Genomic DNA, 57,671 nt, shown 5'->3' on the forward strand with positions numbered 1-57,671 from the left:
CAAGGAGAAGGTGGCCTCACCCAAGCCGGTCTTCGTGTTCAAGGAAACCCAGATGAGTTTGGCGTTTAACAAGGATACGCCCGATGAACTCATCAACAAGCTCAACGAGGTTCTGGCAGCCATGAAAGCCGACGGCACCATCGAGAAAATCAACGCCAAGTACCAGTAAGTTGTACTGTTCCTGCTGCCGTTAATACCGGGAGGAAGTCATGGATTGGAAAAGTCTGAAGTTCAGGATTGCCGTACTGACTTCCCTCTCGGTGAGTCTGCTATTGGTACTGTTTGGTGGTTATAACTACAGCTCGGTGAGGGAAGAGAGCTACAGCAAACAGGCTCAGCTGGTCGAGCAGGCGATCAAGCGACTGCAGCTCTCCTTGCCTGGCCCTTTGTGGAATTATGAGTCGGCCTTTATCGAGGCATCGCTCAAATCCGAGCTGGCGGCCGATATGCTCAGCACACTGCTGGTGGTCAACAAGGAGAAGCTGGTGGCCGGGTTTGCCCGTGATGCAGCGGGCACTATTTCCCCTGTAGCGGCCATACCCGCCGATACGGCGGCCTATGGTGGGTATGATCTGGTCTACGACGACAGCGGCCAGAAAAATACCGTGGCCAGATTGCTGGTCGAAACCAGTGATGCGGCCATTCAGGCCAACTTGCGCCAGCAGTTGATCACCACTGTCTGGCAGATCCTGGTACTTGATATCTGTATCATTGCCTTGTTGATGGTACTCATTCATCGCAATGTGCTGAGACCACTTCATCAGATGAATCTGGCGGTGTTCGATTTGGCCAGGGGAGAGGGGGATCTGACCCGGCGTCTCAAGATCCTCCGTCAGGATGAGATGGGCGCGCTGGCCACCAACATCAATCACTTTATTGCCAAGCTTCAGGAGATGGTGGCCGAAATCAACGAGCTCTCTGCTGGCGTGCTGCAGACCGCGGAACGTTGTGACACCCTTGCGGCGGATACTCGGGGCGCCAGTGATGCCCAGCAACTGGAGCTGGATCAGGTCGCGACTGCCATTACCGAGATGAGCCAGGCGGTGCAGGAGGTGGCAGGTAATGCAGTGAAGACTGCTACGGCGACCGATGAGGCCAACCTTTATGTCGAGCAGGGCTACAATCTGGCCGGTCATGCCAATCAGGCGATTCATCAGCTGGTGGGAGAGGTGGAACGGGTGGCGGGGCTGATGCGCTCCCTCTCTACCGAGAGCAGCAGCATCGGCAATATTATCGAAGTGATCAATGGTATTGCCGAGCAGACCAATCTGCTGGCGCTCAATGCCGCCATCGAGGCGGCGAGGGCTGGGGATCAGGGGCGCGGTTTTGCGGTGGTGGCCGATGAAGTGCGAACCCTCTCGGGGCGCACTCGTCAGTCGACCGAAGAGATCAGTGCCAGCATCAAACGGCTGCAACAGGCGACCCAGAATGTCGGTGCCGGGATGCAGTTGAGCCAGGAGCAGGCCTCTCGTGCGGGAGCCGAAGCCGCCGATGTACAGGTATCGGTGGAGAAAATTAAAAACCAGGTCAGTCTGATCCGCGAGATGAACATGTATATTGCCCAAGCCTCGGAAGAGCAACACTCGGTAGCAGAGGCGGTGAGCCATAGCGTGAACCGGATTGCCACCCTTAATAGCGAGAGCGCGGCCAGGGTGGTGCAAGTGGCTGAAGCCAGCAGCGATTTGCGCCAGCTCTCCGGTCAGCTCGATACCCTGCTCAAGCTGTTTCGGGTCTAGAGAGCACATACGCCCTGCGGGGGATCCTCGGTGCGAGCGGTGGTCGCGATCACGCGCGCAACGGGGGGTCGTGGTGTTCTCATATTCTGCCATGCAATCCCGGATCGATATTTTCCCTTTACGGGCCCATGCATGACAGTCTGGAGAGCTGTTGTCTACTCACGACACAGCTTGCACCAGGGACCGGTGAGCTCGCAGTACCCGGTCTCGTCGCCATGCTGCCAGCCAAGCCGATGATAGAAGGCCACGGCCGCCGTATTGCGGGTTGCCACCTTGAGTGATGCCGTGCGGGGATTATTTGCCAGACCATGTTCGAGCAGCGCTCGCCCAATCCCCTGACCATGCCAGTCGCTCGCAACGTACAAATGATGCACAAAGTGATCGGGTTGCCATACGGCGATAAATCCGCAGAGCGTCCCCCCTCGCTCAGCCACCCATATCTCTTCTCCCCGGGTCTGCTCGATAAAGTCATCCAGGTGAAACAGGGAGGGGTCTACCCAGTGAAAGGTTTGTCTGCGGCCTTGTAAAAACAGCTTGGCCAGCGGGGTGATATCACGTTCTTCCATGCGCCTGATCATCATGCTCTCCCAAGGGCGGTCACTGTTCCCTGTTGCACGCGGGCAAGGTTATCTGGGGCAAATGACAAGGGTGTGATTAAGGGCTGTCCAATACATTTGTCATGGGGCTATACTGCCGAAGTCCCCTGTATGGATGGCGTGAGGATTGTTGATTTATGGACAATAAACAGATTGAAGGCAACATTTTTGTTCCGGCTCATATCGATGACGTGTGGCACGCCTGGACGACAGAGAGTGGTCTGCGCAGTTTTCTGGCTCCCGAGTGTTTGATGGTAGCCGAACCGAATGGCCCCTTCGAAATCTACTTCAGGCCGGATGCTCCACTGGGTGAACGGGGCAGTGAAGGGTGCAGGGTCATGGCCGTCATGCCCTATGATTTGCTCAGCTTTAGCTGGAATTTTCCGCCCAGCCTACCCCATATTCGTCAGCAGAAGACTCAGGTTTGTCTGCGCTTTGTGCCGGAAGGGCAGGGCACTCGCCTCTACTTCCTGCAAACCGGTTGGGCCAATGATCCTGACTGGAATCAGGGGTATGCCTACTTTAGGGAAGAGTGGCTGGAGACCAGCCTGCCACGGCTGCAGTACCGCTTTACCCACGGCCCCATCGACTGGAACAACCCGCCCGACAAGGCACAGCTGAAGGCGTTGTCCCAGTAGTTTCGGGGCACAGAGATAAAAAAAACCGGCCAAAAGGCCGGTTGAAACAGTTCAGGCTTGTCAGGTGACAAACGTATCCAGCGGATGAGAGTCGCTTTCCACTCCTTGTGAAGTACAACCCTCTTGGTTACGTGCCACTACTATATGCCATCCACACTGAATCGATGCTGAACCACGGATGTTTCAGTTTCACTCCACCTTACAATCAGATGGTAATCCCCATCGACTGGCGCAGGTAAGCGCCAGCGCCGAGCAGGCCAGGCCCTTCATGGGTGATCAGGAATACCGGAATATCCTTGAGGTAGGATTTGAAACGGCCCTTGTCTTCAAAGGCAACCCGGAAACCGGAACTGGTGAAGAACTCCTGGAAGCGCGGCACTATCCCACCCGCAATATAGACGCCGCCAAAGGTGCCCATATTGAGCGCCAGGTTGCCGGCAAAGCGGCCCATCAGCACGCAGAACAGGCTCAGGGTGCGGCGGCAATCCAGACACTCGCCCGCCAGCGCACGTTCGGTAATGTCTTTAGGGGCGAACGGCTCCGGCTCACGACCATCGGATTTCACCAGCCCGCGATAGAGATTGACCAGGCCCGGGCCGGATAAGAAACGCTCGGCCGAGACATGGCCCAGTTCGCCACGCATCACCTGCAGCACCGCATCTTCCTCTTCGGTGTTGGCGGCAAAATCCACATGACCCCCTTCGCCCGGCAGGCTCAACCACTGATCGCCCGCCTTGACCAGATGCGCAACCCCAAGGCCGGTGCCCGCTCCATAGATAGCGATGGGTTTGCCAGCCACCGGTGCGGCGCCGCCCAGCTGGATGCGATCCGATTCGGCCAATACCGGTACCGCCATCGAGACCGCGGTAAAGTCGTTGATTACTTGCAGGCGTGCCAGCCCGAGATTGTTCTGCATCTCGCTGATGGAGAACTCCCAGCTGTGGTTGGTCATGGCGACCCAGTCACCATTGATGGGGCAGGCGATGGCGATGCAGGCTTCAGCCACCTCGACCTTGTGTTCCTCCAGATAGAGGCGAACCACGGCTTCAAGGCTGGGATGGGCCAGACCTGAGTAGGTCTTTGCCTGAGAGATAGTACCGGTGGCCAGCTCACACAGGGCCAGACGCGCATTGGTACCGCCGACATCGCCGACCAGCGCATGGGTATGCTGCATAACAACTCCTTCGTTACAGGATGGGGACGACTGTGGTGTCCCGACATTATTGTTGGATTATGACGGCCCATTCTATCCGAGCTCAGGCTCACTCACCCGCCGGATCGATACAAACGTGCGCCTGCTCACAGTGTTGTTGCTTTGCAACATTTGTAAGCGGTTTCACAGCGAGGTGACGTTTTGTAACGAAAAGTACGAAATAATTAGAGATGAGTCATACTTTGTACGGCAGGCGTTAGTTGCGATAACCGCTTGTCTTGTATAGTCATCAGCTTGATTGGAAACCTGCTTAGCCGTAGATTTAGTGCAAAGACACTGAAGCTAAATTACAAAAACGTCTGGTGGTGATGATGAATACCCTTGATAAAATTACGAACAACCTGGAAAGTTTCAGTAAATCAGAACGCAAGGTTGCCGAGGTGATCCTGGCGTCTCCCCAGACCGCCATCCACTCCAGCATCGCCGCCCTGGCCAAAATGGCCGACGTCAGTGAACCGACCGTCAACCGTTTTTGCCGTCGCCTCGATACCAAAGGCTTCCCCGATTTCAAACTCCATCTGGCCCAGAGCCTGGCCAATGGCACTCCTTACGTCAATCGTCATGTGGAAGCAGAAGACGGCCCCGATACCTACACGGCCAAAATCTTCGAATCCACCATGGCTTGTCTGGATGCCGCCAAGAACAGCCTGGATATCTCGGCCATCAACCGCTGTGTCGATATCCTGACCCAGTCCAAGAAGATAAGCTTCTTTGGTCTTGGCGCCTCCTCAGCCGTTGCCCGCGATGCCCAGAACAAGTTCTTCCGCTTCAATATCCCGGTGGTGAGCTTTGACGATATCGTCATGATGCGCATGAGCTGCATCAACAGCAGCGAAGGAGATGTGGTGGTGCTGATCTCCCATACCGGCCGCACCAAGGCGCTGGTCGAGATCGCCGCGCTGGCGCGCGAGAACGACGCCACCGTCATCGGCATGACCGCCAAGGATTCCCCACTGGCGCGCGAGTGCAACCTGGTGCTCTCCATGGATGTGCCGGAAGATACCGATGTCTACATGCCGATGGCTTCCCGCATTGCGCAGCTGGCGCTGGTGGATGTGCTGGCAACCGGATTTACCCTGCGCCGGGGGATGAAATTTCGTGAAAACCTGAAGAAGGTAAAAGAGGGATTGCGCGAATCCCGCTTTGAAACACCACACTCTTCCTGAATCGTCGGGGGCTTTGGCCCCCGACTGTCTATGCCACCCTCCTTGGTGTAGTCTTGATGTGGTATTGTAACTTAATAACAAAAACCACCCGGATGGTTTGCAAGCGGGTGCATCGAGCCATCGGTTTGATGGGGCAGAATCTCAAGTTATCTCAACTTCATATTGGAGTCTTTCATGCCTAGACGTACAAAGATTGTAACCACACTTGGTCCGGCCACCGACCGCGAAGGGATCCTCGAAGGGATTATCCGCGCCGGCGCCGACATGGTGCGGATGAACTTCTCTCACGGCACTCCTGAAGATCATATCCAGCGCGCCAATCAGGTGCGTGACATTGCTGCCAAGCTCGGCCGCCACGTTGCCATCATGGGTGACCTGCAAGGCCCGAAAATCCGTGTATCCACCTTCAAGGATGGCAAGATCTATCTCGCCATCGGTGACAAGTTCGTGCTGGATGCAGCCCTGGGCAAGGGTGAAGGCTGTCAGGAGCAGGTTGGTATCGACTACAAGAGCCTGCCAAATGATGTGGTGCCGGGTGACATCCTGCTGCTGGACGATGGCCGTGTACAACTGAAAGTCGAGAGCGTCGAAGGCACCCGCATCCATACTACTGTGACCGTGGCGGGCCCTCTCTCCAACAACAAGGGCATCAACAAGAAAGGGGGCGGTCTCTCTGCGCCAGCCCTGACCGAGAAAGACAAGGAAGATATCAAGACAGCCGCGCTGATGAACGTGGATTATCTGGCCGTCTCCTTCCCGCGCTGCGGTGATGATCTGCGTTACGCCCGCGAACTGGCTCGCGAAGCTGGCTCCAATGCCAAGATCGTGGCCAAGGTCGAGCGCGCCGAGACCGTCGCCACCGATGAGGCGATGGAAGATATCATCCTCGGTTCCGATGCCGTGATGGTTGCCCGTGGCGATCTGGGCGTCGAGATCGGTGACCCCGAGCTGGTTGGCGTGCAGAAGAAGCTGATCCGTCACTCCCGTCGTCTCAACCGTGTGGTGATCACCGCTACCCAGATGATGGAATCGATGATCAACGCGCCGCTGCCGACTCGTGCAGAAGTGATGGACGTCGCCAACGCCGTGCTGGATGGTACCGATGCGGTGATGCTCTCTGCCGAAACCGCTGCCGGTCAGTTCCCCATCGAGACGGTCACCTCCATGGCGAGCGTCTGTGTCGGTGCCGAAAAGCACCCGAGCCTGAACGTCTCCAACCACCGCATGAGCTACACCTTCACCTCGGTGGAAGAGGCGGTTGCCATGTCCACCATGTACGCAGCCAACCACCTGGAAGGGGTCAAGGCGATCGTGGCGCTGACCGAATCGGGCACCACGCCGCTGCTGATGTCCCGTATCAGCTCCGGTCTGCCGATCTTCGCCATGTCCCCCCACAACAAGACCCTGGCCTGGGCCAACCTCTACCGTGGTGTGACCCCGGTGCTGTTCGACGGTGACGAGACCAAACCGGTCTACGAAGTGTGCCGCGACGCGCTGGCCGTGCTCAAGGATAAGGGGCTGCTGCAAAGCGGGGACATGGTACTGCTGACCCACGGTGACAAGATGGAAACCGTCGGCAGTACCAACACCTGCAAGGTGATGATGGTCGAATAAGCCCGTCCGGTTTCACAGTGTTCAACAAGGCTGCTCCTCTCTGATGAGCAGCCTTTTTATTAACGGCTGTCGCGCTTTGGCGGGATAAACAGGACTCAATGATTGCTTAACCGGATTCCCCTTCCGATAATGCGGGAGTGATTTTCACCGGGTAGCCCGTTGTAGGGGATCGCACCGGGTAACCCAGACACTCGACAATACGGGAGTGAAAAAATGAACAAGCGTAACTGGTTGCTGGCCCTGTCACTGACGTTGGTGGTGTCACCCAGCCATGCCGACTGGGAGAAACTGAAGGCTGCCGCCGCCGATCTCGGCACCGCCGTGAGTGAGACTAGCAAGGAGGTATGGCAGGATGTCAGCGACTTCTCCAAAAAGAGCTGGGCCTCCATCTCTGCCTGGGGTGAAGAGGCGTTCAATACCGCCGGGGTCTGGACCGACAAGAGCATCGCCACTGGCAAGGAGTGGCTGAAGGTAGCCGACAAGAAGCTCGACGAGATGCTGGAGCCCAAAACCCCGCAGGAGGCGCGGGTGGCGCTCAACACCATGGCCGACACGGCACTGGTGCGCCTGTTCAATGAACAGCCTTCAGCCAAGTTGCTGTTTGACAAGGCGTATGGCTACGCAGTATTCGATTCGCGCAAGTTCTCCCTGATGCTGCATACCAATCAGGGCGCCGGGGTGGCCATCAATCGCAAGAGTGGCAAACACACCTATATGAAGATGTTTGGCGCGGGGCTGGCGGCCGGTATCGGTGGCAAGTTCTATCAGCAGGTGATCCTGTTTGAAGACAAAGCCAGATTCGATGCCTTCGTGACCCAGGGTTGGGAGGCCACTTCCGAAGTGGGCGTGGTAGCTGGCAAGGAGAGCGCCGAGCTTACCGCCAAATACAACGGCGGCATGGCCATCTACCAGATCGGCGAGAAGGGATTGCTGTTCGATGCCAACATCTCCGGCTCCAAATACTGGATCGACAAGGATTTGAGTCAGTAACCATTCAGGCGGTGAGCCCTCGGCATTTGCCCTGCTCACCGTGCGGCAGTTGCAGTCAAAGATCGCCCGCACTCATCCTGCGGGCGTGCTTGTTTGTGGTGGCGTGATGCGGGTGTTGGATGGCAAAGCGCCTTTTCCCGCGCGAATGCTGGGGACAAAAAGCCATCGCTCCCCTTGGCCGCAACCGGTATAATGCGCGACCCGAATTTTTCCAGGTGTTCAAAATGCAGCCGGTACCCAACCTTTTCTCCTATCCCCGCTATTGGGCCGAGTGCTACGGCACGGCGCCCTTCCTGCCCATGTCCCGCAAAGAGATGGACAAGCTCGGTTGGGACAGCTGCGACGTCATTCTGGTGACGGGGGATGCCTACGTGGATCACCCGAGCTTCGGCATGGCGGTCATCGGCCGCATGCTGGAGGCGCAGGGCTTTCGGGTCGGCATCATCGCCCAACCGGACTGGTCATCGAAGGATGACTTTATGCGTCTGGGCAAACCGAACCTCTTCTTCGGGGTGACCGCGGGTAACATGGACTCCATGATCAACCGCTACACCTCCGACAAAAAGCTGCGCCACGACGACGCCTACACCCCGGGGGATGTGGGCGGCAAGCGGCCGGATCGCGCCACCCTGGTCTATACCCAGCGCTGCAAGGAGGCCTTCAAGGAGGTCCCCGTCGTCATCGGCGGCATCGAGGCGTCGCTGCGCCGCATCGCCCACTACGATTACTGGTCCGAGACCATCCGCCGCTCCATCCTGCTCGATGCCAAGGCCGATATCCTGATTTACGGCAACGCCGAGCGGCCGCTGGTGGAAGTGGCTCACCGTATCGCGGCGGGGGAGACCATCGACACCATGCAGGATATTCGCGGCACCGCCGTCATCCGCAAGGAGCCGCTGCCGGGTTGGAAAGGGGTGGATTCGAGCAAGCTCGACCAGATTGGCCGCATCGATCCCATCATGAACCCCTATATGGAAGGGGCCCCATGCTCGGACGACGCCACCGAAGCGGCACCTGCCGCGCAGGAAGCCCAGCCTGTGCTGGTGCAGCCGCCCAAGCCCAAGCCGTGGGAAAAAACCTATGTGAAGCTGCCGGCGTTCGAGCGGGTCAAAGAGGACAAGGTGCTCTACGCCCACGCCTCGCGCATTCTGCACCACGAGACCAACCCCGGCTGTGCCCGCGCCTTGGCGCAGGCTCACGGCGATCGCATCGTCTGGGTCAACCCGCCCGCCTTCCCGCTCGAAACCGAGGAGATGGACGGCGTATTCGGCCTGCCCTACCAGCGGGTGCCGCACCCGGCCTATGGCAACGAGAAGATCCCCGCCTTCGAGATGATCAAGACCTCGGTCAACATCATGCGCGGCTGTTTTGGCGGCTGCTCCTTCTGTTCCATCACCGAGCACGAAGGGCGCATCATCCAGAGCCGCTCGGAAGAGTCGATCCTCAAAGAAATCGAAGATATCCGCGACAAGGTGCCGGGCTTTACCGGCGTCATCTCGGATCTCGGCGGCCCCACCGCCAACATGTACAAGTTGCGCTGCAAGAGCCCCAAGGCCGAGCAGACCTGCCGTCGCGCCTCCTGTGTCTGGCCCACCATCTGCCCGCACATGGACACCGACCACAGCCCGACCATCAACCTCTATCGCAAGGCGCGCGACCTCAAGGGGATCAAGAAGATCCTGATCGCCTCCGGCGTGCGTTACGACATCGCGGTGGAAGATCCCCGCTATATCAAGGAGCTGGCTAAGTACCACGTCGGCGGCTACCTCAAGATCGCGCCGGAACACACCGAGGAGGGGCCCCTCTCCAAGATGATGAAGCCGGGCATGGGCAGCTACTACCAGTTCAAGGAGTTGTTCGATAAATACTCCAAAGAGGCGGGCAAGCAGCAGTACCTGATCCCCTACTTCATCTCCGCCCACCCGGGCACCACAGACGAAGACATGGTCAATCTGGCGCTCTGGGTCAAAGAGAACCGCTTCAAGCTCGATCAGGTGCAGAACTTCTATCCGTCGCCGCTCGCCAACGCCACCACCATGTATTACACGGAGAAAAACCCGTTGAACAAGGTGAGCCGCACCGGTGGCGATGTGTTTGTTGCCAAGGGCGAGCGCCGTCGCCGTCTGCACAAGGCGCTGCTGCGCTACCACGACCCCGCAGGCTGGCCGATGATCCGCGAAGCCCTGCTCGCCATGGGCAAGGGCCACCTGATTGGCAATGGCCCGGGTTGCCTGGTGCCAGCGGAAGGGCGCAACGAGCGCGCCGCCACTGGCAAAGGCATGAAACCGGCCCTGACTCGCCACAGCAACATCAGTCACCAGCGTGGCAATGGTGCAGGCAACAAGCCGACGGGCGGCAAGCCGGTGGGTTCCCAGCTGCAGAAAGGGGCGGCTAATGGCAAACCGGCCGCACAGGGCGAAGGCAAGAGTGCTGGCCAGAATGCTGGTAAAAGCAAACCTGCCGGAAAACCTGCCCATAAGGGCAAGGCGCCAACCCGCGCTGGCTCTGCCAAGCCGGGGGCAAAACCCGTAGCTCAAGGCGGCAAGCCTGCGGCTAAAGGCAATGGTGGCAAGCGACCGGCACGGTAATATTTCCTGATTGGAAATCGATAGAAATAATAAAGGCGACCGGATGGTCGCCTATTGTTTTAAATATATTTTTCTGTCAAGCACAGGAACTACTTGAACGACCTTCAATTCTTTGGTTTTCTTTCATTAAACTAATATCTACCAAACGAGGGGTTACATTTAGATTTGTTGCAATAGCTCTGATTTGATTTAGGTATGTAATATAGTCGCGAGTGCTCAAGGATTTTCCACTTGGCTTTTTTGTCACTATTTTCATGCGGTGTAAAACTTGCCAAGCATGTAGATCAATCACACCGTAGCGATTCGAATCAAACATTGTTAAAAATGCTGAAGCTGTTGGAACTGCAACACCATCTAATGTGCATAACGTATCTATTCTTTTTTTATCACCATGTAATTTATTAAAGGCTTGAGACATCACTACATTTATTTTTTCTGTGCTGTTTTTATTTTGCAATGTTATTTTCCTTGTGCTTTTCCAACGGCATATCTCAATGAATAAATCCTTTGAAAAATATTTGTTTTTTATTTCATTGCTGAGTTTTTTTTGCAAGCTAATAAATGATTCATCAGGCTCGACAGTTAATAGAAATCTCTCTATTTCAGGATACATAAGCCTCCTTCATATATAAATTGGATCAAGAAAATCTTAACCTGAGCCACCACATTTCTGTGTGAGGCTTAGCACCACCAAATATTACGCTGCTGCCCACGGCAATTCAAACGGAGCTGCCTTAGTGAGCGTGAATGGAGATAATCATCAGAAATTTATCATTTTTCTGCACAAAATCCCCCTGTCGGTCGATTACGAATGGTTGTTCCATCTGACGACGAGACGACTCTGTGCTGGCAGGGATGAGCGCTCTCAAAAAGAAAATAGATCAGGGATTCCCACCGTTTTGATGACAAGCCGTCAAGCTGGGTAAAGGGAACGGAAAGCCCGTCGCGCAAGGCGCAGGCCAGAATGCTGGCAAGAGCAAACCGACCGGCAAACCCGCCCATAAGGGCAAGGCGCCACCCGTGCCGGCTCTGCCAAACCCGCCGCTCAGGGCGGCAAGCCAGCAGCGAAAGGAAATGGTCCCAAACGACCGGCGCGTTGATATTTGCTGATTAGCAGCGCGATAGAAATAAAAAGGCGACTAGATGGTCGCCTTTTAAAAAAATATATTTTAGTTGTTAGGAGGAAGTTAATTGCGCTCTGTTAAAAACATATCCTCGCTCTAAAATTTCTTTGTCATTATTTTTAGCGATAACAATTTTTTCTCTCTCCTTTCGCCATTCTATAACGTCTATACATTTGGATAACTCAATATTCCAAGCCTTAGATACAACTTCAGATATGAATCCACCACAGGTTAAGTTAAAGTTCCATTGCTCACCGGTATAATCGTTAATGCTATTAAATCTTTTGCTGTGATATATACTTGGCACACTACTTATAGGAGTGAAGAAAATATTTTTTTCATATATCAAATTATCAAAGTCATTTGCTCTGTAATTATAAAAGAAATCATCAACAATGATTATTTCGTCTTTATCTTTAATTATGTCTTCTATCTCAACAGAGTTGATGTATTTACCTTCAAAGAAAGCAATAGGCAATGAACCTGGGTTGCCATTTAGCATTCTTACAACTTGAGATATATACATCTGCTGTTTTTGATCATATAGTCTAGTTGCTAATTGTGCTTGTTGAGATACCCATGCAGACATCGTTTCTTTGCTGGCAACGAGAATGGAGTCATTTCTTGCCGCATTTGTATTTTTGCCAACTAGTATTCCACTTATACCAGACATTTTTGTTTCTACAAGGCCGCCTACAACCATACAGCCCATTAGATTATGTGTGTCACCTCTCATTGTTTGAGACAGAAATGCACGACCTATAATTTGCATTGAGTCATCGTACACAAATTGAATATTTTCGGCGGCCATGTGTAAAAAGTCAGCAGCACACTCAATGTCTTCAAAGTACTGATGAGTAAGTGATGCTAGAAGGGTTATAAATTCGTGATTTGAACACTTAATCCAGTTATCTTTTGGTATGCGCTGAACATTGTCCTTTTCAGTGATAACTAATTCAACATCTAAAGCTGGCGCAATAGCAGTGCATAGTTCACATAATGTTAGTGTTTTTTGGGAGATACTTCAAAAATTTTATTAAAGTTTTTTATATTGTTTATGGTTATTCTGATTTTAGTACCGCCATCAATTAGGTATTCATGTGGCATGGCATTTCTAATAATAGGTCTTGCATTTAATCCACTTCGAAATTCTATAACATGAGTATCCTCTTGTGCTTTGTTACACTTCCTGGTTGTTATTGTAATATCATCACCGATCATAAATGATGAAAAAAAACCAATTCCATATTTTCCCGTTGCTTTTATGTCTTTTGCCATAAGCCCAGGGTGCTCTTCTAGCATTAGTTCAGAACCCCAATAGCTATTACCAAAATCAAATAAATAATGCTTAATAACCTCTAATGACATCCCGATGCCATCATCTTCAACTTCTATATATTTATTGTCATCTTCTACATATACCGAAATTTTAATTGAACCCCATTCATCACTCCGATTTTCTAGTTTTCTTCTAGCTCTTATCGCATCTGAGCTATTTTGAATTAACTCTCTTATCGGTACGCTCATGTCTTTTCCATATAACTCTTCCCCTCCAAGATTTCTGATTATTTTAGGAAGATCGCCTATGTGAATAAAGGCGTCAATAGGGGTCCAGTCTTCGCTCTGAATCAAGGATGAAAGTCGCTCAGGGGATTCAATGCCAAATACACGTTTTGCTTTAAATCTATTCATAGACCGGTCTGCCAGAAGAGCATCTGTTTGACGCAGTTCTTTATCAATCATTTTTAGAGCTTCATAACATAGCCACCACGATGACGCTTCTGAAGATTTAAACGAATAACCACTGGTATAAAAAAGGCTATCTTCTGATAGATACGGTTTTTGTAGTTTTTCTTGAAAACACCAATGTTCATCAGAGGTTGGTGATAATTTTCTTAGTGTTCTTAAAAATTGAGGTGCTCGTCTAGAATCGATATGTGATGCATCTGAAACACGTATTATGCATGCTAATTTTAGAGGGTCTATTGTCCAGTTTCTAGGGCACCAACTCGGTGCTCCAATAACTCTTGAAAATTCATTCTCTAACTTAGATATATCCCACCAGTGACTATGCGCAATTCTTCCAATGACTCTTCCAAAAGATTGGCGTATCTCTGGATTATCAATTAGAAAAATGTCTCCAGCTGTACTTTTCCATGCATTCAAAGCTAACTTTTCAGCTGAGCTAGCATGTAATTTACGGAGTACTGTGGAAATGACATATTCACGAATGTTTTCTGGTAGCTGATTGTGTTTACTTGATGTGGGTATGGGGATATCTAATTGTTTGCACTTTTGAGCTATAGTGTCATTCCATAATTGTAATTTTTCTAGTTCTATTATTCCTTGAGGATAAGCGGCCAAAGACATCGCAAGGTCATGCAGTAAAAATGCTCCTCCTAGTATAAACCCCTCCACAGGATTTAAATCATAATCAACACCACATATACAATCAGCCATTTCCCACAAAGCATCTATATGTGTTATATCGTGCACTGTGTAATCAGGGAGGCTTCTGCTTATTTCATTTGCCAAGGTTATTACGTTAGCTCTGAAGGATAGAAACGACTCTTTTAGTCTATTTATTGCTAATTGATTTTCAATACACTGCCGACCTAGAGTGTTTTTCCATATGCCCGTTAATTGGTAGTTATCCATGATTTTCTCGGTAAATGTAATGGTGTGGTTATTTATATTGGGCGAATCTGTGATACCTATCTTTCTGTGTAAGGCGTAACGTCACCAAATCTCACACTGCCGCCCGTGGATTACAGCTTCCAATATGCTCCCTTGACCCGCGCTGGCAGCAACCCATCGCAGTTCAACAGGTTCTGAATGGCCATGGTAAGCCAAACGAAACTGTCGAGGCGAGCCTTAAAGTGACTTAACTATCAGAAATTAATCGTTTTTTGAGCTTGATCAGCAAATGGCACCAAAGGCTGCATTTTGGCCATGTTGATGACTGGCAAGCGGGGAAGGGGAGTGAATCGGGGCGACCTGCTGGTCGCCCCTTGTGATTGCCATATCCGGCGTGCGAGGGGCTAGCCGTTATAGCCGTAGCAGCGCTTGAGCTCCTCGAAATCGTAGTAGTGGCTGCCGCTTTGGTAGGGCTGGCAGCCCGTCTTAAAGGCGATCTCCTTTTCGTTGTAGAGCATCTTGACCAGCACCTGCCGCTGCCCGTTCTGGTAGATATCCCATTGAATATTGGCGGTATAGGGGGAGACCCAGCCGCCGCGCCACTCGTTGTTCTGCTGGCTGAACAGCTGATCCGGGCTGGCCCCCTGACGGCTCCCTTCCAGCTTCATCAGGGCGGCGAGGGGGATAATGGCTTCGGCGTGGGCAAAGCGCAGGGTGGCCCGTCGGCTCTGCTCGCCCTCCACCACCTGACGCTGCACCTCGCCAAACAGGCCGTCGAGCAGCGGCTGGGCAATGGCGTAGGGGGCATTCTGGTTGGCAAAGCTCGGCCCCTTCTCGTAGAAATCTTCCGCATCGGAGAGGTAGGAGAACCAGGCAGACTCCTGTGGGGTGAGGAACTGCTCCAGCGCCCAGGGTTCGCTGCCCTGTGCCTGCGCTTCGCGGATCATGCCGGGGCCGATGATAAAGAGGTTGTAGAGCATCAGGGCGGCATCCACTTCGTCGCGCACATAGGTCATGCCGCCATCCTCCGGGTTGACGGCGACAAACTCGACGCCGCCCGCCAGATAGTCGACAAAGCCCTTGCTGTAGATACGCTCCAGCATGCTGCGGGCCATCTCTTTGGTCTTGCTCAGGTTTTTAAGCTGATCCAGCGCCCTTGCCAGTTCGGGGGCCGGGGCGATTCCTGCATCATCGTCACCGATAAAGCGCTGGTAGCTCTCATAGGCGGGCAGGTAGCGGGCGTAATCCCCCTCGGGCGTGGTCTTGTGGAAGTAGAGCTCGAACTTGTTGACCAGCTTTTTGTCGATCTTCGAGGGGTCATCCTGCGTGAGGTAGCACTGCGCCGAGTCACTGACATAGTTCACGCCGCGCTTGAGACTCTCCATAAAGTAGAAGGCGCTTTCGTTGGCCCTGTCCTTGCCCGAGGTGACCACCTTGATGCAGTGGGGCTCGCTGCTGTTGAGCAGGGTCGGCAGCCGCGCCGCCAGCCGGGTGGCGAGGTTGGCGTGCTCCTCCTTGCCCAGCGCCGAGAGCAGTCCATAGCCCAGTTTCTGGTTGGCGGCCGTCACCAGATCGACCTTGCCTCCCAGCCCCTGCCCGAGGGTGGTGAGCGCCCCCTGACGCTGCGCCTCTTCCCATACCAGCTTGGTCAGCACGTCATATTTCGGGCTGGAGAGGGAGCGCGAGCCGTGGCGCGCCACCATCTCGGTAAAGACCGGGCTGAACCCCTGGGGCGCTGGCTCGTAGCTCTCCGCCTGCTGCTGCGGGCTGTAGACCGCTTTGGTGCTGTATTGATAGGCCGTTTTGCCCTGGCTGTCGGCAGACGATTCATTCTCTGACTGGCAGCCACCAAGCAAGACCAGCGAGACGGCCAAAGCCACATAAGAAGAGCGCGGGAAAGTCATGATGTTCCTTATCTATCCATATGAAAAATAAGTGAAAAACTCTATGGCTTGAAAATGACCGCGGTATGTCAGCCAGATGACAGGCTGATGACTTCTGATAAAGCAGTAAGCAAGGGGAGAGAATCTCTTTTTCGGAACCCCCACCTTGTTGATGCAAAAAGCCCCGAGAGCGGGGCGCTTTCGGGGAAGAGGAAAAACATCGACAAGACATTACAAAGGCATTCGGTTCACACCTGAACCGTATCAGGCATCGACATAGAGCACTTCATTTTTTCGGGACACCCACCTTTTTGACAGTGGCGTAGGGCTGTTCTTGACTTAAGAGGTCACCGTTGAGGGATGTGCCATGACCATTGCCCGTTCACGTCAAATCAGCTTGCAGGATACGCCTTACTACCATGTGGTCAGCCGCTGTGTGCGGCGAGCCTTTCTGTGTGGTGACGATGCCCATTCTGGCCAGAGTTATGAGCATCGGCGTCAGTGGGTGGTCGACAAGTTGGGGCAACTATCGCGGCTGTTTGCAATTGGCATTTGTGCTTATGCGGTGATGAGCAATCATTATCATCTGGTGCTCAAGGTGGAGCCCGATACCGCAGCCAACTGGAGTGAGCGGGAGGTGGCTGAGCGCTGGGCGGCGCTATTCCAGTGGCCGCATTTGGTCAGGCGCTGGTATCAGGGGGAGATGTTGATCGAGCCTGAGCTGGCTGTCGTGCAGCAATTGCTGGCCCAATGGCGGGAGCGGCTTCACTCCATAAGTTGGTTTATTCGGCTACTCAATGAAAATCTGGCCCGTCAGGCCAATCAGGAAGATGGTTGCAAGGGCCATTTCTGGGAGGGGCGCTTCAAGAGTCAGGCTTTGCTCACCGAATCCGCCTTGTTGGCCTGTATGGCGTATGTTGACCTCAATCCGATACGAGCTGCGTTGACCGATCGGCCAGAGCAGAGTGAATACACCAGTATCAAACAGCGCCTTGACGCGCCTGCTACTACTGAGGTTTTGCCACCACTTTTGCTGCCGTTTGCCCGCCAGGGTAAGCCTGAAGAGCTGCCTTATGCCTTCAGCGACTACCTGATGCTGGTTGATTGGACTGGTCGTGCTATTAGGCCCGACAAGCGGGGTCATATTCCGGCCCAATTTGGACCCATTCTGGAACGATTGGGACTCGATGCTGTTCGCTGGTTGAAGCAGGTGACGCTGTTCAGGCGACAAGGGATCAGAGTGGTGGGAGACAGAGATCAATGTCAGCAGTTTGCCCGCCACTGTGGCCAGCGACGATGCCATCAACCAAGGCTGTGATAGATTTGCATCCACCCTGCTGATAGCTCCGGGTATTGCACATAGTCCAATAAATGGCTGTGCAGGGGCTGTTGCTTTCTAAACCTGGCAATCTCTCCCACCAGCCAACTTTTGCAGGCATCAGTTCGGATACCTCCCCTTATTGGGCCTGCAAGTAGCCTAGTAGTGGCTTGCTCCAAAGATGGGTGTCCCAATTTCTCCCGCTCCAAAAGGTGGGTGTCCCAATTTGATTCCTTCCGTCGGCCATCGCCGCCCTCGGCGATTTTCGCAACGTGGAACTGACCGGAACGCCGCAGCAGTTCGAGGTGGTGGTTGGCAGACACCGCAAAAGTCAGGGCAATCTCGCCATCGAGTGGCTGGCCGAGGTGATCAAGTCGGTCTGCGATCTTGCCATGCCTAAATAACGTCGCCGTTTGCACAGAGCTGCGCACGCCAGCCAGTTTGCTAACGGCAGGCTGGATCTGCGGGACAAATCCTGCGATGGTGCGGGCAGTTATCCGCTTGTCCCGTTATCGAGTGAAAAGGAGTTGAGATGCGCATTGCCATGATTGGTCTGGGGGATATCGCCCAAAAAGCCTATCTGCCGCTGCTGGCGAGCGACGAGCGGGTCACCCCGCTGCTCTGTACCCGCAATCCGGCGGTGCTGGAGAAGCTCGCCCGCCAGTATCGGGTCGCAGAGTGCTTTACCGATGTGGCGGCCATGCTGGCCAGCCGCCCCGATGCCGTGATGATCCACGCCGCCACCGCCGTTCATCGCGAGCTGGCCGAGCAGTGCCTGCGGGCAGGGATCCCCACCTTTGTCGACAAGCCCCTGTGCGACAATCTGGCCGAGGCCGAGGGACTGGCCAACCTCGCCATCGCGCAAGACTGCGCCCTCTTTACCGGTTTCAACCGCCGCTATCTGCCCGCCATGGATGCTGCCCGTGCCCAGCCGCTCACCGAGCTTAACTGGCAAAAACACCGCTTCGCTCTGCCGGGCAAGGCGCGGGATTTTCTGTTCGACGACTTTATCCATGTGCTCGACAGCCTCTGCTTCTATGGCGCCGTGCCGGGCGGCGACGTTCATGCGGTATTGCGCCCCTGTGCGCAGGACAACAGCTTGCTGGCCGGGGTAAGCGTCAGCTGGCAGAGCGGCGATCGTGCCATCAGCGGCAGCATGAACCGCAGCGCCGGGATCACCGAGGAGCGCATCGATGCCTACGGCGACAACCTCTCCCTGCACCTTGAGAACTGCACTCGCGGCATTCTCGCCCGCGATAAGCAGGCCGAGATGCTTAGCCCCAACGACTGGCAGCCGGTGCTGGCCCAGCGCGGCTTTGCCGCCATGCTGGAGCACTGGTATCAGCAGGTTGAAATCGGCAAGGCGGATAGCGAGCTGATCGCCTCCTACCTGCACGGTCACCGGCTGGCGGAGCAGCTGGTCGCGCTGGCTGACAAGCGGGGATAAGGCTGGCTGGAAGTGCGCGTGGCATGAATGCGCGGTGCGTGAGAAAGATGCATGAAAAACAACGGGGGCCGCAGTTGCGGCCCCCGTTGTTATGGGATGAGATGCATGGGATCAGATGCACTTTACCGGCTTGGGCAGGCCGCCAATCTTGGTCGCCTGCTTGGCGGGCCCTTCCGGGAACAGCTTGTAGAGGTAACGGCTGTTGCCCTTCTCGGGGCCGTACTGCTTCTCCATCGCCTTGACCAGCGCACGGATGGCGGGGGAAGTGTTGAACTCCAGATAGAAGGCGCGCACAAAGCGCACCACTTCCCAGTGCGGCTCCTCCAGCTCGATCCCCTCCTGCGCGGCCAGTACCAGCGCCAGCTCCTCGCTCCAGTCGTTGCTGTTGAGCAGGTAGCCCTTGGCATCGGTCTCGATGAGTTGGCCGTTGAATTCCAGCTGATGTTTTTCGGACGCAGACATGAGGGCTCCTCGCTAATGGGGCTATCAGGATTGGGCGGGCATGGTAGCGCCTTGATCCCCGGTGAGCAACCGACTCTCGTTGGCCAGATGCAGCAGCTGATCCGCCAGCTCGCTGATCAGGTTGAGCTGCTGGGTCAGCATCAGCTGCTCCTCGCTGCTGTCCGGACTTATCACCGGGCACTGACCTCCGATGGAGCTGGAGGGGTTGCCCGCCAGATGGCCGGCGGCCTGCTCCAGGGTGTGGCAGATATGGTGGCGCACCTCATCCAGCCCGCTGATGGCCTCCAGCTTGTCGCGATGGGCCCCCAGCGCCGAAATGTAGGAGAGCAGGGCGTGGTTGCGCCAGGTGAGGGTAAAGCAGAGATCGAGGAAGCGGCGGCGCTTTTGCGGCTCTACCAGCATGCTCTGCCAGGCGGTGGCCAGTTCGCTGTCTGCCAGATGGGCGCTCTTGCGCGCCACCCGATAGTCGATGGACTCGTCCCGCTGCTGCTTGAGGCTTGCCAGCACCGCCGAGAGGTAGCGGGCGTTGGCCGAGAGCGAATTGGCGATAAGGGTCGGCAGCCGCTTGTACTGCCAGTCCGGCCAGAGCCAGGCCACCAGCCCGTAAGAGATCAGGCAGCCGAGCAGGGTATCGAGCAGTCGTGGCCCCAGAATGGCAAAGCCGATGCCATCGAGCAGATTGAACGCCATCAGCACGTAGAGGGTGATAAAGCAGACTGCGGCGCTGTAGTTGTTGCGCACCTGGGTAAAGAAGAGGAAAGCGGCCAGCCCCATCACCACCAGCTGGACGTGCAGCTCGGGAAACAGCCAGAGCACCGGAATGCCCACCAGTATGCCGGCGAAGGTGCCGAGCATCCGTTGCACCAGTCGGCGGCGGGTGGCGCTGTAGCTGGGCTGGCAGACAAACAGCACGGTCAGCAAAATCCAGTAGCCCTTATCCATATCAAAGGTTTGCAGTATGCCGTAGCCGATCACCAGCCCGAGCGACAAACGCAGCGCGTGGCGAAACACCATGGAGTGCAAGGTGAGGTGCTGCTTGAGCTGGGCCAGCAGCGGCAGGCGGGGCGGCCGCGCCAGCGCGGGCAGATCCTGCTCCGGCTGCTCGGGGTTTTGCAGCGCTTCGGCGCTGCCCAGCAACTGGTTGATGCTGGCCAGATTGCGGCGCAGGAATTTCATCGGCGTCAGCAGGGTTTTCGGGTAGTGCTGCTTGAGATTGGTGAACTCCAGCTGATCGCCGAGGGCCTCCAGCGTCCAGTGGATGCGCTTGTTATGGGCGTAGGGCTTGTGCACCAGAATGGCGTAACCGAGCCGCTGGCACGCCTCGGAGAGTTGCAGGAACACCTCCTGAAATCCTTCCAGTACGATGCCTTGCTTGAGCTCCGCTTCCAGTCGGCTGTAGGGGTAGTGGCTGGAGGTGGCGCGCTCGTGAATCTCCAGCGCCAGCAGATAGAGGCGCAGCAGGCTGGCAAGCTCGGGGCTCGCCGGATGGCGGCGGCTCAGGCGGGCGTTGAGGGCCGACTTGGTGAGGGTCAGCGCGCTCACCAGATTGATGTTGAGCTGGGCCAGATTGTGGCGAATGGCCTGGGCGCCGTGCTCGTCCGCCGGGAAGAAGCGGGACTTTTCCAGCAGGTAGCGGCCAAGGGCGAAGTAGCTCTGGGCCAGTTGCTCGTGCAGGGTCTTGTAGGGCAGCAGCCAGAGCCAGATAAACGAGACCAGCCCGTACCAGAGGGCGCCGGCGCCGAGCGCCAGCGGCTGGTAGAAGAGATCTGGCGCCTTGGCGGCCCCCAGCATGGTGTAGATGGCGATCAGCAGCGAGCCGAAGCTGATGGTGGCATAGCGGGCGCCGAGCGCCCCCACCATCACGAAGATAAAGGTGGAGCTGGCCAGCCCGATGGCAAACAGCCAGGGGGTGGGGTAGAGATACTGCACACACAGGGACGCAAACATGAAGCAGATCAGCGTCACGGCGAGGTTCTTGAGCCGTCCCCACAGGCTGTCGTCGGTTTCGGCGATGGCGCCCGCCACTACTCCGAGGGATAGCAGCACGGTGAGCTGGATATTGCCGGTAGCCAGGGTGAAGGCGAGCAGACCGAGAATGGCCAGCAGCACCTTGAGAGCGAAGTAGATGTGACTATCGGTCAGCAGTCGGCGCAGCAGGCCAGAGAGATCCATCGGCATGAGACAGGTGAAACCCTTGATCGAAACGAGAGCGAGATAGTAACCCGCCAAGCGTGAAGTGGCCCTGATCCAAATCAGGGCCACTTCGCTTCATATCCTTGATTTACAACTTATCCTGACAGAAAGAGGAGCCAATAAAAACCCCGCCGAAGCGGGGTTTCTGATTAGTTGCGGTTGCCGCCAAGCAGGCTCAGCAAGCTCAGGAAGATGTTGTAGATGGAGACATACAGGGTGACGGTGGCAGAGATGTAGTTGGTCTCGCCGCCGCGCACGATCTGCTGGGTAGTCAGCAGGATGGCACCGGAGGAGAAGAGCATGAACATGGCGGACAGAGCCAGGCTCAGGGCGCTCATCTGCAGGAAGATGTTGGCAATCATGGCCACCAGCAGTACCCAGAAACCGACGAACAGCATGCCGCCGATGAAAGAGAGGTCACGCTTGGTAGTCAGGGCATAGGCCGACAGACCGAAGAAGGTGAGCGCGGTGCCGCCAAGGGCGGTCATCACGATCTCGCCACCACCATTGTTCATGTACATGTTGATGATGGGGCCCAGGCTATAGCCCAGCAGACCGGTCAGGGCGAAGGTGAAGACCAGCCCCATGCCGTTGTTGCGATTCTTCTCGGTCAGGAACATCAGACCGTAGACACCGATCAGGAACACGGCCCAGTGCAGCGGCGGCATGTTCATCACGGTAGCGACCCCCGCCACCACGGCAGAGAAGCCCAGAGTGAGGGAGAGCAGCATATAGGTGTTACGCAGTACCTTGTTGGTATCGCGTACGGCACTTTGGGTGCCAGTGTAGATAGAACGGGTATCCATCTTGGGTGTCCTCTTGATGTCCGGGTGAGACGGCGAGCAGCCGCCTCGTGATCGCTGTTTGTTACTGCATGTTTACGCATTGTATGTAGAACAAATAGGGATGACGAGGAACAATTTCAAGCCACCTGCCATTTTGCTCCCGCACACTATCCCACAGGAAATATGTATTGCATATGAACAAGGGCTTAGCGTAGTATGCACGCCGTTCGGAGGGGTGGCAGAGCGGCTGAATGCACCGGTCTTGAAAACCGGCGATGGGCGACCATCCGTGGGTTCAAATCCCACCTCCTCCGCCATATTCAAAGAGAAAGCCCAAGCGATTCAATCGCTTGGGCTTTTTTGTATCTGCGGTTTTTACCGGTCCACCTGATGGCCTGCGGCTATTGCCACTCCCGATAGCTGGCGAGGCGGTAGCCGCGCTCGGCGATAAGGGCGGGCAGGGACGGGTCGGTCAGGATCGCCAGTTCGTTGAGGCGGGGCTGGCAGTAGGAGCTGCCCTGCATTTCAAGATCGACAAAGGAAGGGTGGCACATGATCTCGAGCGAATGGGCCCCCAGTTCACTGGCCTCATCGAGCAGTTGCAGCAGGCTGGCTTGGGTCAGCTGCGCGCCGTAGAAGCGGTCGTCGAACCGATCGCAGCTCTGCGGGTGGGTGACGGTCAGGCCGTGGCGGGCTATTTCGCCCCGGTCGATGCGAAGGGGCAGGCCATGCGCCTTGGCGAAAGCCTCCACCAGCGGGTAGAGTGTCGGCAACATATGAACATGGTGGTGGCTGTCGATATGGGTCGGCTGCTTGCCGAAAATCGCGACAAAGCGCTGATACTGACTCGCCAGCTCACCGGATATCTCGGCCAGATCCAGCTCTCCCGCCTCGCTCTTGTGCCAGATCCCCTTGTTGAGCTCGCCCTGCTCGTTCACCAGCGAGGTGAGCGGCGTGAGCGGCTTCCCCCAGCTGAGCATAAAGTGCAGCCCGACTGGCAATTCGGGGAAGCGTTCGGCCAGCCAGGCGGCGTGTGCGATAGCGGGGGAGGTGACGATGGCGCTGGTGGAGCTGACGACCCCGTGCTCGAACGCCTCTACGATGCCGTAGTTCTGGGCGCGGCAGAGGCCGAAGTCGTCGGCGTTGATGATCAATCTTTTGCTCATGAGGATTCCCTTGCGGTTAAGCACCCCGCCAGTTCGGGCGGGGCGTGTTGGCCTCAGGCGAGGGCGTCGATGGCGGCGGCGAAGTTTGGCAGGTGTTCGCGGTGGGCCAGCAACAGCTCGCGGGCGACGATGCGGGCATCGTTGTCGGAGTGGATCAGCGGGTTGAGGTTCATCGCCAGCAGCAGGTCATCGAAGTCGCCACTGATGGCAGCCTTGGCGGCGGCTATCTCGAAGCTCTTGATGAGGTGCACCAGCCCGTTCACTTTGTCGTCAAAGCGGGTGAGGCGCGGGTGGGGGATGGCACCGTCACGCCCGATAAGGCAGCTCATCTCCACCGTCCAGTCGGCCGGGATATTGGTGACATGGCCCTGATGGGGCACGATGACGTAGTGCTCGCTCTGCTTGTCGTTGTAGATGGCGCTGATCACTTCGCAGGCTGCATCGGAGTAGTAGGCGCCGCCACGCAGCTCCAGCTCCTTGGGCTTTTCGCACAGATCGGGGTTCTGGTAGAGCTCGAACAGCTTCTTCTCGACCTGCTGCACCACTTGAGCCCGGGCACCGCCCTTGTAGAACTCGCCCATCTCGATCCCCAGCATCTCTTTCTCCTTGAAGTAGTAACGCAGGTAGGAGCAGGGGAGCAGGCGCAAGCCGCGGATAAAACCGGGGTCGAACGGCAAGTCGAAGATGTTTTTGACCGAGCTGGCGCGGGTCAGGCTGCCATCGGCGACCCCTTCCAGCAGCTCGTCAAAGCGGGATTCGCCGTTGACCAGCACATCGCCGATAAAGACCAGATGATTGAGGCCGAACAAATCCATGGAGAGGTGATCATGCTCGGTGAGCTGGAGGGCATCGCGCACAAACATCTGCATACCGACCGGAATGTTGCACACCCCGATAAAGCGGCGGAAGTTGGTATGACGGCGCACCGCTTCGGTCACCATGCCGGCCGGATTGGTGAAGTTAATCAGCCAGGCATCCGGGCAAAGCGCTTCGACGTCGCGGATGATGTCGAAGATGACCGGTATGGTGCGCAGTCCCTTGAACAGGCCGCCTGCGCCGTTGGTCTCCTGCCCCAGCATGCCGTGGCTCAAGGGGATGCGCTCATCCTTCTCCCGCGCCTGCAACTGGCCGACTCGAAGCTGGGTGGTGACGAAGTGGGCGCCCACCAGTGCCTCGCGGCGATCCAGGGTTTTGTGCAGGGTCATGGGGATGCCCGCCTGACGGATCATCCGTTGGCAGAGGTCGAAGATGATGTTCAGTTTCTCTTCGCCAGCGGGAATATCCACCAGCCACAGCTCGCTGATGGGCAGCTCGGCATAGCGCTTGATGAAACCATCGACCAGCTCGGGGGTGTAGCTGCTGCCGCCGCCTATGGTGACTACCTTGATCTTCTCGCTCATAAATCCCTCTTTATCGATCTTTCTAGGTTTGATGGTGGCCGCTCAGTCATCAGGGTGAGAGGGGCCGCAGCCGCCTGTGGCAGGGGCTGGTGACAATGGATTGGTTCTCTTGAACCGGGTTGTTTAGGTCAGCAACTCGCTGGTCTCAGGCTGAACTTTCGAATTTCGGATAGAGATATTTGCGGTAACTGCCCGGGGTAAACGAGGTGAGCTTCTTGAAGTTTTTGATAAAGAGGCTGACGTCGTTGTAGCCGGTCTCGAAGGCGATATCGGCCACCGAGTTGTTGGTCACCTCCAGCTGCATCTTGGCGTAGTTGATCCGGATCTCGTTGATGATCTGCATCGGCGTCTTGTTGTAGTAACGCCGGGTGGCCCGGGTCAGATACTCCTGGCTCTTGCCACAGAGGGAGACCATGTTGGCCAGCGCATCCTCGGCAAAGAGGGGGCGATCGTGCATCCGCTCCACGGTTTCATGGAGCCAGAGTGGAAGATCATCGCTGGCGGAGGTGTCCTTGTAGTGACGCAGCCGGTTCATCACCGCGTAGGTCACCACTTCGAGAAATTCGGTCAGCGCCTCTTCCCTAAACCCCGGTGAGACCAGCACCGACTCGATGTAGCTGAGGAACTCGCTCTTGAGCGGATAGGCCTGTGAGGCGACGAAGTGTTCCGGCAGCAGGTATTTGAAGTGCTCGTCAAAATAGGTACGAGTGATCCCGACGTTGAAGATGCGGGTGGTGCCGAACTCGTAGAAGCTTTGATGGCGGGAGCCGAGTGGGATAAACACCACGTCCCCCCGCTCCAGCAGCACCCGCTTGCCGTTGACCTCCTGATAGTAACGACCGGTCAGTACCAGGGTGAACTCGTAGTAGTCGTGCTGGTGCAAACCGGTTCCGCTCACCTGTTTGTTGTAGATGAACATGTGGAACGGTTTGTTGTTAAACAGTTCGGTTTCCCGGATTGTTTTAACGCTCATGAGTCGCTTCCTGATCTGCGGGCCGATGACGGGGCCTCTCGCCCCGTCCGGAGGTTATTGGTTCTGCAGCTTTTCGTGCAGCTCGATCAGCTCGCTGATCAGCTCACGGGCCAGCATGGAGGTCATCAGGTGATCCTGGGCATGGACCAGCACCAGGGTGACCGGGATCTTGCCTTCCCCCTGATCGTCCTCGATCAGCTGGGTCTGCACCAGATGGGCGGCATTGAGCGCCTCGCGGGATTGTGCCATCAGCTGGTGAGCGGCAGCCAAGTCCCCCTCCTTGGCCTTTTTCAGCGCGGTGTAGGCGAGGCTGCGGGCCTGCCCGGAGTTGATGATGAGCCCCATTACCACCTCTTCCAGATCGTTGCTGGTGGTGGCCTCTTCAGTGATGTTGTCCAGATCGAACATGTGTCGTTCCTTGCGTAAATGCGTTAATTGAAACCGTTAATTAAAACCATGGTTGCGCGCTACCTCGGCAAACCAGTAGCCGCTCTTCTTGATGGTGCGCTGCTGGCTCTCCAGATCGAGGCGGACGAAGCCGTAACGGTTCTTGTAGGCGTTGAGCCACGACCAGTTGTCGATAAAGGTCCACAGGTGATAGCCGCGACAGGCGCTGCCCTCTTCCAGTGCGCGATGCAGCCACTGGAGGTGCTCGCGAATGAACTGGATGCGGTAGTCATCCTCCACCCGTCCCTCGGGACCGATAAAGCGATCTTCCCCTTCGACCCCCATGCCGTTTTCCGAGATGTAGCAGGGCAGGTTGCCGTAGTTGACTCGCAGGTCGGTGAGGATGTCGTAGATCCCTTTTTCGTAAATCTCCCAGCCGCGGTGGGGGTTCATCTTGCGGCCCGGCATCTCGTAGTAGTCGAACAGATCTTCCGGCGTGCGCGGTACATCCTGCCACGCCACCTCTTTGGCCTTGACCCGGCGCGGCTGGTAATAGTTGATGCCGAGGATATCCACCTTGCCGGCGGCGAGCAGCGCCTTGTCACCCTCTTCGATCTGCGGCAGCAAGTCGTACTGCTCTAGCAGCGCGACCAGCTCGGGGGCGTAGCTCCCCTTCAGGGCAGGATCGAGGAAGCTTTTGTTGAGCAGCAGATCCGCGATGCGGGAGGCGGCGAGATCTGCCGGATCCTGCGAGCGGGGATAGGTCGGGCTCAGGTTGAGGATGATGCCGATCTCGCCATCATGCTGGCAGGCGCGATAGGCCTGCACGGCACCGGCATGGGCCAGCGCGGTGTGGTAGGCGACGGTGGCCGCCCTACCAAAATCGACCACACAGGGGTAGTGGTAGTGGCCAAGGTAGCCGCACTCGACCGGCACAATCGGCTCGTTGAAGGTGAACCAGTGCTTGATGCGACCGCCAAACAGGTCGAAGCAGCGGGTGGCGTAGCGCACATAGGCGGCCACCACTTCCCGGCTCTCCCAGCCGCCACGCTCCTGCATGCACATCGGCATGTCGAAGTGGTAGAGGTTGATAAGCGGGGTGATCCCCTCGGCCAGCAGCCGGTCAAAGACGGCGTTGTAGAAGCTGACCGCCTCCTGGTTGATTTCGCCCACCCCGTCCGGGATCAGCCGTGACCAAGAGATGGAGGTGCGAAAACTGTTGTGCCCCAGCTGCTTGAGCAGCTTGATGTCGCTCTCGAAGTTGTCATAGAAGGTGGAAGTGTCGGTCGGGCCGACCCCGTTGTGGAAACGCTGCGGTTCGATGGAGAACCAGTAGTCAAAGATATTGGCGGATTTGCCGCCGCGGTTGGCGGCGCCTTCCATCTGCGGGGCCGAGCTGGCGCTGCCCCACCAGAAGTTATCCGGAAAACGATACTGCATGGGTTACTTCTCCAGGCTGTTAGGGGAGGAGTTTTGCTCCTCCCTTGCTGTCATTGGAATGGCTGTTATCAGAACTTCAGAGCCAGAGCGATATCCTCTTCGCTCTCCTCTTCTTCATCGATGACGTTCTGCGCTTTGTTGGCAATCAGCACGAAGGGGATATACATCATGGTCGCGACACCCAGGTTGAATATCGCCAGACAGAAGGCTGCCACGCTGCCGTTGGTGTTGAAGAAGGCACCCAGGCCGGTCGGCATGGTCCATGGCGCTATGTTGGTGATGGGCGGGATGATCCCGGCGTAGTAGGCCGCCATGGTGATCCCCATCAGTACCGGGTGCACCAGAATGAAGGGCACCAGCAGGATGGGGTTCATGATGACCGGCAAGCCGAACAGGATGGGCTCGTTGATCTGGAACAGACCGGAGGGCAGACCCAGCTTGGCAACCTGACGGTAGTCATCGCGACGGGAGACCATAAAGATGGCCAGGATAAGGCCAAGGGTGGCACCGGTGCCGCCGAGGAAGACGAAGGAGTCGGTGATCGGTTTGGCCCAGAAGTGGAACTGCTTGCCTGCCTCCAGCGCCGCTTCAACCGAGCCGTACTGGTTGTAGAGGGCGACGTTTTCCAGGGCGAAGGGGAACAGAATGCCGGATTCCAGCGCGGTGAGCGCCAGCATGCCGTGTACCCCGAAGAACCAGAGGAAGGAGGAGAACACCACATAGACCCAGCCGACCAGACCGCTCATATTGGACAGCGGCTTGGCGATGCTGTCCATGATCAGCTGGTGGAAGTTGGTGCCCGCATCGTTCAGCAGATAGGAGATGACCCCCATGATGGAGAGGATGATAAAGCCTGGAATGAGCGCGGAGAACGAGCGGGAGACCGAGGCCGGCACGCTGTCAGGCAGGGTGATCACCCAGTTGCGACGGACGATAAAGGCGAACATTTCGGCCACGACGATACCGATCAGCATGCCGGAGATGATGTTGGCTCCGCCCAGCCAGTTGGCGCCCACCGCATAGGCGTCGCCCACGCTGAACGGCGTGACGGTCATAAAGGCCGCTACCGAGAGCAGGCCCGATGCCAGGGGATCGCTCTTGCGCTCTTCGGCCAGCGCCAGACCGATAAAGAAGGGGGCCATCAGGGACATGATCCCCAGAGTGCCGTTATAGACGTTGCCACCGATGCTTTTGAGGCCGTCTAGGGTGGCGATGGTGGCAGGATCGAGCCGCACACCGATGGAGTAGAAGAAGGAGCCTTCGCCAAAGCTCAGAAAGACGTTGTTGATGAGAACGAACATGGCCCCGACCAGCGTCAGGGGCATCAGCTTGATAAAACCGTTCTTGATGGCGTTGACATGAGGTTGTTTGCCCAGCTTGACGGCAATGGGCAGTATGACCTTCTCCAACGATGCGATGATGTTGCTCACAGGGGTCTCCTTACTGCGCGAGGCTCTTCTTGATGGAGGCTACCGCCGCCTTCAGTACGCCGAGGCCATCGACCTTGCCGTAGAGCAGGGTGTCGATCACCTCGACCGGCTTGCCCGGCAGTTGCTGCTGGATCTCCGGCAGCATGTAGGCGATTTGCGGGCCCAGCAGCACCAGATCGGCATCCTGTCCCTTTTCGCCAGCCAGGGTCTCCGGATAGGCATCGATCAGCACCGGCACATCATATTTTTCCGCCTGCGCCTTCATCTTTGAAACCAGCAGTGAAGTGGACATCCCGGCAGAGCAAAACAGGTAAATACGCTTCTTTTCCATAACCCTTCCCTCAACGCTTGAAAACCAAATGAACAGATCGGTCGAGATGCGTGTCTGTCGTGCTAGCAAGACAAATCAATCATCTCCAGTTGACCTCATTGTATCTACCCATGGGTTTCATCTGGTATTTCGATACCTATATCAATAGTCTTTGGTTGACCATGGTTTTTGCCGTCGCTCACATTTTTGATGGGCAGGCGCAGCGGAAATGAGATGGGATGGGGCGCAAGGAGGATGTTTTCCTTGGTTTAATCTTTATTTTTCAGTTTGTTATTTTTGTGGCCTTAAAGATTGCTGCAAGTTGGCTGAAAAAGATCAATAACGGGTGCTAGCTCACATTTCACAAGGAATGCAACCTGATTGACATTCAGAAGGGCGGGGATGAGCTGCCACTTTTTCGACAAGGTGCTCGATCATTGACCATTGACGGCAAGTGGATTGGCGAGGGAGGCGGGCTTTTTCCACACTGAGCGGGTTGAAGGAGAGGGTGAACAGGCACCTTGCAGAGGTTATTGCGCTAAGTGAGAGTTGAATGAGTAAGAGCTGAGGGGGTCAGTGCAGTGAGAGGAGAAGGCACAAAGGGATAAACAAGCTGACCCCGGAGTGGCTCCGGGGTCGGCGGGATAGGGGTTAGACCCGCCCCTGATAGCGCAGGGGGAAGCGGCCCTGACTGTCGGGCTGTCCGAGGAAGGGGAGCCCTTGCTGCATCTGTGGTGGCAGTTCCGGGCCCGGCTTCAGGGTGCCCTGGAACAGGTATTGGCCATTGGGTTGCAGCTCGAGGCGACCCATGGTCTGTACCGCATCCGAGCCCTGCTTGAGTTCGGCCACCAGTTTGGAGTCGAGGCAGGTGAGCTTCAGCTCAGGATCGGCCAGATCCAGCTTGCCCGCCGGGGTATCGGCGCTGGCATTGTACCAGTCGAGGTTGCCGTAGAGGTTGTCACACCAGGGGTTGCCCTGGACAAATTGCTCCACTTTGAGCTGCAGCTGGCCGCTGACGGTGATCGGGATCGGCAGGCGCATCGGCACCCGGCTTAGCAACCAGGGGGCGGGGGCGTTGAGAGTCAAGTCCCGGCCGAAGGCGGCGCCATTCCAGCCGACAACGCCCTGACCATTGAGTCCGTTGCGATCGCCAAAGCGAATGGCCACTTCGGGTGCGAAGCGCAGCAGCGACCAGCCGTTGAGATCCCAGCGCAGCTGGTTCACCGATTCGCTGGCATATTGCAGTCGGGCGATCTGGCCATTCCAGAGGGTGCCGCTCACCCCTTCCAGTTTCAGCAGGTTGGCAACGTTGGCAGGCAGCGGCAGATAGCGCGCTACCAGCGCTGCAGGCAGGGTGGCCAGCAGGAAGAGCAGATAGGCTGTCAGAAACAGGCTGGCAATCAGGATGCGTTTTTTCATTGTGGACGACTCAACTGCAAACGTCTGACCTTGACCAGACCCGGGGCCAGATCCTCGCGGGCGATCTCGATGATTTGAACCTGAATGCCGTGCTGCTCCACCAGAGTGGAGAGCCAGAGCAGCAAGTCATCGAACTGGACCGTGTCGATCCACACTTGCAGCTCCTGCGCCTGGGGTTGCAGCCGGGCAATCTTGATCTTGTGGTTGAAGGCGGTGCGGTTGACCACCCCTTCCAGGGTGCCGCTGGTATCAATCTGGCGACCCGATCCACCCTGCATGGTCAGCACCTCTTCCCCCTTCTCCTTGAGCCAGGCGAGGGTCTGCTGCTGGTTCTGCACCTGCCGCTCCCGCTCCGCGATGCGGTTGGTGATGGGCTGCCAGACGCTCCAGTAGAAGAGACCGACCAGCAGCAGAACGCCACCTGCGGCCACCAGCCGCTGTTCCCGTGCGGTGATGCCGTGCCACCAGCTCTGCAATTTTTCCATCATGATGATTTACCCTTGAGCACCAGTGCGCCCTCTACCTTGCCCTCGGTGCTGCGCACCTCGCCTTGCTGTACCTCGAATTGCTTGCCAGCCAGCTCGCGGAACCGCTCGATCTCGGCAAAGCCGGGAGCGGTCACCTGCAGCCGCAGCTCGCGGCGACTGGCATCAAAGCGCATCACCTGCGGCTTGAGGCCGGGTACTTCAGCAAAGGTGGGGGCCAGCTCGGTGAGCATCAGCAGTACGCCGTTTTGCGGGGCTTGTCCCATCTGTTGCAGATGCTGGTTGATCTGGCTGCGCACGTTCACGATGCGGCTCTCACCCGGGAAGATGCGGGTATAGACGGCACGGATCTCCGCTTTCAGCGCCTTGTCCTGCTCGGTGAGCTGATAGAGTTGCACGCCGCGCTGGCCGAGGGCCACCAGCAGCAACAGACCGGCGGTGATGGCTACCTTGCGCCACTGCAACCAGTAGCGGGCATATTCGGTCTGCGGCCGGTAGGGGCCGGTCAGCAGGTTGGCGCGGCAGGTGAGGGCCCCTTTGGCCAGCAGCAGCATGGGCAGTTCGGGCTCGGCCGGCTGCCAGTTGGCCGCCGCAATGGCGGGCACCGGGGTGTGGCTGTGGATGGTGACCGGCTCGGCTTCGGTTGCCAGCAAGATAGCCAGCAGCGGTTCGTCAGCCACTATCCCCTGACAAGGGCCCTGGCGTACCAGCCACTCGCTGCCGAGTTGCAGCGCAGACCAGCCATCCGCGGCCTGTGGCAGCGCCAGCACATCGGGCAGCAGTTGCAGGCTCTTGAGGCCAGCGGCATCGAGCCAGCCGAGCCACTCGGCCATCTTCTGCCGATCCACCGCCATCAGGTCGACCTGTTGCCCTTCGTGGGCCAGCACCACCAGATGGAGCTCGTCCACGTCGGAGGCGATCTGCTCCTCCAGCAGGTAGGGGAGGGCTGCCGCCGACTGGCGGTTGTAGCGACCCGGCAGGGTGACGCGCCGGAAGATCAGATCGCTGCCCGGCACTAGCGTGACCACGGGGCGGCCACCGGCCCGCTCCTGCAGCTCGCCCAGGGCATCGGCCGAGGGCAGGGTGCCGGAGGCGATGATCTCCTGCTCCTGACCGGACCAGACCAGCCAGGCTACGGGTTGTTGTTTATTGGTCCCCAGTCGGATGACCAGACTTTCGCTCACGCATCTCTCTCCTGCGATACCGGTTTGCAAATGGCGTTGTGCGCCCTGGCAACCGGTGCGCAGCCCGCAGGCTGCATCCAACATCTCTCGTACCCGCGGGCGATGGCCTGCAGGTGCGCTGTTTATTCGGCGCCGCTACTGAGGCGGCGCAGCATCACCAGTTTATTGTCCTTGCCCCGCTGGAACAGGGTTTCGAGCCAGGCCCGGTTATCGCCGACCTCTGCCACGACTCGGGCTTCGAAGAAGTCGCTCTTGACCACCAGCGCTTCTTTCAGCCCTTTCACCGAATCGACCGGAGCGAGCATGTCTGTCATCAGCTTGCTCTCTTTCCACCCCTTTTGTGGCCGCTCGTTCAGCACCCGCTTGGCGTCATCCAGCCCGATAGTGCCCAGATAGAGGGCGACCAGCAGCTCGGGGCGCTGGGGGGCAAGGGTATTGATATTGATCTTCAACTTGTCGCTGGGCAGGGTGCAGACATAGGGGGCCAGTTTGGCATAGACCCTGGCCGTCACCCCGCGCACCGCCCTCAGCTCGTCCTTGCCCAGCATCCACTGGTTGGCGGTCAGATAGGGTGGCTTGAGCCCCTCGTAATAGGCGTCCTCTGCGCCAAGGCTGGATACCAGCACCGTATCCTTGTCAGTCCAGTCACGGATGGCATCGGTGAGCTGGGCCGCCTCGTAATCATCCATCGCCAGCTGCTTGAGCAGTTCGCGAAACACCTGCACCGGATAGGGCTGCTGCGCCAGCTCCTCGCCGCTCCCCGCCTTGGAGGCCACGCTCAGGCTGTTGAGGTTGAAGCAGGATTGCAGGTCGGTCACCTCGCCCTTGAGCTGGCCATCGTCCACCGGAAACACAGTGTTCTTGCGGGCCCAGTTCTGGCTGAGGTTGACCACCTCGGGGTTGTCCTTGAAATCCTGCGTCAGCACCTTGCTCACCAGCGCTTCCGCCGAGAGGGCATACCACCACGCCTGTTTGCCGGTGGTGATGTTGGCGGTGCGGCGCAGCTCAAGCTGTAGGCGGCCGCTCATATTGCTGGCGATGATCACCATTACCGAGAGGATCAGCAGCACCACCAGCAGCGCCATGCCGCGCTGGCGGCCGGGAGCGGCGAGATTAGCCCGCATTGGCGCCCCCTCCGTTCTGGCTGTCACCATTACCGCCATTGGTATTGCCGTTGCCGCCGTTGTTCCCGTTATTGCTGTTGTTGCCGCCCCCCTGGTCGGGGTTGCTGCTCTGGCTGTTCTCTTCGGCGCGCTGGCCACCGGCGCCAATCAGGAACTGACGGCGAATGGTGCCGTAATCTTCCAGATCCAGCTCCACTGCCAGCCCGTAGGGCAGCACGCTGCGCTGGCTCCACTCCTCTTTCCAGTTGCCCTTGTCGAAGAAGTAGAGGCGAAACGCCGTGATCCCTGTCAGCACCGGTTGGATGCGCGGCTCGGTGCCGATCACCGGATCCGGATAGAGGTAGCTCAGGCGCTCCAGCTTCTGATCCTTGAGTCGCCAGCCGACCCGCTGCAGATGGGAGCGGGGCAGCATGCCGTCCGGGTTGAGCCAGCCGCTGCGCATAAAGGCCATGCCCCAGTCATCGCTCTGCTGGCCGAAGCGGGAAGCCGCCAGCAGCACCTTGTTGTTCTCCCCCTCGATGCGGCCGCTGCGCGGCACCATCTGGGTGATGTCTCGCTCCAGCAGGGTGAAGGCGAGCTGCAATTCGTTGAGGCGAGCCTCCTTGCGCTTGGCTACCTCGTCGCTGGTGAGCACTCCCTGCAGCACCTGATAGGCGCCCATGCTGAGGCTGGCGAAGATGGCGATGGCCACCAGCATTTCGAGCAGGGTAAAACCGGCATGGCGGACGGGGCGGGGCGTGCGGGCGGATAGCTGGGTCATCGGCTGATATAGGTCCGCATCATGGCGACCGGGTTCTCGGCCTTGGCCTCGGTACGCACTTCCATATCGAGCGCCCGGAAGTTGTTGTCGGCGGTGGCGACGCCGCGATAGCGCCAGTACCAGGTGCTGCCCGCCATCTGCTCATCCCCTTCCACCCAGCTGTCACCAGGCCACTTGTTCTCGAGCTTCTGTTGCACCAGCTGGTTCTCTACCACCCAGGTGGCGAGTGTCTTCTGCTCCAGATAGTTGAGGGCCGAGAGGTGTTCGCTGGTGGTTTTCATTACCGCGAGACCCGCGATGGCAAAGACGGCCAGTGCGACCATGACTTCGAGTAGTGTCATGCCCCTGGCGTTCATTCGCTCACCTCTTCATCTTCATCGCCGGTGAGCAGGGTGAGGCGGCCGAACTCATCCCCTTTGACGATGCGGGTGTAGCGGGCATCGTCATCCTGCTGGGTAAAGGTGAGCACGAACGGGCTCAGCTCGCCGCCCGGGAAAATAAGCAGCTGCGGCGTGCGCTCCTTCTCGTCGCGCTTCTGTTCGGTTTTCTCGTCGGAGTCCGGCTGCCAGCCAAAGCCTTCCAGCTCCAGTGCCAGCGTCATGTTCTCGGCCAGTTGTACCGGCCCCAGCTGCTTGTCGCCAGTCAGGGCCAGCCACTTGCGATCCTTGGCCTGACGCTGCATAAACTGCCAGCCGTTATCCTCGATGCGAATGCCCACCAGCCGACCATCCATCACTGCATACTCCTGCGCCAGCTGCAGGGTCGCCATCAGGCGACGCGCCTGCTTGTCCAGCTCCCGATCCCCTCTGGTGCCTCCCATGCTGAGGGTGACGGCGGTGGCCACCAGTCCCATCAGCATTGCAACGAGCAACACCTCCAGCAGGGTAAAGCCGGCTTGGCGACGAGCAGATGGCGCAGCCTTCATTCAGGCTGCTCCAGCAAGGCGGAGTGCATACGGTGGCGGCACATCACTTATTGGAAATCCTTCAGGTTCCAGTTGCCGATGTCGTCATCGGTACCGGCTTCACCATCCAGACCCATGGAGAAAATGTCGATCTTGCCGAACTGGCCCGGGCTCAGCAGCTGGTACGGGTTGCCCCAGGGATCTTGCGGCAGGCGCTTGATGTAGCCGCCATCGCGGTAGCTGCGCGGCGCCGGATCGATGGAAGGCTTGGTCACCAGCGCATCCAGACCCTGTTCTGTGGTCGGGTAGCGGTTGTTGTCCAGCTTGTACATGTCGAGGGCGTTTTCCAGCGCCACGATATCGGAGACCGCTTTCTGCTGGTCAGCCTTCTCCTTGTTGCCCATCAGGTTGGGCACCACCAGACTGGCCAGAATGCCGAGGATCACGATGACCACCATGACTTCCAGCAGGGTAAAACCGGATTGACGACGTTTGTTCATGAGTTGCTCCGTAACGAATGAGATGGGATGGCCCATCAGAGAGTGATCACTGGGTGGGTTCGACAGGCCGCCAGCGGCGCCACCGAACACCGGAAACTTACATATTCACCATATTGTTGAGCTCGAGGATCGGCTGCAGGATCGACATCACGATAAACAGCACCACCCCGGCCATGGAGACCACCAGCATGGGTTCGAACACCCCGAGGGCGATATTGACCTGGGATTCAAACTCCCGATCCTGGTTGTCCGCCGCCCGCTCCAGCATGCTGTCAAGCTCGCCACTCTGCTCGCCTGAGGCGATCATGTGCAGCATCATGGGCGGGAAAATTTTGGTCTCGGTCAGCGACTTGCGCAGACTGGTCCCCTCGCGCACCCGTTCGGCGGCCTCGAGAATGCGCATTCTGGCAAAGTCGTTAGAGAGCACTTCGCCGGAGATCTTCATCCCCTCCAGCAGCGGCACCGCACTGGCGTTGAGGATGCTTAACGTGCGAGCGAAGCGGGCGGTGTTGAGACCGCGACTGACCCGGCCAATCACCGGCAGGCCGAGCAGCACCTGATGCCAGCGTCGGCGGCGCTTCTCGTCGGTGAGCCACCAGCGCCAGACAAAGCTGCCCAGGAAGATCAGCAGCAGGAACCAGAGGCCGTAGGCCTGCATCAGTTCGCTGGTGCCGATGAGAAAGCGGGTGGTGCCCGGCAGCTGCTGGCCCATGTGTTCAAACTGGGCCACTACCTTGGGTACCACGGCGGTAAGCAGGATCGAGATAACCCCAATGGCGACGCAGGTGAGCACGATGGGGTAGATCATCGCCTGCAGCAGCTTGGTGCGCATATGCTGGCGCTGCTCGGTGTAGTCGGCGAGGCGGTTGAGCACCTTCTCCAGATGGCCCGATTTTTCACCGGCCGCCACCATGGAGCGAAACAGCTGGTCAAATACATGGGGAAAGGCCCCCAGCGAGTCGGCCAGCGAATACCCTTCCACTACCTTGCTGCGCACGGTGGCCACCAGAGAGCGCAAGTGAGCTTTTTCGCACTGCTCGGCCACCGCCTTGAGGGCCTCTTCGATGGTGAGGCCGGCACCGACCAGGGTCGCCAGCTGGCGAGTGATCAGGGCCAGCTCGGCTGTGCTGGCGCCACGCCGAAACAGGGCGAAGCGGGTTGCCTCCCGTTTCGCCTTCTCGGTGGTCTCGTTTACCTCGAGGGGAGTGAGCCCCTGCTCGCGCAGCAGCTGGCGCACCTGACGGGCCGAGTCACCCTCCATCACGCCGCTCTTGCTACGCCCCTTGTTGTCGAGGGCCTTGTATTCGAATGCCGCCATCTCAATCTTCCCGGGTCACGCGCAGTACCTCTTCGAGGCTGGTCTGCCCTTTGAGCACCTTGTCGATACCGTCGCGGCGGATGCTGGGGGTATGGCCGCGGATCAGCCGTTCAATGGCCATCTCGCCGCTGGCGCCGTGAATGGCTTCACGCACCGCCTCGTCCACCACCACCAGTTCGTGGATGCCGGTCCGGCCACGATAGCCGGTGTGGTTGCACTGTTCGCAGCCCACCGGATGCCAGATAGGCTGATCAGGTTCCAGTGTGATACCCATTGCAAGTCGCTCCTGCTCGGTGGCCGGACGCGAGGCGCGGCAATCGGGGCAGAGGGTACGCACCAGCCGCTGGGCCAGCACCGCCAAGAGCGACGAGGAGAGCAGGAAGGGCTCGATCCCCATGTCCCGCATCCGGGTGATGGCGCCGATGGCGGTGTTGGTGTGCAGGGTCGACATTACCAGGTGACCGGTGAGGGAGGCCTGTACCGCGATCTGGGCGGTCTCGAGGTCACGAATTTCCCCCACCATCACTACGTCCGGATCCTGGCGCAGAATGGCGCGCAGACCGCGGGCGAAGGTCATGTCCACCTTGCTGTTGACCTGGGTCTGGCCCACCCCTTCGAGGTCATATTCGATGGGGTCTTCCACCGTCAGGATGTTGCGATCCCGCGAGTTGATTTCTGACAGCGCCGCATAGAGGGTGGTGGATTTACCGGAACCGGTCGGGCCGGTGACCAGAATGATGCCATGGGGCTTGCGAATAAGTTCGCTGATGATGCTGCGGTTGCGCGCCGTCATGCCGAGCTGCTTGAGCTCGAGGCGAATGGTGTTCTTGTCGAGCAGACGCAATACCACCCGCTCGCCGTAGCTGGACGGCATGGTGGAGACCCGCACGTCGACGGCGCGGCCGCCGATACGCAATGAGATACGGCCATCCTGCGGCACCCGCTTCTCGGCGATGTCCATCCGCGACATGACCTTGATCCGCGAAACCAGGAGTGATGCCAGCTTGCGATGGGGACGCAGGATCTCCCGCAGCACCCCATCGATGCGAAAACGAATGACCAGTGCCCGCTCGAAGGTCTCGATATGGATATCGGAGGCCTCCTCCTTGATCGCCTCGCTCAACATGGCGTTGATGAGGCGAATGATGGGGGCGTCGTCATCTGCGTCCAGCAGATCTTCGCTTTGCGGCAGCTCTTCGGCCAGGGCGAAGAAGTCCATCTCGTTGCCGAGATCTTCCATCAGCTGGCGTGCCTCGGAGGAGTCGCGCTGATAGTGGGCCATCAGCAGCTCTTCGAAGGCCTCGTTGTCGAGCTGCTCCACCGCGAAGCTGCAACCTGCTACCCGCCGCACTTCCAGCAGGGCCTGCGGGGTGACGCCGGGGCGGCACTGCAGCACGGGGGCGCCGTCCCGCTCAATCAGGATCACCCCGAAGTTGCGGGCAAAGGCGAAGGGCAGCTCCGGCAGCGGGGGCGGCAACTCGCCGCCATCAAGATGGTAGGCACTCATCAGGGACGGCTCTGCACAAAGGGGGTGGTGCTGTCAGCTGTGTTCTGCTGGCGGCGTTTTATCTGCTCCATCTGATTTTCCACTTCCTGCCGGATTTCGGGTGACATCATCACATCCTGGCCATAGACGGGCAAAACCTGACGGGCGGGCGAGGTGAGATACCCCTCCTGGGCGGCAGCATTGAGCTGTTCGGCGCGGAACAGGCTGTACTTGTTACTGGAGACGCCGGTATAAACCTCCGCATCACGCAAGATGGTGGGCCGGATAAAGACCATCAGGTTGCGCTTGTTGGTGTTGGTGCTGGTGGAGCGGAACAGGTAACCCAGTACCGGGATATCGCCGAGTAACGGTACCTTGGAAACTTCCTCCTTGGTCTGCTCATCCATCAGGCCACCCAGTACCACCGTCTCGCCACTCTTCACCAGTACGGCGTTTTTCACCGTGCGGGTATCGAAGGTGGGGCCTAGTCCCTTGGTACTGTCTGATACGACCTTGGCGACGCTGGAGACCTCCTGCTCGATGTTGAGCAGTACCGAGTCCCCTTCGTTAATCTGCGGCGTAACAGTAAGCTTGGTGCCCACCGTCTTGCGCTCTATGGTGTTGAACACCTGATCGCTGGTGGTGGAGCTTTGTGAACCGCTCTGCACCGGCACCTCCTGTCCGACATTGAAGGAGGCCTCCTTGTTGTCCATGGTGACGATACTCGGGGTTGAGAGAATATCGCTCTTGGTATTGGAGGCTAGAGCCGTCGCCAACATGGCCCAATCGCCGTGATAGAAACCGGCGGCCATCCCGTTAAAGCTCCCAAGCAAGTTGGTAGCTGTCTCGGTATTGCCATCCTGGTAATCCTTACCGGCTGCGATGGCTCCGCCAATGGGCAGTGTTGTGTTGGTAAATTGGGTGCCGCCAGCGTTGGTGTTGGCCCACTGCACGCCCAGATTGAGGCCGTCACTGTCGGCAATTTCGACGATGATCGCTTCTACCAGCACCTGGGCGCGACGGATATCGAGCTTGGCCACCACCTGCTCCAGTTCCGCCATCACATCCGGCTGGGCGGTGATGACCAGGGCATTGGTTGCCTCGTCGGCAGAGATGGCCAGCTTGCCACCGCCGATGCTGGCGCCCCCTGTGGTTGCTCCGCCCCCCTTCTTGTCAGCCTCTATGCTGGAGCTGACCCCCTTGAGCACATCGACCATATCCTTGGCCTTGCCATATTTGAGATAGAAGACCCGGGTGTTGCCCTGACTCTGCAGGTCGCGGTCGAGCTGGCGAACCATCTGGATGATGCGGGCGCGCGCTTTCGGCTCACCGCTCACCACCACAGAGTTGGTACGCTCGTCGGCCACCACCTTGGGCGACAGCAACAGGGAGGCGGTGCCCCCTTGTGGATTGCCATCCTTGTTGAGGTTGGTCACCAGCCGCACCATCTCGCCGGCCGAGGCATATCTCAGCTTGATGATGTCCACATCCTGATCGCCTGCGCGGTCGACCCGGTTCACCACTTCCACCAGACGGTTGACCACGGCGGCGCGGCCGGTGATTAGCAGTACGTTTGATGGCTCGTAGTGCACCACGTTGCCCCCACCGGCGTTGTCGTTGAGCTGGCGCAGCAGGGGAGCCAGTTCACGCACCGAGACGTTGCGTACCGGCACGACTCTGGTCACCATCTCGTCGCCCACTCCCGGGTTATTGCCATCCACCACCGGAATGGCGGAGGTTTTGGCATCCCGCGAGCGGAGCACCTTGAGCACGCCGTTATTCATCGGCACCACGGCAAAGCCGTAGACATCGAGCACACTCAGGAAGAACTGGTAGTACTGCTCCTCGTTGAGCAGGTCGTAGCTGCGCACGTTGATCTTGCCGCGCACCGAGGGCTCTATGATGATGGTCTTGTTGAGGTTTTTGCCCACCGTATTGATAAATTCTTCGATGTCGGCGTTCTTGAAGCTGGCAGAGTACTCGGTGGCCCAGGCTGAGCCCGCCATCATCAGAGCCGCTGCGATAGTGGCCAGACGCCAGCCTTTCCCTTTAGTGGTCATTATTGGTACGACTCCAAATCATTATTCTGACAAGCGCACATAGATGTCGAACTGTTCGCCCTGCCGCTCGACGGTTACTGTCATTTCCGTTGCGCCAGCCAGCTGCTGCATCGCCTGCATGGCTTGCATGTTGTCACGCAGATCCAGTCCGTTGATGCTGATGGCCAGATCATTGGCCTGCAGCCCGCTTTGGTTGAAAAATTCCGGATTGTTGCCCGGGTTGAGGCGATAACCGGCCATGCGGCCATCCATCTGAACCGGTGAAATATTGAGGTAATCAGTGATCTTGCCCGGATCGGCCATCAGCTCGCTGCGCAGAGAGCCAAGGAGAGTGGTATTTGTTGTTTGCGGTAGCGGCTTGCCATACTCCTCGCCATCCAGCATCAGGGTCTCGTCGCGGCCATCCCGCTCTATGATGACCCGATCCGGATAGACCTGCCGGATCCGCGCCTGGGTGCCGTCAATCATGTCGCCAACCCCGTAGGAGTTCTGGATGCCGGACATGGCGATGATGGCGATGGATTTGGCCGGATCTGAGCTGGCCAACACCCCGTTGAGCTGGGCATTGAGCTGGGTGCGCGGCGCATTGGCGGCCACGGCGGTTTTTGCCTGCGCCTTGGGGATCGCCTTGCCAAACAGCGCCAGTCGGCTCACCTCGCCCAATTCAAGGCGCGGACTGCTCTGGCCGCTGACCGCCACGGTGGAGGGTTGCCACGGCTGGCTGGATTGCGGGTTTGCCAGAGTGAGCAAGCGCCAGGTGAGGGCTGCGCTCTGCTGGGCCAACATCAGCAGCAGCGCCAGAAAGAACACTCCGGTGACGCGAGTCAAAGGAAGCAGCCGGCACCGGGCCAGCAGCAGGGTCAAGATGTCATCCCTGAATCGTAGCGTCATATTAATCAACAAATTCCAGGCTCTGGGGCGGCTGCGTATTGTGTACGGCTGCGTGCTGTGACACAACGGGTCGGGGCGCACCAAACCGTAAAAATGGATATTTCATCACACCGTAAACCTTTGAATGCTCATAAAAGTGGCACTCAGGCGAGGTGCATCCTGCTTGCCAGCGATTATCAGGGGAAGGTGTGTACTCACCCTTGCCAATCCTGCAACGCCTTGAGGGTTACGCTCTGGCCTCCGACATCCAGCACAATGTACTGCTGGTCGATGGTGGCGAGCACGACCCCGGGGGCTATTTCGCTCCCTTCCCGGTATTCGCGGCCATTGAGCACCACGGCCCGCTTGGCCGGATTGGATGAGAACACATGGGAGCCATAGCTGAATGCGGGCACTTGCTGGCGAACCGAAAGCGGAGCGGCATTCAGCGACATCAACTGGGCCGGCTGCACGCTTTGGGAAACTGTACCCGATTCTTGTTGCAGCGGTGTTTCGTTGAGGGCGCGCATCAGCTGTTCGGCCAAGGTTGGTCGACTGGCTGCCGGATTGCTGGCAGCCGCTGCGACCCTGGGCTGCTGCACTACAGGTTCCGGCAGGGGCGGGGGCAGCGGACGGGTCACCATCGCCTTGGGCTCAACCCGCACGAAGGGGGAGGCAATCACCTCTTTTACCTCCACCTTCTCCTCGATGGGACGCAGGTGGATTAGATGCCAGCCATAGTTGGCACCCGCCCCCAGCAGCAGGGCAAGGGGCGCCAGCAACCAGCCGACGCGACGCGCGGGTTGCGCCTCCTCGCGGGCTATCGCCAACCCCATGGCGGGAATATGGCTCTGTTGCGAAGGCTGCTGGGCACGGCGCAGGGCATTGAGCAGGGTAGACATCAGGAGGTCTCCTCCAGTCTTGGCATGGGTTCGCCGGAGAGTGCGTTGAGCCGCAGCAGGGTGTTGCTGCCAGCGATGCCGTCAGGGGTGAGCCCCTGATCCCGCTGGAACTGCTGCAGTTTGTTCTTGAGCTCGCCATCGAAACGGCGCACCTTGCGTTCGGGTTGTTGCAATGCTCGGCTCAGAGCGTTGTCGAGCCACTGGATCTGGGTCTGTCCGGCATTGCTGGCGATCAGGCTGACGCCCCCTTTCGGCATGCGCCAGAGCAGGGTATAGCTGCCACCCCAGTTGTCGCTGAGCCACTGGCGATCCACTTGCCAGCTTTGGTTGCCGATCATCAGGCTGGCCTTGCTTGGCCCCAGATTGACCAGAGTCGCGTAGTAGAGGCCGCCAGTCTGGTCAGTGAGCGTGATCATGGCGGGATGCTGCAGGGCGCGCAGCTCCTCGAGGCTTGCCTCTCCCTCCTGGCAGCGCAGACCGGCGCGAGGGGCGTTGTCACAGGTGGCATCGAACGGTTCCGGTTCATAGCCCCAGACCCGATAGAGATTCTGCATGGCGCTCTCGGGGTCGAGGGCCTGATTGATCGCCTCGGTCAACTGTTCCTGTTGTTCGGCGGTCTCGTCAACGGTGACAGGCACCTCGACCTTGACCACAGGCCGTTCGGGGAATACGCCGAAAAATTGCCAACCCCACCAGCCTGCAGCTACCAGCAAGGCGCCAGCCAGTGTCACCATCAGACCGGAAAGCCAGCTCCCCTCATCACGGACGCCGCTCACCTCGAACGCTGCCTGGCTGATGTCGCCATGAACAATCTTGTAGCTGCCACGGGCGAAGGCGGCGAGCAGGGCGCGATCGCAGATGAGGTTGATCAGGCGCGGAATGCCGCCGGAGAGCCGATGCAGCGTCTGGATCGCTCTGGGGGTAAAAATGGGCTGCACACAACCGGCTACTTGCAGCCGGAAGCGGACGTAGGCATCCACATCGGTGGCGGAGAGGGGCAGCAGGTGGTAGCGGGCGGTGATGCGCTGGGCCAGTTGGCGCAACAGGGGCTGGCGCAGCATCTGTTGCAGTTCGGGTTGGCCGATCAGCACGATTTGCAGCAGTTTTTTCTCGTCGGTTTCCAGGTTGGTGAGCAGACGCAACTGCTCCAACACCCCGGGCAACAGATGTTGGGCCTCATCCACCAGTACCACGCTGCGCTTGCCTGCGGTCAGGTTGGCCAGCAGGTGGTCGCGGATCAGGTCGAACAGTTGCTTGATCCCGGCCTCGGCGGGGTAGGGGAGTTGAAACTCGTCGCAGATGGCTGCCAGCAGATCCCGTTCGGTCAGGGAGGGGTTGAGGATGTAGGCGATCTCGGTATCTGCTGGCAACTGCTGCAGCAGGCAACGGGAGACGGTGGTTTTGCCGGTGCCCACTTCGCCGGTCAGCAGCACAAAGCCGCCACCATCCTGCAATCCGTAGTTGAGGTGAGCAAGGGCTTCGCCGTGGCGCTCACTCATATAGAGGTACTTGGGATTGGGCGAGATGGAGAAAGGCGGTTCCGATAGGCCGAAGAACTGTGTGTACATGAGGGGATTCTTTTGTAGCCGGCGACAGATAAGAAATGTCTCCGGATGATAGCAAACCTCGAATTCATTGGAAGCCATCATTGGCAAAGGATGACAAATTGCAGCCTTTTCCTGTCATCTTGTGATCCAGATATCGCCCGGTTGCACCATGGTACTCAAAAATTGCAACCAATCTGAAAAATAAGTTTTTCATCAATGGCTTGTCGGTATGCGTTGTCACAGTAGTCCGGTGTTTTCGGATCAATAGTCATGGTCTGGCCACTATTTATGCCCGTTTTCTCCTCTCGCAAGGGTGAACCGAGAGAGGGGCTAGCGGCGAAACAGCGCCAAACCCCAATCAGAGTACAGGGCGCGGGCCACTCTCCCCGCGCACTCTGTTACTGTCGTTGTAGCAGCAGGCTACCGATGGAGTAGCCTGCGCCAAAGGAGCACAGTACGCCGCGAGCCCCCGCAGGAAGGTCGCGATTGTACAGATGAAACGCGATGATGGAACCCGCCGAGCTGGTATTACCATAGCTATCAAGAATGACCGGCGCCTCCTGCTGGCTGGCATCGTGGCCCAGCAGCTTGCGACCGATGAACTGGTTCATGGTGAGGTTGGCCTGATGGAGCCAGAGCCGGCTCAGGCTCTCGGCGGGCCAGCCCTGCTCATCGAGCTGGTTGGCAATCTGGTCGCACACCAGTGGCAACACCTCCTTGAACACCTTGCGCCCCTGCTGGCGAAACAGCTTGTCGTCGCCGTAGCGGGTGCGCGGGCTCAGCCGGTTCAGAAAGCCGAAGTTGTTGCGGATGTTGTTGGAGTACTGGGTCACCAGCTTGCTGGCTACCAGTTGCCACGGGTTGGCCACCTTGCAATCTTCCGCTCGCTCCAGCAGCACCGCGGTGCAGGCATCGCCGAAGATAAAGTGGCTATCACGATCGCGAAAATTGAGGTGCCCCGAGCAGATCTCCGGATTGACTACCAGCGCCACGTTGGCGGTGCCTGCCGCCAGCATGTCGGCGGCTGTCTTGATGCCGAAGGTGGCAGACGAGCAGGCCACGTTCATGTCAAAGGCCATGCCGCTTGCTCCCAGATAGTGCTGCAGCTCGATGGCCAGCGCCGGATAGGGGCGTGGCATGTTGGAGGCAGCGACGATGACCAGATCGATCTCACCCGGCTCGCGGCCGGCGGCGATCAGCGCCTGCTCGGCGGCAGCCACCGCCATCTCCACCATGATGGAGGGCATCTCATCGGGCCGCTCCGCCAGCAGCGGTTGCATGATGTCGGGGTTGAGTACCCCTTCGCGGCTCACCAGATAACGGCTTTTGATGCCGGACGCCTTCTCGATGAACTCGCAACTGGAGTGCTGCTTGGCGGGGAGCTGGCCGGCGTCGATGGCGGAGGCGTTCTCCTCGTTGTAGAGATCCACATACTGGTTGAAGGCGGCCACCAGCTCTTCATTGCTGACGGCAAAGGGTGGGGTATAGAGGCCTGAGCCACTGATCACGATAGAGGTCATCTTTGCTCCTCGCCGGGTGCGTTCCCGGCTTGTCGGTTTATAGGGTAGAGAGGGTTACAGCTGGTCGATCGCCGCAGCGAGACCCGCCAGAGTCAGCGGATGCATCCGTCCGCCAACCACGTCATTCATCAGTTTGATGGAGGGATGCCAGAGCCACTCCCGCCGCGGGGTGGGATTGATCCAAACCAGTTTGGGAAAGTGCTGCTGCAAGCGGGTGAGCCACACCTGACCCGACTCCTCGTTCCACTGCTCGACGCTGCCGCCGGGCCAGGTGATCTCGTAGGGGCCCATGGTGGCATCCCCCACCAGGATCACCCGGTAGTCGCTGCCATAGGTGCGCAGCAGCCGCAGGGTATCGAACCGCTCCTCAAAGCGGCGGGCGTTATCCTTCCAGACGAAGTCGTAGAGACAGTTGTGAAAATAGAAGTACTCCAGATGCTTGAACTCGTGGCGCAGGGCGGAGAAGAGGCGCTGCACCTCGGCCACGTGAGCATCCATGGAGCCCCCCACATCGAAAAAAACCAGCAGCTTGACCCCGTTGTGGCGCTCGGGCCGCAGCTTCACATCGAGCCAGCCCTGGCGGGCCGAACTTTTTATGGTGTCGTCGAGATCCAGCTCGTCGGGATTGCCTTTGCGCACCCAGCGTCGGAGCTTGCGCAGCGCCAGCTGAATGGCGCGCTGGCCGAGCGGCGAGTCGTCGCTGAAGTTGCGATAGTGACGGGCCTCCCACACCTTGGCCGCCTTGCCGTGCTGCCTCTCTCCACCCATGCGCACCCCCTCGGGGTGAAAACCGCCATGGCCAAACGGGCTGCTGCCACCGGTCCCTACCCACTTGTTGCCGCCGGCGTGGCGCTCTTTCTGCTCGCTTAACCGTTGGTTGAGGGTCTCCAGCAGCTTGTCGAGTCCGCCAAGGGATTTGAGCAGCGCCTTCTCCTCTGGGCTCAACAGTCGCTCGAACTCCTTGCGCAGCCACTCCTCGGGCAGGCTTTCCGGCAGCAGGGGGATGGCGTCCAGCCCCTCATAGTATTCGGCGAAGGCGCGATCGAAGCGATCGTAGTGGGCCTCGTCTTTTACCAGCAGGCAGCGGGAGAGTTGGTAGAACTCCTCCATATCGACAGCGACCAGCCGGGCAGCCAGTGCGGCGTGCAAGTCCAGCAGCTCACGCAGGCTGCAGGGGAGCTTGTGGCGGCGCAGGTGGGTAAAAAAGTCGATCAGCATGGTTCAGCTGCCGCGCCGGGCCAGAAAGGCGAGCTTCTCGAAGAGATGCAAATCCTGCTCGGTCTTGAGCAGGGCGCCATATAGCGTGGGCACCAGCTTGCCGGGCTCGCGGGCGCGCATCGCCTCGGGGGCGATATCGTCGGCCAAGAGCAGGCGGATCCAGTCCAGCAGCTCCGAGGTGGAGGGTTTCTTGCGCAGCCCCTCTACCTCGCGCAGCTCGAAGAAGAGATCCATTGCCTCGCCAAGCAGGCTCTCCTTGAGGTCGGGGTAGTGGAGTTTGACGATGGCCTGCATCTCGACCTTGTCGGGGAAGCGGATGTAGTGGAAGAAACAGCGGCGCAGGAAGGCGTCCGGCAGCTCTTTCTCATTGTTGGAGGTGATGATGACCACAGGCCGCTGGCGTGCCTTGACTCGCTCGCCTGTCTCGTAGACGTCGAACTCCATCCGATCCAGCTCCAGCAGCAGATCGTTGGGGAATTCGATGTCGGCCTTGTCGATCTCGTCGATCAGCAGCACAGGTCGCTGCTCGGCGCTGAAGGCCTGCCACAGTTTGCCTTTACGAATGTAGTGGCTGATATCGGCCACTCTGGGGTCGCCGAGCTGGGAGTCCCGCAGCCGGGCCACCGCATCATATTCGTAGAGTCCCTGTTGGGCCTTGGTGGTGGACTTGATATGCCAGGCAATGAGGTCGGTGCCGAGATGGTCGGCGACCGCTTCCGCCAGCACCGTCTTGCCGGTGCCCGGCTCCCCTTTGATCAGCAGCGGTTTTTCGAGGGTGATGGCGGCATTGACCGCCATCTTCAATGCATCGGAGGCGAGATACTGGCTGCTTCCTGAAAATCCCATAACGTCGGTTCCTTTGACGATTGGCGCCCGGAGTCAGGGGCCAGAGAGAATAAGCTCTATATGTTGTAATACCATATGGTTATAACGAATAGTCACTTCTCATTCAGAAACCACAGGGTAATCTTGTTTCATCGTCGTAACAAACACAGGGATAGCGCCATGAGCAAAATTTTTGAGGACAACAGCCAGACTATCGGTCACACCCCGCTGGTTCGTCTCAACCGTGTTACCAAAGGTCGCGTGCTGGCCAAGATCGAGAGCCGCAACCCCAGCTTCAGCGTCAAGTGCCGGATCGGTGCCAACCTGATCTGGGATGCCGAGAAGCGCGGTATCCTGACCAAGGGTAAGGAGATCATCGAGCCCACCAGCGGCAACACGGGTATTGCTCTGGCCTTTGTCGCGGCAGCTCGCGGCTATCCCATCACCCTGACCATGCCGGCCACCATGAGCCTGGAGCGCCGCAAGCTGCTCAAGGCGCTCGGTGCCAATCTGGTGCTGACCGAAGGGCCGCTCGGCATGAAGGGTGCCATTGCCAAGGCCAACGAGATCCTTGAGTCCGAGCCGGGCAAGTATGTGTTGCTGCAACAGTTTGAAAACCCGGCCAACCCGGAGATCCACGAAAAGACCACCGGCCCCGAGATTTGGGATGCCACTGACGGCGAAGTGGATGTGTTCGTGGCTGGGGTCGGTACCGGCGGCACCATTACCGGTGTCTCCCGCTATCTGAAGCAGACTAAAGGCAAGGCGGTGGTCTCTGTCGCGGTCGAACCAGCCGAGTCGCCGGTCATCAGCCAGAAGCTGGCCGGGGAAGAGATCAAACCGGGCCCCCACAAGATCCAGGGGATCGGCGCCGGCTTTATCCCGGGCAACCTGGACCTCTCCCTCATCGACCGGGTGGAGAAGGTGACCAGCGATGAAGCCATCGAGATGGCCCGTCGTCTGATGGAGGAGGAGGGGATCCTGGCCGGTATCAGCTCCGGTGCTGCGGTGGTGGCAGCCAGCCGTCTTGCCGAGCTGCCGGAATTTGCGGGCAAAACCATTGTGGTCATCCTGCCGAGTGCGGCGGAGCGTTACCTCTCCAGCGCCCTGTTTGCCGGGGTGTTCAGCGAGCAGGAACTGCAGCAGTAACTGATCGGAATCTTTCAAAACAGCGGCGCTCCCAAGAGCGCCGCTTCTTTATGGGCTAGACTCAACCCCTGATAGTGTCACTTGATCCTTATTTTTTGGGGTAAAATAACAAGCTTGGGAGTGAGAAAAAAAGCAGACATTCCGCTCTAAATCTCATATCCTGTGCGGCGTCACGCGGTGTTTGCTGGCTGGGTATCACAAAGTAACAAAGTGTTATTTTTCGTTATAAAATAATTTCAGGCCAGTCCTGATGCGGCTTGTAGCCCAATAACTGAAAATTGCCAACCAGCGCGCCGATTACTGCACAGAAACTTGACCTGGATTAAACCATTGCGGGTCTGCTTTCGTTACTTTACAACATATCCATACTGACACGGTGGGTCAGGTTGCTTCAAAAACGACCAATCCACCAAAAAATATCAATAATATGGGGTGAAACCATGTACGAGAAGTCTGTTGTTATTACTGCTGAAAACGGCCTGCACACCCGTCCGGCAGCTCAGTTCGTGAAAGAAGCCAAAGAATTCCAAAGCGAGATCACTGTGGTCTCCGGTGGCAAGTCCGCCAGCGCCAAGAGCCTGTTCAAGCTGCAGACCCTGGGCCTGACCAAGGGTACCAACGTAACTATCCAGGCTGACGGCCCGGATGCTCAGCAAGCTGTTGAGAAGCTGGTTGCCCTGATGGACGAGCTGGAGTAATCCAGCTTTAGATTCCTCCCCCACAGTCGTTTTAATAGGAAGGATTATGATATCTGGCATTCTTGCGTCCCCCGGTATCGCATTCGGTAAGGCGCTTCTTCTGAAAGAAGATGAAATCGTTATCAATCAGGGCAAAATCTCTGCTGACCAGATTGATGCCGAGATCAACCGTTTCCTCGAAGCTCGTACCAAATCAGCTGCCCAGCTGGAAGCCATCAAAGAGATGGCTGGTCGCACCTTCGGTGAGGAAAAAGAGGCCATCTTCGAAGGCCACATCATGCTGCTCGAAGATGAGGAGCTGGAAGGGGATATCAAATCCTTCATCAAAGAGAACAAGGCTTCCGCTGACAAAGCCATCTATGAGGTGATCGAACAGTACGCCAAGATGATGGCCGAGCTGGATGACCCTTATCTGCGCGAACGCGCTACCGACTTCCGTGACATCGGTACCCGTCTGGTCAAGAACGTACTGGGCATCGCCGTTGTCAACCTGAGCACCATCGACGAAGAGGTGATCCTGGTCGCCAAAGACCTGACCCCGTCTGAAACCGCTCAGATCAACCTGAAATATGTGCTGGGTTTTGTCACCGACATCGGTGGCCGTACCTCTCACACCTCCATCATGGCCCGCTCCCTGGAGCTGCCGGCCGTGGTAGGCACCAACGACATCACCGAGCGCGTCAAGAACGGTGACATGCTGGTGCTGGATGCGATCAACAACCAGATCATCATCAATCCGACCGCTGAACAACTGACCGAAGCCAAGAAGTTCCAAGCTCAGTTCCAGGCCGAGAAAGATGAGCTGGCCAAGCTGAAAGATCTACCTGCCATCACGCTGGATGGTCATCAGGTCGAAGTGTGCGCCAACATCGGTACCGTCAAGGATACCGAAGGTGCTATCCGCAATGGCGCCGAAGGCGTGGGTCTGTACCGTACCGAGTTCCTGTTCATGGACCGTGACGCGCTGCCGACCGAAGAAGAGCAGTTCAAAGCCTACAAAGAAGTGGCCGAAGCGATGCCGGATCAGCCGATCATCGTGCGTACCATGGACATTGGCGGCGACAAAGAGCTGCCCTACATGAATTTCCCGAAAGAGATGAACCCCTTCCTGGGCTGGCGTGCAGTGCGTATTTTCTTCGACCGCGAAGACATCATGCACGCTCAGCTGCGGGCCATTCTGCGCGCCTCTGCCTTCGGCAAACTGCGCATCATGTTCCCGATGATCATCTCTGTCGAAGAGTTCCGTAGCCTGAAAGCTACCGTAGAGACGCTGAAAGCCGAACTGCGTGCCGAAGGCAAAGCCTTTGATGAATCCATCGAAGTGGGTATCATGATCGAGACCCCGGCCGCTGCCGTGATGGCTCATCATCTGGCCAAGGAAGTGGATTTCTTCAGTATCGGTACCAACGACCTGACCCAGTACACCCTGGCTGTCGATCGTGGTAACGAGATGATCTCCGCCATGTACAACCCGCTGTCACCCTCCGTCCTGACCCTGATCAAGATGGTTATCGATGCGTCCCACGCCGAAGGCAAGTGGACCGGTATGTGTGGTGAACTGGCTGGTGACGAGCGCGCTACCCTGCTGCTGCTGGGTATGGGTCTGGATGAGTTCTCCATGAGCGCCATCTCTGTACCGCGTATCAAGAAGCTTATCCGCAACACCAGCTTCGAAGATGTGAAGGCAATGGCTGACCAGGCATTGAGCTTTGCCACCGCAGCTGAAATCGAAGCGTGCGTAGATAACTTTATCAAGCAGAAGGCAGTCTGCTAAGATCGGCTGCAAACAGCGACAAATCATCTCTAGGAGCTTTTACTATGGGTCTGTTCGACAAACTGAAGAAACTGGTGTCCGACGATAGTGCTGATACCGGCGGCATCGAAATCTTTGCTCCGCTGTCTGGCGAAATCGTGCCGATCGAAGATGTGCCTGACGTTGTCTTCGCCGAGAAGATCGTGGGTGACGGTATCGCCATCAAGCCGGCTGGCAACAAGATGGTTGCTCCGTGCGACGGCACCATCGGAAAAATCTTCGAGACCAACCATGCGTTCTCTCTGGAGTCCGACTCTGGTATCGAGCTGTTCGTTCACTTCGGTATCGACACCGTTGAACTGAAAGGCGAAGGCTTCAAGCGTATCGCTCAGGAAGGCCAGCAGGTCAAGCGCGGTGATACCATCATCGAATTCGATCTGGCCGTTCTGGAAGCAAAAGCCAAATCTACCCTGACTCCGGTGGTCATCTCCAACATGGACGAGATCAAAGAGCTGGTGAAGATGACTGGTGCCGTGACTGTGGGCGAGACTCCGGTTATCCGCATCAAGAAGTAATGGTCGGCTGGCCTATGCCAGTTGCCGCAGTAAAAAACCGAAGCCTGGTGCTTCGGTTTTTTTATGGTTGCGTGCGAGCTTCCCTTTCTGGCTATCAGGCTATTGTGCCGAGATGACCACCCGGTTACGTCCCTGCTCCTTCGCCTGATAAAGGGCCCGGTCTGCCATCATCAGCAGATAGTCGATGCTCTCCTGACCCTTCATGCTGGCACACCCCAGACTGATGGTTAGCGCGATCTGTTTTCCTTGCCATGGCAAGCGGGTGGTACTGACATGCTGGCGCAGTTGTTCGGCGCGCCGTGCTGCCTGTTCAATATCGCAACCAGGCAGGATCAGCAGGAACTCCTCCCCGCCCCAACGGGCCAGACTCTCCCCCGGCAACAGCTGGCCCGCCATGGCGTGGGCGACGGCGCAGAGCGCGGCATCGCCCGCAGGGTGGCCGTAGCGGTCATTGACCTGCTTGAAATGATCGATATCTCCCAACACCACCGAGAGGGGCTGGCCCTGCAACCAGAGAGCCTGCAGCTGTTGCTGGGCGCCACGCCGGTTGGTCAGTTCGGTGAGGGGATCGGTGCAGGAGAGGCGGCTCACCTCTTCTACCATGCATTGCAGGTCGTGGATATCGCGAAAGGTGACGATATGGCTATCCGGGATGGCATCTGCCCCCAGCTGGGCGGTGACGATAAACCAGCGAGAGTGGCCACTCTTGCATCGGATCAGCGCCGGCATCTCGGCGACCTCCAGTCCATGGTGCAGGCTCTGCTCTATCTGGTTATGCCAAGCCTGAATTACCGAGTTGCGATAGCTCTCATCGGGATAGGCGAGGTGAAACCAGCTCTCCATGTCCGGCAGATCCTGCAGCTCATAGCCCAGCTGTTCGCGAAAGGCCCTGTTGAGGAAGAGATGGCGACGCAGGGGGATCCGGTCGGGTGACATATGACCCTGGCTGGCTGTCGACTCGGACACCAGGATTGGGAGCGGGATCACATCAAAGGAGCGAAACAGAATGTGCTCTAGTTGTTGGTCATCCATGGGCGAAAACGCGGCTCCCTGCTCTCCCGTTCGTCAGCCTACATTAGGTGAGAGACCGCAGCGGGTAAACTCATTTATCACTCTCCGGCGGTTGCCTGAGTGGACGGTCGTGGCAACGGGAACATAAAAAAGCCGCTCACCTGGGTGAGCGGCTGTTGCTATCAGATTAATGCAGTTCGCTATCAGGCTGGCTGCTTGCCATCTTCCGCGGGCGGCGGCAGGGCGGCGGAGTTGGACTCCACCTTCTGCTCTTCGCCCTGCATGTTCTTGATGTAGACATCCATCTGGTTGAAGGCGATCTCGATGCCGTTCTCGCGGAACAGTTGGTCGATCTTGCGGTTCAACTCGTCCACCGCCGGGTTGCGATCCCCCAGTTCGCTCACGAAGAAGCGCAGCTCGTGATCCAGAGTACTGGCGCCAAAGGTGAGGAAGTAGACGATGGGGGCTGGGTCTTTCAGCACGCGGCTGTTTTCGTCGGCCGCCTGTTTGAGCAGGGTGCGGGTCAGCTCCAGATCCGAGCCGTACGCCACGCCCACCCGCACGATCACCCGGGTGACGGTGTCACTCAGCGACCAGTTGATGAGCCGTTCTGTCATCAGTTGCTGGTTGGGGATGATCACCTCTTTGCGGTCGAAGTCGGTCAGGGTGGTGGCGCGAATGCGGATCCGCGAGACGGTACCGGAGAAGGAGCCGATGGTGACGGTGTCACCGATCCGCACCGGACGCTCGAACAGGATGATGATGCCGGAGACGAAGTTGGAGAGGATCTCCTTCATGCCGAAACCGATACCGACTGACAGACCACCCGCTACCCACTGCAGCTTGTCCCACTGCACGCCCATCATGGAGAGAGCGGTCAGGGAGCCAAAGCCGATCAGCACGTAGTTGAGCATGGTGGTGATGGCGTAGGCGGTACCCTGAGCCAGGTTGAGCTTGGAGAGCACCAGCACCTCCAGCAAGCCGGGCAGGTTGCGCGCCAGTGACCAGGCACCGCCGAGCAGCAGGAAGCCGATCAGCACATCACTCAGGCTGATGGGGAACAGCACGGCGTTGGCGCCGGTGCCTTCACTGCGGTGCCACAGCACCATGCTGTCGAGGTAGGAGAAGACCGCGACCAGATCAGACCAGAGCCAGTAGAAGGCGACACCGAAGATCAGCATCAGCACGGTACGGGTCAGACGCAGGGACTGCTGGCTGACATCCTCCAGATCCATGGGCTGCTCTTCGATGGACTCGCCACCTTCCGCATCTTCCGAAGATTTGTGCTCACGCTTGGCCACCGCACGGCGGTAGGCCAGACGACGGGCAGCCAGCTCCAGACCACGCAGGGCGGTGCGGTAGACCAGGCTCCAGATGATGATGAGGTAGAAGGATTCGATCAGGCGACCGGTCAGCTTCAGCGCGGTGTAGTAGTAACCGAGCACGGCCAGCACGATCAGCGCCACCGGTGCCAGCGCCAGGGCAATGGCGATCAGCGACTTCTGCATGCTCGCCTCGCCCTTGATGCGGGCGCGGGAGATGGGGAACACCAGATAGGCGGCCAGCCCCAGCAGGGTCAGGGTCATGGCCTGGCCGATCACGTCGTTGCCCAGGGTGGAGGGTTCAACCACCGCCTTGGTTGCGAGCATGATGAGCGGCAGCAGTGGTAACCAGATGTAGCGCATGCTGTTGCGCTTGGCCTGCAGCTCCGCTTTCGGGATCCGGAAGTGGGTTTCGGCGATGCCGCCCGGGCGCATCACCGCCAGATAGACGCTGAATACCAGATAGCCGAGGGCAAGGTTCAGGGTGATCTGGAACATCAGCTTGGGACTGAGCAGACCGCAGTAGGTGAGCAGCAGACCGCCAGCCAGAATGAACATGCTGCCCGGCAGGCGTTGCAGCACGGTATAGAGCAGGGCGCGCGGGGTGTGCCACTGGCTGTCCTGACGGAAACGGCCAAGGTCCTTGGTGATCTTCTTCTCGCGCTCAACCAGCGCCGGACGTTTCCAGACCAGCAGGCCGCCGATCAGCAGCAGCGGGAAGGCAAGCAGGGAGATCCCGAGCAGCTCTTCGCGCCAGCGTTTCCAGTCCGGTTTCAATACCCAGTCGGAGGCCTGTTTGTAGGCCTGGGCGGGCCAGCTGATAAACCACTTGCTGTCGATGGGCTTGTTGCTGCTTACCCAGAAGATGTGTTGCTGCAGGGTAAATTCGATAGAGGCATAGACCCGCGCCAGCTGCTGCTGGGTCAGCTGCAGGCTGATGGCGTTGGTAAGCTGGCTGTCGAGTTGGCGGTTGAGCTGATCGAGCAGATTGATGCGGGTATCGAGCAGCTTGGCAAGGTTCTCCTTGTCCTCCTCGCTGACCGGATCCTTGCTGCCGGCGATCAGATTGTCTAGATAGAGGTTCTTCTGGAACAGCTGGTCACGCTGCTGGCTCAGTTCAAACTGGGCCAGATGCAGATCGGCGATCTGCTCTTCCAGGTTTTTGACGGCGATGGTGGGCGCCGCTTCCAGCTGCTGGTAGAGCTGATAGAGGATGCGTGACAGCAGCAGATTGCCCTTGAGCATCTGCACCTGTTCATTGAGGTTGCGCTCGGTCTGGATGCCGCGCTCCAGCCAGCTCTTGGCTTGCAGGTTTTTCTGGACCAGCGAGTTGAGGCTGGTGGTGGCACCGATCAGCTGCTGGCTGAGCTGGTGGTTGAGCTCCTGCTCTTTTTGCACCAGCGGGCTGTCTTCGGTCGCCACCAGTTCACCGGTCTGCTCGGCGGTTTTTTCGGTGTCGCCGAGGCGCTTGGCGCTGCTCTGATCCTGCAACAGCTGCAGTTTCTGCTCTTCGCTGGCGAGACGGGCACTCTGGTAGTCGCGCTGCTTGATCGCCAGATCTTGCATGCTGGTACGGTTATCCAGCTCCTTTTGCAGGTGGGCCAGTTGCAGGTCGAGCAGGGCCAGCTCGGCACCGAGCTTCATCTTCTCGGCGCTGGAGACGCTTTCACCGGCGTTGAGGCGGGTACGGATCTCCTGACTGCGCTGGTAGGCGCGGCTCATGCTGGCCTGGGCGCGCTCCGGCAGGGTCTGCAAGCTGGTGAGCTGGCTGCCGATGGCGCCGAGGGCCTCCTGGGCCGCCTGCATGTTGGCCAGCACTTCCGGCTGACGGCTGTCGAGCTCTGCCAGACTCATGCTGGCGTATTCGCTCTTGATCTGCTCGGCACTCTTGCCCTTGGTCAGGGCATCGAGCTTGGCACTGATCTCTCTGAGTTCGGTGGGCAGGTTGCGGATCCGCTGGGCCTGGGTCTTGGCCTTCGCCTCTTCCTTGTCGATGCTGTCGAGCAGACCGAGGGTTTCGGTCAGCAACTTCTGATCCGCTTGCTGACTGACGGTCAGGGTCTCTGATTTACCCAGACCATCCAGCGCTCGCTGAACTGCGTTGCGAGAGGGGACATCTTGCGCCATGGCTTGCGGCACGCAGAGGCTGGCAAGGAGACAGAGCAGCGGCAACAGGGTGGCCGAGACTCTTTTAAAACGTATTGAGGGCATATAACTTCCGGGTTATTACGCGATATTCGGGAGATTTCCCGCATAGATTAAATTCGCGTGGATTCTAACACCGGGCTTGTCAGGTAAGCAGGGGGGAGGGACAAAAAAAACGGCGCCCGCAGGCGCCGTTTTCAACTCGTTCAGCTCTGATTAAAGAACGTGAACAGAAGCGGTGTTGGTGGTGCCGCTCGGTACCAGAGCACCGGAGACCATCACAACCACGTCACCTTTCAGACCCATGCCGATTTCCAGCGCGGCTTCTTTACCGATGCGATAGAAATCGTCGGTAGAGGCGATGCTGTCAACCACGTGAGCAACTACACCCTTGGTCAGAACCAGTTGGGCAGCAGTTTTCTTGTTGGTGGTGATAGCCAGGATCCAGGCTTTCGGGAAGTACTTGCGAATGGCCTTGGCAGATTTGCCGCCTTCGGTAGCGACCACGATCAGCGGGGCGTCCAGCTTCTCGGAGGTCTCTACGGCGCCTTTACATACGGCTTCGGTGATGCGCAGCTTGTTGCTGTCGTTGGCAGCAGACAGGTTGGACGGCATCACGGCATCGGTACGCTCGCAGATGGTGGCCATGATGGTCACGGCTTCCAGCGGGTACTTACCCTTGGCGGATTCACCGGACAGCATGACTGCGTCGGTACCGTCCAGGATGGCGTTGGCCACGTCACCAGCTTCGGCGCGGGTCGGACGCGGGTTCTTGATCATGGAGTCCAGCATCTGGGTGGCAGTGATAACCACTTTGCGGGCTTTGTTGCACTTGGCGATGATCATCTTCTGGGCGAAGATAACTTCTTCAACCGGGATCTCTACACCCATGTCGCCACGAGCAACCATGATGCCGTCGGAAACAGCCAGGATCTCGTCGAAGTTGTCCAGACCTTCCTGGTTTTCGATCTTGGAGATGATCTGGATGTTCTCGCCACCGTGGGCTTTCAGGTGCTCACGGATTTCCAGAACGTCTTCTTTCTTGCGGATGAAAGAAGCAGCAACGAAATCAACGCCTTGCTCGCAACCGAAGATCAGGTCGCGCTTGTCTTTCTCGGCCAGGGCCGGCAGCTTGATGGAGACGCCCGGCAGGTTAACGCCTTTGTTCTCGCCCAGGTCACCGTTGTTCAGCACTTTACAGATAACTTCGCGCTCGGTGATTTCGATAACGTCCAGACCGATCAGGCCGTCATCAACCAGGATGCGGTTGCCGACGCGCAGATCGTTGGCGAAACCTGCATAGGTCACGGCCACTTTGTCTTTGTTGCCAACCACGGTCTGGTCAGTGGTGAAGGTGAAAGTCTGGCCAGCGACCAGCGCGACGTCGTTGCCGCCTTCCA

48 protein-coding genes, 1 tRNA gene and 3 pseudogenes (2 of these 52 cut by a window edge) are annotated in these 57,671 nt (G+C 58.1%); 16 read left to right on the forward strand and 36 right to left on the reverse strand.

All coding sequences use genetic code 11. From position 1 onward, the window contains the following. Nucleotides 1-169: the 3' portion of a substrate-binding periplasmic protein gene (locus tag G5179_RS03370; RefSeq protein WP_227342193.1), read on the forward strand. Its footprint begins 563 nt before the window's first position; the window shows 169 of its 732 coding nt (coding positions 564-732); the start codon falls outside the window, past its left edge; it ends in the stop codon at nucleotides 167-169. A 40-nt stretch (nucleotides 170-209) separates the two neighbouring features. After that, a complete protein-coding gene (locus tag G5179_RS03375; RefSeq protein ID WP_421203055.1) occupies nucleotides 210-1,736 on the forward strand; it encodes a methyl-accepting chemotaxis protein in 1,527 nt (508 codons plus the stop codon). A 155-nt stretch (nucleotides 1,737-1,891) separates the two neighbouring features. On the opposite strand, the gene G5179_RS03380 is transcribed toward G5179_RS03375, so the two are convergent. Then, complete coding sequence (locus G5179_RS03380; RefSeq protein WP_266134392.1) at nucleotides 1,892-2,314, reverse strand: GNAT family N-acetyltransferase; 423 nt, start codon at nucleotides 2,312-2,314, stop codon at nucleotides 1,892-1,894. Nucleotides 2,315-2,469: 155 nt separating this feature from the next. On the opposite strand from G5179_RS03380, the gene G5179_RS03385 reads away from it, so the two are divergent. Beyond that, nucleotides 2,470-2,970: an SRPBCC family protein gene (locus G5179_RS03385; RefSeq protein WP_216953138.1), complete on the forward strand. Its 501-nt coding sequence runs from the start codon at nucleotides 2,470-2,472 to the stop codon at nucleotides 2,968-2,970. A 205-nt stretch (nucleotides 2,971-3,175) separates the two neighbouring features. On the opposite strand, the pseudogene glk reads toward G5179_RS03385, so the two are convergent. Next, a pseudogene (gene glk / locus G5179_RS03390) lies at nucleotides 3,176-4,147 on the reverse strand (glucokinase); the annotation flags it as partial. 344 nt (nucleotides 4,148-4,491) lie between these two features. Between glk and G5179_RS03395 the strand changes: the two are divergent. From G5179_RS03395 to G5179_RS03410, 4 genes are all read left to right on the forward strand, one after another. Further along, nucleotides 4,492-5,349 carry a MurR/RpiR family transcriptional regulator gene (locus G5179_RS03395; RefSeq protein WP_005347620.1) on the forward strand — a complete coding sequence of 286 codons (858 nt, stop codon included), beginning with the start codon at nucleotides 4,492-4,494 and terminating at the stop codon, nucleotides 5,347-5,349. 174 nt (nucleotides 5,350-5,523) lie between these two features. Continuing rightward, a complete protein-coding gene (pyk, locus tag G5179_RS03400; protein WP_266134250.1) occupies nucleotides 5,524-6,963 on the forward strand; it encodes a pyruvate kinase in 1,440 nt (479 codons plus the stop codon). A 213-nt stretch (nucleotides 6,964-7,176) separates the two neighbouring features. Then, nucleotides 7,177-7,953, forward strand: a complete 777-nt coding sequence (gene befA, locus G5179_RS03405; RefSeq protein WP_323912847.1) for a beta cell expansion factor BefA — start codon at nucleotides 7,177-7,179, stop codon at nucleotides 7,951-7,953. A 224-nt stretch (nucleotides 7,954-8,177) separates the two neighbouring features. Then, nucleotides 8,178-10,541: a YgiQ family radical SAM protein gene (locus G5179_RS03410; protein ID WP_421257871.1), complete on the forward strand. Its 2,364-nt coding sequence runs from the start codon at nucleotides 8,178-8,180 to the stop codon at nucleotides 10,539-10,541. A gap of 76 nt (nucleotides 10,542-10,617) precedes the next feature. On the opposite strand, the gene G5179_RS03415 is transcribed toward G5179_RS03410, so the two are convergent. After that, on the reverse strand, nucleotides 10,618-11,154 hold the full coding sequence (locus G5179_RS03415) for a hypothetical protein (RefSeq protein WP_421257872.1): 537 nt from the start codon (nucleotides 11,152-11,154) through the stop codon (nucleotides 10,618-10,620). 299 nt (nucleotides 11,155-11,453) lie between these two features. Here G5179_RS03415 and G5179_RS03420 point away from each other — a divergent pair. Beyond that, nucleotides 11,454-11,641: pseudogene (locus tag G5179_RS03420) on the forward strand (hypothetical protein); the annotation flags it as partial. Nucleotides 11,642-11,717: 76 nt separating this feature from the next. Here the strand turns inward: G5179_RS03420 and G5179_RS03425 are convergent. From G5179_RS03425 to G5179_RS03435, 3 genes are all read right to left on the reverse strand, one after another. Continuing rightward, the gene (locus tag G5179_RS03425) at nucleotides 11,718-12,437 is read right to left on the reverse strand and encodes a hypothetical protein (protein ID WP_421257873.1); all 720 of its coding nucleotides are present in this window, start codon (nucleotides 12,435-12,437) and stop codon (nucleotides 11,718-11,720) included. Between the two features lie 230 nt (nucleotides 12,438-12,667). Beyond that, nucleotides 12,668-14,323, reverse strand: a complete 1,656-nt coding sequence (locus G5179_RS03430; RefSeq protein WP_421257874.1) for an HD domain-containing protein — start codon at nucleotides 14,321-14,323, stop codon at nucleotides 12,668-12,670. Nucleotides 14,324-14,706: 383 nt separating this feature from the next. Beyond that, complete coding sequence (locus tag G5179_RS03435; protein WP_421257875.1) at nucleotides 14,707-16,206, reverse strand: histidine-type phosphatase; 1,500 nt, start codon at nucleotides 16,204-16,206, stop codon at nucleotides 14,707-14,709. A 346-nt stretch (nucleotides 16,207-16,552) separates the two neighbouring features. Between G5179_RS03435 and G5179_RS03440 the strand changes: the two genes are divergently transcribed. The 3 genes from G5179_RS03440 to G5179_RS03450 all read left to right on the forward strand — a co-directional run bounded on the left by G5179_RS03440 (nucleotide 16,553) and on the right by G5179_RS03450 (nucleotide 18,950). Further along, entirely contained in the window at nucleotides 16,553-17,503 is a 951-nt protein-coding gene (locus tag G5179_RS03440) for a transposase (RefSeq protein WP_064338478.1), read from the forward strand. Between the two features lie 272 nt (nucleotides 17,504-17,775). Next, on the forward strand, nucleotides 17,776-17,907 hold the full coding sequence (locus G5179_RS03445) for a hypothetical protein (protein WP_272865866.1): 132 nt from the start codon (nucleotides 17,776-17,778) through the stop codon (nucleotides 17,905-17,907). A gap of 128 nt (nucleotides 17,908-18,035) precedes the next feature. After that, a complete protein-coding gene (locus G5179_RS03450; RefSeq protein ID WP_216953147.1) occupies nucleotides 18,036-18,950 on the forward strand; it encodes a Gfo/Idh/MocA family protein in 915 nt (304 codons plus the stop codon). A 111-nt stretch (nucleotides 18,951-19,061) separates the two neighbouring features. Here G5179_RS03450 and G5179_RS03455 read toward each other — a convergent pair whose 3' ends face one another. The 3 genes from G5179_RS03455 to G5179_RS03465 all read right to left on the reverse strand — a co-directional run bounded on the left by G5179_RS03455 (nucleotide 19,062) and on the right by G5179_RS03465 (nucleotide 22,411). Then, nucleotides 19,062-19,412 carry a TusE/DsrC/DsvC family sulfur relay protein gene (locus G5179_RS03455; RefSeq protein ID WP_005347582.1) on the reverse strand — a complete coding sequence of 117 codons (351 nt, stop codon included), beginning with the start codon at nucleotides 19,410-19,412 and terminating at the stop codon, nucleotides 19,062-19,064. Nucleotides 19,413-19,436: 24 nt separating this feature from the next. Beyond that, nucleotides 19,437-21,590: a YccS family putative transporter gene (gene yccS, locus G5179_RS03460; protein ID WP_421257876.1), complete on the reverse strand. Its 2,154-nt coding sequence runs from the start codon at nucleotides 21,588-21,590 to the stop codon at nucleotides 19,437-19,439. A 164-nt stretch (nucleotides 21,591-21,754) separates the two neighbouring features. After that, entirely contained in the window at nucleotides 21,755-22,411 is a 657-nt protein-coding gene (locus G5179_RS03465) for a Bax inhibitor-1/YccA family protein (RefSeq protein WP_005338308.1), read from the reverse strand. Nucleotides 22,412-22,619: 208 nt separating this feature from the next. On the opposite strand from G5179_RS03465, the gene G5179_RS03470 reads away from it, so the two are divergent. Continuing rightward, a tRNA-Ser gene (locus tag G5179_RS03470) sits at nucleotides 22,620-22,707 on the forward strand. Nucleotides 22,708-22,791: 84 nt separating this feature from the next. Here the strand turns inward: G5179_RS03470 and chbG are convergent. From chbG to G5179_RS03590, 24 genes and pseudogenes are all read right to left on the reverse strand, one after another. Further along, nucleotides 22,792-23,556, reverse strand: coding sequence for a chitin disaccharide deacetylase (gene chbG, locus G5179_RS03475; RefSeq protein WP_227342216.1), 765 nt, complete (start codon nucleotides 23,554-23,556; stop codon nucleotides 22,792-22,794). Between the two features lie 53 nt (nucleotides 23,557-23,609). After that, nucleotides 23,610-24,956: a 6-phospho-beta-glucosidase gene (locus G5179_RS03480; protein ID WP_421257877.1), complete on the reverse strand. Its 1,347-nt coding sequence runs from the start codon at nucleotides 24,954-24,956 to the stop codon at nucleotides 23,610-23,612. 145 nt (nucleotides 24,957-25,101) lie between these two features. Continuing rightward, nucleotides 25,102-25,929, reverse strand: a complete 828-nt coding sequence (gene chbR, locus G5179_RS03485; RefSeq protein ID WP_069554568.1) for a transcriptional regulator ChbR — start codon at nucleotides 25,927-25,929, stop codon at nucleotides 25,102-25,104. Between the two features lie 54 nt (nucleotides 25,930-25,983). Then, nucleotides 25,984-26,337 carry a PTS N,N'-diacetylchitobiose transporter subunit IIA gene (gene chbA, locus G5179_RS03490; protein ID WP_005350025.1) on the reverse strand — a complete coding sequence of 118 codons (354 nt, stop codon included), beginning with the start codon at nucleotides 26,335-26,337 and terminating at the stop codon, nucleotides 25,984-25,986. A 36-nt stretch (nucleotides 26,338-26,373) separates the two neighbouring features. Continuing rightward, nucleotides 26,374-27,756: a glycoside hydrolase family 1 protein gene (locus tag G5179_RS03495; protein WP_421257878.1), complete on the reverse strand. Its 1,383-nt coding sequence runs from the start codon at nucleotides 27,754-27,756 to the stop codon at nucleotides 26,374-26,376. A gap of 68 nt (nucleotides 27,757-27,824) precedes the next feature. Further along, nucleotides 27,825-29,186, reverse strand: a complete 1,362-nt coding sequence (gene chbC, locus G5179_RS03500) for a PTS N,N'-diacetylchitobiose transporter subunit IIC (protein WP_421254985.1) — start codon at nucleotides 29,184-29,186, stop codon at nucleotides 27,825-27,827. A gap of 10 nt (nucleotides 29,187-29,196) precedes the next feature. Further along, nucleotides 29,197-29,517 carry a PTS sugar transporter subunit IIB gene (locus G5179_RS03505; protein ID WP_005350034.1) on the reverse strand — a complete coding sequence of 107 codons (321 nt, stop codon included), beginning with the start codon at nucleotides 29,515-29,517 and terminating at the stop codon, nucleotides 29,197-29,199. A gap of 630 nt (nucleotides 29,518-30,147) precedes the next feature. Further along, entirely contained in the window at nucleotides 30,148-30,915 is a 768-nt protein-coding gene (exeN, locus tag G5179_RS03510) for a GspN family type II secretion system protein ExeN (RefSeq protein WP_421257879.1), read from the reverse strand. Further along, complete coding sequence (gene exeM / locus G5179_RS03515) at nucleotides 30,912-31,403, reverse strand: GspM family type II secretion system protein ExeM (protein ID WP_335830924.1); 492 nt, start codon at nucleotides 31,401-31,403, stop codon at nucleotides 30,912-30,914. Before exeM ends, exeN begins: the two co-directional genes overlap by 4 nt. After that, complete coding sequence (gene exeL / locus G5179_RS03520; RefSeq protein WP_335830923.1) at nucleotides 31,400-32,584, reverse strand: GspL family type II secretion system protein ExeL; 1,185 nt, start codon at nucleotides 32,582-32,584, stop codon at nucleotides 31,400-31,402. The genes exeM and exeL overlap by 4 nt, the downstream gene beginning before the upstream one ends. 122 nt (nucleotides 32,585-32,706) lie before the next feature. Then, a complete protein-coding gene (exeK, locus tag G5179_RS03525) occupies nucleotides 32,707-33,708 on the reverse strand; it encodes a GspK family T2SS minor pseudopilin variant ExeK (protein ID WP_236367996.1) in 1,002 nt (333 codons plus the stop codon). A gap of 112 nt (nucleotides 33,709-33,820) precedes the next feature. Then, a pseudogene (gspJ, locus tag G5179_RS03530) lies at nucleotides 33,821-34,468 on the reverse strand (type II secretion system minor pseudopilin GspJ); the annotation flags it as partial. Further along, on the reverse strand, nucleotides 34,465-34,824 hold the full coding sequence (exeI, locus tag G5179_RS03535; protein ID WP_421257880.1) for a GspI family T2SS minor pseudopilin variant ExeI: 360 nt from the start codon (nucleotides 34,822-34,824) through the stop codon (nucleotides 34,465-34,467). The pseudogene gspJ and the gene exeI, both read right to left, overlap by 4 nt. Beyond that, nucleotides 34,821-35,393: a GspH family T2SS minor pseudopilin variant ExeH gene (gene exeH, locus G5179_RS03540; RefSeq protein ID WP_421257881.1), complete on the reverse strand. Its 573-nt coding sequence runs from the start codon at nucleotides 35,391-35,393 to the stop codon at nucleotides 34,821-34,823. The genes exeI and exeH overlap by 4 nt, the downstream gene beginning before the upstream one ends. A 47-nt stretch (nucleotides 35,394-35,440) precedes the next feature. Then, complete coding sequence (gene exeG, locus G5179_RS03545; RefSeq protein WP_005338297.1) at nucleotides 35,441-35,872, reverse strand: GspG family T2SS major pseudopilin variant ExeG; 432 nt, start codon at nucleotides 35,870-35,872, stop codon at nucleotides 35,441-35,443. A 97-nt stretch (nucleotides 35,873-35,969) separates the two neighbouring features. Continuing rightward, nucleotides 35,970-37,190, reverse strand: a complete 1,221-nt coding sequence (gene exeF, locus G5179_RS03550; RefSeq protein ID WP_005338296.1) for a GspF family T2SS innner membrane protein variant ExeF — start codon at nucleotides 37,188-37,190, stop codon at nucleotides 35,970-35,972. A 1-nt stretch (nucleotide 37,191) separates the two neighbouring features. After that, nucleotides 37,192-38,697, reverse strand: a complete 1,506-nt coding sequence (gene gspE, locus G5179_RS03555; RefSeq protein WP_323912824.1) for a type II secretion system ATPase GspE — start codon at nucleotides 38,695-38,697, stop codon at nucleotides 37,192-37,194. After that, complete coding sequence (exeD, locus tag G5179_RS03560) at nucleotides 38,697-40,736, reverse strand: GspD family T2SS secretin variant ExeD (RefSeq protein ID WP_227342243.1); 2,040 nt, start codon at nucleotides 40,734-40,736, stop codon at nucleotides 38,697-38,699. The genes gspE and exeD overlap by 1 nt, the downstream gene beginning before the upstream one ends. A gap of 21 nt (nucleotides 40,737-40,757) precedes the next feature. Then, nucleotides 40,758-41,600: a GspC family type II secretion system variant ExeC gene (gene exeC / locus G5179_RS03565; RefSeq protein ID WP_421257882.1), complete on the reverse strand. Its 843-nt coding sequence runs from the start codon at nucleotides 41,598-41,600 to the stop codon at nucleotides 40,758-40,760. Between the two features lie 221 nt (nucleotides 41,601-41,821). Then, entirely contained in the window at nucleotides 41,822-42,508 is a 687-nt protein-coding gene (gene exeB, locus G5179_RS03570) for a GspB family T2SS assembly factor variant ExeB (protein WP_216978323.1), read from the reverse strand. Then, nucleotides 42,508-44,076 (reverse strand): ExeA family protein, encoded by a 1,569-nt coding sequence (locus G5179_RS03575; RefSeq protein WP_216953162.1) that lies wholly within the window; start codon nucleotides 44,074-44,076, stop codon nucleotides 42,508-42,510. The genes exeB and G5179_RS03575 overlap by 1 nt, the downstream gene beginning before the upstream one ends. Before the next feature lie 377 nt (nucleotides 44,077-44,453). Beyond that, nucleotides 44,454-45,575, reverse strand: coding sequence for a beta-ketoacyl-ACP synthase III (locus G5179_RS03580; RefSeq protein WP_421257883.1), 1,122 nt, complete (start codon nucleotides 45,573-45,575; stop codon nucleotides 44,454-44,456). A gap of 54 nt (nucleotides 45,576-45,629) precedes the next feature. Continuing rightward, nucleotides 45,630-46,793 carry a vWA domain-containing protein gene (locus G5179_RS03585; RefSeq protein ID WP_421257884.1) on the reverse strand — a complete coding sequence of 388 codons (1,164 nt, stop codon included), beginning with the start codon at nucleotides 46,791-46,793 and terminating at the stop codon, nucleotides 45,630-45,632. A 3-nt stretch (nucleotides 46,794-46,796) separates the two neighbouring features. Further along, nucleotides 46,797-47,639: an AAA family ATPase gene (locus G5179_RS03590; protein ID WP_216978327.1), complete on the reverse strand. Its 843-nt coding sequence runs from the start codon at nucleotides 47,637-47,639 to the stop codon at nucleotides 46,797-46,799. A 159-nt stretch (nucleotides 47,640-47,798) separates the two neighbouring features. On the opposite strand from G5179_RS03590, the gene cysK reads away from it, so the two are divergent. The 4 genes from cysK (at nucleotide 47,799) to crr (ending at nucleotide 51,793) form a co-directional block, all read left to right on the forward strand. Further along, the gene (cysK, locus tag G5179_RS03595) at nucleotides 47,799-48,767 is read left to right on the forward strand and encodes a cysteine synthase A (RefSeq protein WP_005338267.1); all 969 of its coding nucleotides are present in this window, start codon (nucleotides 47,799-47,801) and stop codon (nucleotides 48,765-48,767) included. A 440-nt stretch (nucleotides 48,768-49,207) separates the two neighbouring features. Continuing rightward, nucleotides 49,208-49,465, forward strand: coding sequence for an HPr family phosphocarrier protein (locus tag G5179_RS03600; RefSeq protein ID WP_005338266.1), 258 nt, complete (start codon nucleotides 49,208-49,210; stop codon nucleotides 49,463-49,465). A gap of 46 nt (nucleotides 49,466-49,511) precedes the next feature. Then, nucleotides 49,512-51,239: a phosphoenolpyruvate-protein phosphotransferase PtsI gene (gene ptsI, locus G5179_RS03605; RefSeq protein WP_005347488.1), complete on the forward strand. Its 1,728-nt coding sequence runs from the start codon at nucleotides 49,512-49,514 to the stop codon at nucleotides 51,237-51,239. Between the two features lie 44 nt (nucleotides 51,240-51,283). After that, nucleotides 51,284-51,793, forward strand: coding sequence for a PTS glucose transporter subunit IIA (crr, locus tag G5179_RS03610; RefSeq protein WP_216953167.1), 510 nt, complete (start codon nucleotides 51,284-51,286; stop codon nucleotides 51,791-51,793). A 99-nt stretch (nucleotides 51,794-51,892) separates the two neighbouring features. Here the strand turns inward: crr and G5179_RS03615 are convergent, their stop codons facing one another. The 3 genes from G5179_RS03615 to pykF form a co-directional block, all read right to left on the reverse strand. Continuing rightward, nucleotides 51,893-52,825: a GGDEF domain-containing protein gene (locus tag G5179_RS03615; RefSeq protein WP_421257885.1), complete on the reverse strand. Its 933-nt coding sequence runs from the start codon at nucleotides 52,823-52,825 to the stop codon at nucleotides 51,893-51,895. Nucleotides 52,826-53,007: 182 nt separating this feature from the next. Then, entirely contained in the window at nucleotides 53,008-56,337 is a 3,330-nt protein-coding gene (gene mscK / locus G5179_RS03620) for a mechanosensitive channel MscK (RefSeq protein ID WP_128836218.1), read from the reverse strand. A 150-nt stretch (nucleotides 56,338-56,487) separates the two neighbouring features. Further along, nucleotides 56,488-57,671 carry the 3' portion of a pyruvate kinase PykF gene (pykF, locus tag G5179_RS03625; RefSeq protein WP_031227651.1) on the reverse strand. The gene runs 229 nt beyond the window's last position, so the window shows 1,184 of its 1,413 coding nt (coding positions 230-1,413); its start codon lies beyond the right edge, outside the window; it ends in the stop codon at nucleotides 56,488-56,490.

This window comes from Aeromonas sp. 600886 (assembly GCF_049174935.1).
GTDB lineage: Bacteria > Pseudomonadota > Gammaproteobacteria > Enterobacterales > Aeromonadaceae > Aeromonas > Aeromonas veronii_A.

Bases quoted from the DNA above. Each gene is read 5' to 3' on its own strand.
- chbG (WP_227342216.1), bottom strand. From the start codon at position 23,556: ATGAGCAAAAGATTGATCATCAACGCCGACGACTTCGGCCTCTGCCGC.
- G5179_RS03580 (WP_421257883.1), bottom strand. From the start codon at position 45,575: ATGACCTCTATCGTGATCAGTGGCTCAGGCCTCTATACCCCACCCTTT.
- exeB (WP_216978323.1), bottom strand. From the start codon at position 42,508: ATGTCTACCCTGCTCAATGCCCTGCGCCGTGCCCAGCAGCCTTCGCAA.
- G5179_RS03505 (WP_005350034.1), bottom strand. From the start codon at position 29,517: ATGGAAAAGAAGCGTATTTACCTGTTTTGCTCTGCCGGGATGTCCACT.
- G5179_RS03375 (WP_421203055.1), top strand. From the start codon at position 210: ATGGATTGGAAAAGTCTGAAGTTCAGGATTGCCGTACTGACTTCCCTC.
- G5179_RS03585 (WP_421257884.1), bottom strand. From the start codon at position 46,793: ATGCTGATCGACTTTTTTACCCACCTGCGCCGCCACAAGCTCCCCTGC.
- befA (WP_323912847.1), top strand. From the start codon at position 7,177: ATGAACAAGCGTAACTGGTTGCTGGCCCTGTCACTGACGTTGGTGGTG.
- exeI (WP_421257880.1), bottom strand. From the start codon at position 34,824: ATGAACGCCAGGGGCATGACACTACTCGAAGTCATGGTCGCACTGGCC.
- ptsI (WP_005347488.1), top strand. From the start codon at position 49,512: ATGATATCTGGCATTCTTGCGTCCCCCGGTATCGCATTCGGTAAGGCG.
- G5179_RS03450 (WP_216953147.1), top strand. From the start codon at position 18,036: ATGCGCATTGCCATGATTGGTCTGGGGGATATCGCCCAAAAAGCCTAT.
- exeN (WP_421257879.1), bottom strand. From the start codon at position 30,915: ATGAAAAAACGCATCCTGATTGCCAGCCTGTTTCTGACAGCCTATCTG.
- exeH (WP_421257881.1), bottom strand. From the start codon at position 35,393: ATGAAGGCTGCGCCATCTGCTCGTCGCCAAGCCGGCTTTACCCTGCTG.
- G5179_RS03385 (WP_216953138.1), top strand. From the start codon at position 2,470: ATGGACAATAAACAGATTGAAGGCAACATTTTTGTTCCGGCTCATATC.
- exeM (WP_335830924.1), bottom strand. From the start codon at position 31,403: ATGATGGAAAAATTGCAGAGCTGGTGGCACGGCATCACCGCACGGGAA.
- G5179_RS03425 (WP_421257873.1), bottom strand. From the start codon at position 12,437: ATGCAAATTATAGGTCGTGCATTTCTGTCTCAAACAATGAGAGGTGAC.
- crr (WP_216953167.1), top strand. From the start codon at position 51,284: ATGGGTCTGTTCGACAAACTGAAGAAACTGGTGTCCGACGATAGTGCT.
- exeG (WP_005338297.1), bottom strand. From the start codon at position 35,872: ATGAACAAACGTCGTCAATCCGGTTTTACCCTGCTGGAAGTCATGGTG.
- exeK (WP_236367996.1), bottom strand. From the start codon at position 33,708: ATGCGGGCTAATCTCGCCGCTCCCGGCCGCCAGCGCGGCATGGCGCTG.
- G5179_RS03575 (WP_216953162.1), bottom strand. From the start codon at position 44,076: ATGTACACACAGTTCTTCGGCCTATCGGAACCGCCTTTCTCCATCTCG.
- chbA (WP_005350025.1), bottom strand. From the start codon at position 26,337: ATGTTCGATCTGGACAACATCACTGAAGAGGCCACCACCAGCAACGAT.
- G5179_RS03480 (WP_421257877.1), bottom strand. From the start codon at position 24,956: ATGAGCGAGAAGATCAAGGTAGTCACCATAGGCGGCGGCAGCAGCTAC.
- G5179_RS03430 (WP_421257874.1), bottom strand. From the start codon at position 14,323: ATGGATAACTACCAATTAACGGGCATATGGAAAAACACTCTAGGTCGG.
- G5179_RS03455 (WP_005347582.1), bottom strand. From the start codon at position 19,412: ATGTCTGCGTCCGAAAAACATCAGCTGGAATTCAACGGCCAACTCATC.
- G5179_RS03380 (WP_266134392.1), bottom strand. From the start codon at position 2,314: ATGATCAGGCGCATGGAAGAACGTGATATCACCCCGCTGGCCAAGCTG.
- G5179_RS03435 (WP_421257875.1), bottom strand. From the start codon at position 16,206: ATGACTTTCCCGCGCTCTTCTTATGTGGCTTTGGCCGTCTCGCTGGTC.
- G5179_RS03465 (WP_005338308.1), bottom strand. From the start codon at position 22,411: ATGGATACCCGTTCTATCTACACTGGCACCCAAAGTGCCGTACGCGAT.
- G5179_RS03415 (WP_421257872.1), bottom strand. From the start codon at position 11,154: ATGTATCCTGAAATAGAGAGATTTCTATTAACTGTCGAGCCTGATGAA.
- pyk (WP_266134250.1), top strand. From the start codon at position 5,524: ATGCCTAGACGTACAAAGATTGTAACCACACTTGGTCCGGCCACCGAC.
- cysK (WP_005338267.1), top strand. From the start codon at position 47,799: ATGAGCAAAATTTTTGAGGACAACAGCCAGACTATCGGTCACACCCCG.
- exeD (WP_227342243.1), bottom strand. From the start codon at position 40,736: ATGACCACTAAAGGGAAAGGCTGGCGTCTGGCCACTATCGCAGCGGCT.
- G5179_RS03600 (WP_005338266.1), top strand. From the start codon at position 49,208: ATGTACGAGAAGTCTGTTGTTATTACTGCTGAAAACGGCCTGCACACC.
- G5179_RS03495 (WP_421257878.1), bottom strand. From the start codon at position 27,756: ATGCAGTATCGTTTTCCGGATAACTTCTGGTGGGGCAGCGCCAGCTCG.
- G5179_RS03590 (WP_216978327.1), bottom strand. From the start codon at position 47,639: ATGGGATTTTCAGGAAGCAGCCAGTATCTCGCCTCCGATGCATTGAAG.
- G5179_RS03440 (WP_064338478.1), top strand. From the start codon at position 16,553: ATGACCATTGCCCGTTCACGTCAAATCAGCTTGCAGGATACGCCTTAC.
- exeF (WP_005338296.1), bottom strand. From the start codon at position 37,190: ATGGCGGCATTCGAATACAAGGCCCTCGACAACAAGGGGCGTAGCAAG.
- G5179_RS03615 (WP_421257885.1), bottom strand. From the start codon at position 52,825: ATGGATGACCAACAACTAGAGCACATTCTGTTTCGCTCCTTTGATGTG.
- yccS (WP_421257876.1), bottom strand. From the start codon at position 21,590: ATGCCGATGGATCTCTCTGGCCTGCTGCGCCGACTGCTGACCGATAGT.
- G5179_RS03395 (WP_005347620.1), top strand. From the start codon at position 4,492: ATGATGAATACCCTTGATAAAATTACGAACAACCTGGAAAGTTTCAGT.
- gspE (WP_323912824.1), bottom strand. From the start codon at position 38,697: ATGAGTGCCTACCATCTTGATGGCGGCGAGTTGCCGCCCCCGCTGCCG.
- mscK (WP_128836218.1), bottom strand. From the start codon at position 56,337: ATGCCCTCAATACGTTTTAAAAGAGTCTCGGCCACCCTGTTGCCGCTG.
- chbR (WP_069554568.1), bottom strand. From the start codon at position 25,929: ATGAGCGTTAAAACAATCCGGGAAACCGAACTGTTTAACAACAAACCG.
- G5179_RS03410 (WP_421257871.1), top strand. From the start codon at position 8,178: ATGCAGCCGGTACCCAACCTTTTCTCCTATCCCCGCTATTGGGCCGAG.